This window comes from Pseudomonas sp. GW822-FHT02D10 (genome assembly GCF_058802345.1).
Window position 1 is genome coordinate 270273 of record NZ_JBXAOB010000003.1, and the last position, 56272, is coordinate 326544.

A 56272-nucleotide genomic window follows, 5' to 3' on the forward strand; every position below is an offset into this window, starting at 1 on the left:
GAGCAAGCCCGCTCCCACACTTGACCGCATTCCAATGTGGGAGCGGGCTTGCTCGCGAAGACGGTCTGTCAGGCAGCGAAAATATCAGGTGAGCTCGAAGGTATCAGCATCCAGATTCGCCGGGAACCGCGTGCGATAAGCCGCCAGCTCCGCAGCGCTCAGAACGACCTGAAACACTCCATCGGCCTCACCGGCACCGAGCAGCGTCTCGCCCTGGAAATCCAGCACCTGGCTATCACCGGTGTAGGCAAAGCCTTTACCGTCGGTACCAATCCGGTTCACCGCTGCGACATAGCAGAGGTTCTCGATGGCCCGCGCCGGCAGCAAACGGTTCCAGTGCTGACGACGGGCGCCCGGCCAGTTGGCGGTGTACAGCAGCAGATCGGTGTCTTGCGCATCGCGGCTCCACACCGGGAAGCGCAGGTCGTAGCAGATCAGCGGACGCACCCGCCAGCCCTTGAGCTCGAACTGCACCTGATGCTCGCCCGCAGTGAAATGGTTGTGCTCGCCGGCCATGCGAAACAGATGACGCTTGTCGTAATGCAAGACCTCACCGTCCGGCTGCGCCCACAATAGCCGATTGCGATGGCTGCCATCAGCGGCCTGAACAATCACGCTGCCAGTAATCACCGCATCAAGCCTGGCGGCCTGCACTCGCAGCCATTTGCTGGTCGGGCCGTTCTCCCCTTCAGCGAGGGTCTGCGACTCCATGGAGAAGCCGGTGGTGAACATCTCCGGCAGGATAATCAGGTCGGCGCCCCGCGCCTGCTCCAGCAACTGCTCGAAATGCTCAAGATTGGCCTGACGGTCATGCCAGGCCAACGTGGTCTGGATCAACGCAACGTTCAGATTGGGCAAGGCGGTCAGATCGCGCATAGTTTTTCCGCTGCCTGACGCAGCGTCTCCTCACGCTTGGCAAAACACAGGCGTACCAGACGCTGCTCCTGCAGCGGGTTCTGGTAGAACACCGAAATCGGGATCGCCGCCACGCCATGCTCGAGAGTCATCCACTTGGCCATGTCGACATCGTTCAGGTCCGGGCGAATCTGCGAATAGTCGACCAACTGGAAATAGGTCCCGGTGACCCTGGTAAAGCTGAACCGCGAAGGCGTCAGCAAATCACAGAACAGATCACGCTTGGCCTGATAGAAACCTGGCAACTCTTCGACATGCTCCGGATGCTCGGCCATGAAGTCGGCCAGCGCGTACTGCAACGGGGTCACGCCGCAGAAGCTGACGTATTGATGCACCTTGCGCAGTTCTTCCGTGAGCGCCGGTGGCGCGACCACGTAGCCGGTCTTCCAGCCAGTGACGTGGTAAGTCTTGCCAAAAGAACTGACCACGAAGGCACGCTGATACAGCTCTTCATGGGCCAACACGCTGACATGCGGCACGCCGTCGAACACCAGGTGTTCGTACACCTCGTCGCTGATCAGATAAATGTCGCGGTCGCGAATCAACGCCGCCAACTGATCCAGTTCGGCGCGCGAGATCAGCGCACCGCTCGGGTTATGCGGCGAGTTGAGGATGATCATCCGCGTACGCGGGCTCAGCGCTTCGCCGAGCTTCTGAAAGTCGATGGCGAAATCCTTCAGCCCCAACGGCACATGCACACAACGACCGCCGGCCAGCGTCACCGAAGGCTCATAACTGTCGTAAGCCGGATCGAAGACGATCACTTCGTCACCGCTGTGGATAACTGCCTGAATGGCACTGAAGATCGCCTGGGTCGCGCCGGGAGTGATGGTCACCTCGGTGTCGGCATTGACGCTCGCGCCATAGCTGCGGGCAATCTTCGCTGCCACTTGTTGGCGTAGCGCCGGCAGACCGGTCATCGGTGAATACTGGTTATGGCCATTGGCGATGTGCCGACCGACCGCATCGCACAAGGCTTGCGGAGCATCGAAATCGGGGAATCCCTGAGACAGGTTGATCGCGCCGGTCTGTGCCGCGAGCTGAGACATTTGGGTGAAGATAGTGATGCCGACATTCGGCAGCTTGCTGGTGATCATCGGTGATTCCCTACTGAACACCCGGCTCTAACGGCGGCGCGGGAGAGCCCGAGGATAGCTCAAACGCCAGGCACGAAAAAGGGCGCCATAGGCGCCCTTCTCAGTCTCGACCACCGCAATCAACGCTTATCGCGGCGCTTCTTGTCGGCTTTCTTGTGGTGCGTCATCAAGCGGCGCTTCTTGTTGACCTGACGGTCGGTGAGCGTGTTCTTGTTGCCTTCGTACGGGTTCTCACCCCCTTTGAACTCGATGCGGATCGGCGTACCGACCAGCTTCAAGACGCGACGGTAAGTGTTTTCCAGGTAACGGACGTAAGACTTTGGAACCTTCTCGACCTGGTTACCGTGGATCACGATAATCGGCGGGTTCGCGCCACCCAAGTGGGCATAACGCAGCTTGATCCGGCGGTTGTTGACCATCGGTGGCGCGTGCTCACCGACCGCATCTTCGAGAATCTGGGTCAGGCGGTTGGTCGGCCAGCGGGTGACCGCGGACTTGAACGAGTTCTGCACCGACGCGTAGAGGTTGCCCACGCCAGTACCGTGCAGGGCCGAGATGAAGTGGATGTCGGCGAAGTCGACGAAGAACAGCCGACGTTGCAGCTCAACTTTCACGAAGTCGCGCTCGCTCGGCGTCATGCCGTCCCACTTGTTGATCGCGATCACCAACGCACGACCCGCTTCCAGGGCAAAGCCGAGCAGGTTGAGGTCGTGGTCCACCACGCCTTCGCGGGCGTCCATCACGAAGATCACCACGTTGGCGTCTTTGATCGCTTGCAGGGTTTTGACCACGGAGAATTTTTCGACTTCTTCGTGGATCTTGCCGCGCTTGCGCACACCGGCGGTATCGATCAGCGTGTACTTCTCGTCGTTACGCTCGAACGGGATGTAGATACTGTCGCGGGTGGTGCCGGGTTGGTCATACACGATCACCCGGTCTTCACCGAGCATGCGGTTGACCAGGGTCGATTTACCGACGTTTGGGCGGCCAATGATCGCGATCTTGATCCCGTCTTTTTCGCTCGGACCAGGAATGCGCTTGGCTTCCTCGCCTTCGGCAACGATCTCTTCTTCGCCGTCTTCCGGCTCTTCGTCGTCTTTAGGGAAGTCGCTCAGGGCGATTTCCAGCATCTGGGTGATGCCACGACCGTGGGCACCGGCGATCGGGATCGCGTGGCCCATGCCCAACGGAGCGAACTCGGCGCGGGCCATTTCAGGGTCGATGTTGTCGACCTTGTTGGCAACCACATAAGAGCGCTTGTTACGCTTGCGCAAGTGCTCGGCGATCATCTGGTCGGCCGCAGTGAAACCGGCTTTGGCATCTACCAGGAACAGAACGACATCCGCTTCTTCAATGGCCAGCAGCGACTGCTCGGCCATTTTTTCGTCCATACCGTGTTCGTCACCGGAGATACCGCCAGTGTCGACCAAAATGTAGGAACGCCCTTGCCACTTGGCCTCACCGTATTGGCGATCACGGGTCAGACCGGACAAGTCGCCGACAATGGCGTCACGCGTCCTGGTCAGGCGGTTGAACAAGGTGGACTTGCCGACGTTCGGTCGGCCCACCAGGGCGATTACGGGAACCATGCGGCTCTCCACTTCGTTATTTCAGAAAATACAAAAGCCGCTGCGAGGCAGCGGCTGGTGCTCGGGGCAGCACTAGATGTGCCGCAAGCCTTGCAGAGCAAGGCCGCTTGGGGAACTAACCCCAAGCATAGTCAAACCATTACTTGATGGTCAGGGCTTCCAGTTTGCCACTGTTGCCAAACACGTAAATCATGTCACCCACCACCAGCGGACGGGCACGCAGGCCGTCGCTGTCGATGCGTTCACGGCCGACGAAACGACCGTCCACCTGACTCAGCAGGTGCAGGTAACCTTCCAGGTCACCGACCGCAACGTAGCTGGAGAACACTTCCGGTGCCGACAGTTGACGGCGGGCCAGCGAGTCGTTGCTCCACAACGATGTGGTCGAGCGCTCGTCGACGCCTTCAACGGTACCCGAAGCAAGGCTGATGTAGACGCTGCCAAAACCCTGAGCGACACCGGCGTAGCTGGAAGCATCACGCTGCCAGAGCTGACGGCCGCTTTGCAGGTCCAGGGCCGCAACGCGCCCCTGATAGCTGGCCACGTAGATCTTGTCGCCGGACAGCAGCAGGCCACCGTCGATGTCGACCACACGCTCCAGCTCCGAGCGACCCTGTGGAATCGCAATGCGCTGCTCCCAGACCGGCACACCGTTGGAGATATCCAGCGCCACGACTTTACCGGTCGACAGACCGGCAATCGCCAGGCGGTTGGTCACGATCGGCGCACTGGTGCCGCGCAGAGTCAGGACCGCAGGCGTGCTGTCATACAACCAGCGCTGATTACCGGTGGCAGCATCCAGACCGATCACGCGATCGTCCTGAGTCTGCACCACCACAACGTCACCGTTGTTGGCAGGCGGGGCGAGCACTTCACTGGTCACGCGAGCGCGCCATTTCTCTTCACCGGAGCTTGCATCCAGGGCAATCACTTCGCCTTTGAGCGTGCCGACCATGACCAGACCGTAACCCACGCCAACGGCGCCGGAGACAGGCAACTCGAGATCTTTCTTCCATTTGACGTCGCCGTTCATGCGATCCAGCGCCATCACCACGCCTTTGACGTCGGCAGCATAGAGGGTGTTGCCATCAATGGCCGGCACCAGCATGTTGTAGGTTTCGCCCTGACCGTTACCGATCGAACGGCTCCACTGCTTTTGCAGGACCACTTCTTCTTTGAAGTTGACCAGCTCAGCCGGCGGCAATTCTTTTTTGCTGTTGCTGCTGCAACCCGCGGCCAAAATGGCCAGAGCCAGCAATGCTGCATGTTTCCAACGGATCACGTCACGCATCCCCTTTGGCCAGGTCGTCCAGCTTGATTTGTAAGCCACCGACCGCCGCTTCATCCGACAGCGCAGCCTTGGCTTTTTGATAAGCAGCATGGGCTTCATCGGTACGACCCAACTGGACCAGCAGGTCACCCTTGAGTTCTTCGCGAGTGGCCAGGAATGCCTTGTCGGCATCACCTTCGAGCAGTTTCAGCGCTTCGTCAGCCTTGTTCTGTGCGGCCAGAACCTGAGCCAGACGTTGACGCGCCACTTCGCCCAGAGCCGGGTTGGCGGGTTTGTCAGTCACAGCCTTGAGCTGGCTTGCAGCGTCATCCAGCTTGCCGCTGTCGACCGCGACTTTCGCCACGAACAGGCTGCCGTATTGTGCGTAAGCCGTGCCGCCGAACTCGCTGTTGAGCTTGTTGGCGAGGTCCGCTACACGGCCCGTGTCAGGCTTGCCGTCCGGGGTCAGCGTGGTTTCCAGCAGTTGCTGATAGAGCATCGAGGCGCCTTGCGACTGATTGCTCTGATACTTGTGAAACGCCTGCCAGCCGAACACGATGACCAGTGCCAACAGGCCGCCAGTCACTAGAGGTTTGCCGTTACGCTGCCACCAGTCTTTGAATTCCGCCAGATGTTCGTCTTCGGTACTCGACACCCCAATACTCCTTATTCGCTAAATCGGCTGTTTGACAGCTTCAACCCTGCACGACGCAGGTGGCCAGGTGAGCGGCAAGCGCATCCCAGGCAATGCTTTGTTGTTCGCCCTGGCCACGCAGGGGTTTGAAACCTACCACTTGCTGGGCCATTTCGTCGTCACCGAGGATCAATGCGTACAGCGCACCGCTCTTGTCGGCCTTCTTGAACTGACTTTTGAAGCTGCCTGCACCGGCATTGATCTGCAGGCGCAGGTTTGGCAGCTGATCGCGCACCCGCTCGCTCAGTGTCAGGGCGGCCAGTTCGGCAGCCTCACCGAAGGCGCACAGGTAGACGTCAACCTGACGGGAGATTTCTTCCGGGATCTGCTCCAGAGTTTCAAGCAGCAGCACCAGCCGCTCGATGCCCATGGCGAAACCAACGCCAGGCGTCGGCTTGCCGCCCATCTGCTCGACCAGACCGTCGTAACGGCCACCCGCGCAGACAGTGCCCTGGGCGCCGAGTTTGTCGGTGACCCATTCGAATACGGTTTTGCTGTAATAATCCAGCCCGCGCACCAGCTTCGGGTTGATCACATAAGGAATACCGGCGGCATCCAGACGCGCCTTCAGGCCCTCGAAGTGAGTGCGGGACTCTTCGTCGAGGTAGTCAGCCATCTTCGGCGCATCGATCAATGCCGCCTGGGTATCGGCGTTCTTGGTATCCAGCACCCGCAACGGGTTGGTTTTCAGACGGCGCTGGCTGTCTTCGTCCAGTTGGTCCAGACGTGCTGTCAGGTACTCCACCAGCGCATCGCGATAACGACCGCGGGATTCGCTGGTGCCCAGGCTGTTGAGCTCGAGCTTGACCGCGTCACGGATGCCCAGCTCGCCCCACAAGCGCCAGGTCAGCACGATCAGTTCGGCGTCGATGTCCGGACCATCAAGGTTGAAAACCTCGCAACCGATCTGGTGGAACTGGCGATAACGGCCTTTCTGTGGACGCTCGTGGCGGAACATCGGACCGATGTACCAGAGTTTCTGCACCTGACCACCGCCGGTAATGCCGTGCTCAAGCACGGCACGCACGCAGGCCGCTGTACCTTCAGGGCGCAAGGTCAGCGAGTCGCCGTTACGGTCGTCGAAGGTGTACATCTCTTTTTCGACGATGTCGGTCACTTCACCGATGGAGCGCTTGAACAGCTCGGTGAACTCGACGATCGGCATGCGAATCTGCTTGTAACCGTAGTTATCCAGCAGACGCGAAACGGTGCCCTCGAAATGACGCCACAGGGGTGTCTGTTCGGGCAGGATGTCGTTCATGCCACGAATGGCTTGCAGAGACTTGCTCACAAAAAATCCTTAAATTCTGTTGAATCAGCCACGCGCAATGACTGCGGCGTCGGCTTCGACCTTTTCGGCCGCTTTCTGACGGATCAGCTTTTCCAGCTCATCCACCAGATTGTCATTCGTCAATTTCTGCGACGGCTTGCCGTCGATGTAAATCAGGTTCGGCGTACCGCCAGTCAGGCCGATGTGGGCCTCTTTGGCTTCACCGGGACCGTTGACCACGCAACCGATGACCGCAACATCCAGCGGCACCAGCAGATCTTCGAGGCGCCCTTCCAGTTCGTTCATGGTTTTCACCACATCGAAGTTCTGCCGCGAGCAACTCGGGCAGGCGATGAAGTTGATGCCACGGGAACGCAGGTGCAGGGACTTGAGAATGTCGTAGCCGACTTTCACTTCCTCGACCGGGTCAGCCGCCAACGAGATGCGAATAGTATCGCCAATCCCTTCGGCGAGCAGCATACCGAGGCCCACGGCGGATTTCACTGTGCCTGAACGCAAACCGCCGGCTTCAGTGATACCCAGGTGCAGTGGCTGGACGATTTCCTTGGCCAGCAGGCGATAGGCTTCGACGGCCATGAACACGTCGGAGGCCTTCACGCTGACCTTGAAGTCCTGGAAGTTCAGGCGCTCAAGGTGCTCGACGTGGCGCAGGGCCGACTCGACCAGCGCGGCAGGCGTTGGCTCGCCGTATTTCTTTTGCAGGTCTTTTTCCAGGGAACCGGCGTTGACGCCGATACGAATCGGAATCCCGCGGTCACGGGCAGCATCGACCACCGCACGGACACGGTCTTCACGACCGATGTTGCCCGGGTTGATCCGCAGGCAATCGACGCCCAGTTCGGCGACGCGCAAGGCGATCTTGTAGTCGAAGTGAATGTCGGCAACCAACGGCACTTTGACCAGTTGCTTGATTCGACCGAAGGCTTCAGCGGCGTCCATGTCTGGAACGGAAATCCGCACGATATCGACGCCAGCCGCTTCCAGACGATTGATCTGGGCCACGGTGGCGGCCACGTCATTGGTGTCGCTGTTGGTCATGCTCTGTACAGCAATAGGCGCATCACCGCCCACCGGTACCGAACCAACCCAGATCTTGCGGGATTCGCGACGTTTGATTGGAGATTCGCCGTGCATGACTTATTGACCCAACTTCAGGCGAGCAGTCTCGCCACTGGTGAACGGAGCTACATCGACCACTTGCCCGTTGTAGCTGACCTGCGCGCCACGGGCGTAGCCCAGGCGTACTGTAAACGGTGGTTTACCGCTGACGTCGGCGGTTTCGCCCTTACGCTTGAGACCGCTCAACAGTACTTTGCCGTTGCCATCGGTGACTTGCGTCCAGCAGTTGGCAGAGAACTGAATCCGAACCTGACCTGCACCGGCAACCGGAGCGGCCGGTGCAGCAGCCGGAGCGGCTAGTGCTGGTGCGGCGGCCACGACTGGCGCTGGCGCAACAGGCGCGACCGCTGCCACTGGCGTTGCAATAACCGGGGCTGGTGCGGTGCGGGCCGGAGCGACAACCGGGGCTGGGGCGATGCGGGCTGGGGCGACAACCGGAGCCGTCGGCGCGACCACTGGGGCTACCGGAGCAGCCGGAGCTGGCGCTTCAACATTTGCTTGAACTTCGGCAGTCGCCGGGCCTTCAGGCAATGCCAGAGGTGTCCCGGCTTCGGTCTGACCTTCTACCACGGCCTGATCTTCCGGCTCGTCGAGCGGATGGATCTGCGTGGTGCCATCGGCGCCTTCGACTTCGACGTGCTCAGGGCTCAAACCAATCAGGTCCTTGGTGCGCAACGAGGTTTGATCCTGCCACCAGACAAAACCGCCACCCATCACAGCAATCAGCAGCAACAGGCTGACGATGCGCAAAATGGTGTGGGACACCCGCGATGGCTCTTCGATACGCCCAAGGCTGTGCACGTTGCTGCCCTGGGAGTCGGTGCCGGTGTGTTGGTCGAACTGTTGAACCAGAACGGCCTGGTCCATGCCGAGCAGTTTCGCGTAAGCGCGGATATAGCCGCGAGCAAAGGTATGCCCCGGCAGCTTGTCGAAAGCGCCGTCTTCCAGATTCTTCAAGGAATTCACGGTGAGATTGAGCTTGAGCGCCACTTCCGCCAGCGACCAACCATTGCCTTCGCGGGCCTGACGCAGGGTCTCTCCGGGGTTTACGCGAGTCGCTGCTACAACTTCTGGATGCGCCGCTTTCATCATTGCTCCGACAGGTATTGCTGATATTCCGGCGTACCGGGATAGAGTCGTTTTAATTGCAGGCCCAAACTGGCAGCCTTGTCGCGGTCTTCGAATACGCCGGCCAACCGAACGCCGAGCAATAGACTACGTGCATTTTGTTCGGCGAGCAGGCTAAAACGATCGTAATAGTCGCGCGCGGGCACATAATGCCTGTCTTCGTACGACAACTCAGCCATTTCCAGCAACGCACGTGGCTGTTGGCGGTTCAGGCGCAGGGCTTTTTCCAGTTGCTGCTGGGCCAAGTCACGCTGGCCGAGCATTGAAGCCGTCATGCCAAGGTTCTCGAAAACCCGTGAACGCTCAGGATAAAGGCTATCGGCAGCCGCTTGCTCAAAGCGCTCGTACGCTTCTTTGTAACGTTTCTCTTCAAAGAGAAAGCTGCCGTAGTTGTTCAGGATGCGTGCATCGCCCGGACGACCGGACAGTGCCTTGCGAAAATGCTGATCAGCAAGCTCGGGCTCCATCTCGGCCTGAAATACCAGGCCCAACGCCGCGTTGGCATCCGGGTCGGAGCTATCCAGTTCAAGGGCCTTCTTCAACGGGACTTTCGCCCGCTCGGTCATGCCCTGCTGCAGATACCCCACGCCCAGCTGCACATAAGCAGCACGCGCCTCATCGCGCCCCTTGCTGGTTTTCATCGGATTGAAATCACCCGACAGAACACAGCCAGCCGACAGGCTGGCGAACAGCAGAAGCAGCGCTAGGCGCAGTGACATAGAGATCCTCTCTTAAGTGCGATTCGCAGCGTCTTGCGCCATATCGTTGTCGGCGCTCAACTCACGCACGGCGATATAACGTTCGCTACGACGGGTGCGATCCAGCACCTGTCCTACCAATTGGCCACACGCAGCGTCGATGTCTTCGCCACGGGTGGTGCGCACGGTGACATTGAAGCCAGCGTGATGAAGTTGATCCTGGAAACGACGGATAGCGTTGTTGCTCGGCCGCTCGTAACCGGAATGGGGGAACGGGTTGAACGGGATCAAGTTGATCTTGCAAGGGGTGTCCTTGAGCAACTCGATCATTTCAACCGCATGCTCGACCTTGTCATTGATGTCCTTGAGCAAGGTGTACTCGATGGTCAGCACGCGCTTTTCGCCCAGGGACGACATGTAGCGGCGGCAGGACTCGAGGAGCATTTTCAGCGGGTACTTCTTGTTGATCGGTACCAACTGGTTGCGCAGCGCATCGTTCGGTGCGTGCAGGGACAACGCCAGGGAGACGTCGATGTGCTTGGACAGCTCATCGATCATCGGCACCACGCCCGAGGTCGACAGGGTCACACGGCGCTTGGAAATGCCGTAACCCAGGTCGTCCATCATCAAGTGCATGGCGGCAACGACGTTGTCGAAGTTCAGCAGCGGCTCACCCATGCCCATCATCACCACGTTGGTGATGGCACGGTCGGCGGTTGCCGGGATGCTGCCGAACGATTTATTGGCAATCCACACCTGGCCGATGACTTCGGCGGCGGTGAGGTTGCTGTTGAAACCTTGCTTGCCGGTGGAGCAGAAACTGCAATCCAGGGCACAGCCTGCCTGGGACGAAACGCACAGAGTGCCGCGTTTGCCCTGGGGAATGTACACGGTCTCGACGCAGCTGCCGGACGCCACGCGCACCACCCACTTACGGGTGCCGTCGCTGGAGATGTCCTCGCTGACCACTTCGGGGCCGCGAACTTCGGCAATAGCCTTGAGCTTGTCGCGCAAGGCCTTGCTGACGTTCGTCATGGCATCGAAATCATCGACGCCAAGGTGGTGAATCCACTTCATTACCTGACCGGCACGGAAACGCTTCTCCCCGATTGAGTCGAAGAATTTTTCCATTTCCAGCTGAGTCAGACCCAGCAGGTTAGTTTTTGCAGTCGATGTAGTCATGGATTCACCTTCACTCATAAGCCAATGCTTAGCGAGTGGTTACTTCAGTAGCTGCGAAGAAGTACGAGATTTCGCGAGCAGCAGCGGCTTCGGAGTCCGAACCGTGCACAGCGTTGGCGTCGATGGAGTCAGCGAAGTCAGCGCGGATGGTACCGGCAGCAGCTTCTTTAGGGTTGGTAGCGCCCATCAGCTCACGGTTCAGAGCGATAGCGTTTTCGCCTTCCAGAACCTGAACGACAACCGGACCGGAGATCATGAAAGCAACCAGGTCGTTGAAGAAACCACGAGCGCTGTGCTCAGCGTAGAAGCCTTCAGCTTCAGCTTTGGACAGTTGCTTCAGTTTCGAAGCTACAACGCGCAGGCCAGCTTTTTCGAAACGAGTGGTGATCTCGCCGATAACGTTTTTTGCAACTGCGTCAGGCTTGATGATGGAGAAAGTACGTTGAACAGCCATGGTGTAACTCCAGAAACGGTAATTTGCGAAAAATTAAACCCGCGAATTATACGCGGGTTCTTGGGTATTGCCTAACGGCGTACGGCGCGTTCAGTCGGCTTCTTCGATCCAGGCCGCTTGAATAGCTTCAAGCACCTTCTCGCCACCGCGAGCAGCGTCATCATTGAACTCCGGCAACGCCAGCACCCATTGGTGCAGATCGACGAAGTTCACGTAACGCGGATCCACATCCGGCTTGCTTTCAGCCAGCTGGATCGCGATTTCCAGCACATCAACCCATTTAAGACTCATGCCAGTTCCTTGAATCAATGCGGCGCTTCGGCTGCATGGTTGAGCGAGTATTTCGGAATTTCGACAGTCAGGTCTTCAGTCCCGACGATTGCCTGGCAGGTCAGGCGCGACTGCGCCTCCAGACCCCAGGCCCGATCAAGATAGTCCTCTTCCAGCTCATCGGCCTCTTCCAGCGAGTCAAAACCTTCGCGGATGATGCAGTGACAAGTGGTGCAGGCACAGACGCCGCCGCAGGCGCTCTCGATCTCGATATGGTTGTCATGGGCCACTTCGAGGATGGACTTGCCGGTCTCAGCCTCTACAACCAAACCGTCCGGGCAATGCTCGGCGTGTGGCAGAAAAATGATCTGCGGCATCAATTATTCCTCGATTTCATTCAGGTTGCGCCCCGCCAGAGCGGCTTTCACCGTCGAGTCCAGGCGGCGGGCAGCAAAGGCATCGGTCACTTGCGACAGACGCTTGGTCTGCTGCTCGATGGCGTAACCATCGGTGCCTTTCATCAATTCGCTCAGTTCCTGCATCTGCAATTCAATGACCATGCGCTCTTCGGCGTCGAGCAGACGCTCGCCGTCGACATCGAGGGCGCCCTGCACCGCTTCGATCAAACGCTGGGCATCGACTTGCTGCTCACGCAGCACGCGGGCGACCTTGTCGTCATTGGCGTGCTGGAACGAGTCCTTGAGCATCCGGGCGATTTCGCCGTCGGTCAGGCCGTAGGACGGCTTGACCTGGATGCTCGCTTCAACGCCCGAACCCAACTCGCGGGCGGCCACGCTGAGCAAGCCATCGGCATCGACCTGGAAGGTCACGCGAATCTTCGCCGCACCGGCAACCATGGCTGGAATGCCGCGCAATTCGAAGCGCGCCAGGGAACGGCAATCGCTGATCAGCTCGCGCTCGCCTTGCAGCACATGAATCATCATGGCCGACTGGCCATCTTTATAGGTCGTGAAGTCCTGAGCGCGGGCGACCGGGATGGTGGTGTTACGCGGAATCACCTTCTCCATCAGACCGCCCATGGTTTCCAGCCCCAGGGACAACGGAATCACGTCGAGCAGCAGCAATTCGCCGCCGTCGCGCTTGTTGCCCGCCAAGGTATCGGCCTGGATCGCAGCACCAATGGCCACCACTTGATCCGGATCGATTTCGGTCAGCGGCTGCCGACCAAAGGCTTCAGCCACGGCATCGCGAACACGCGGCACGCGGGTCGAACCGCCAACCATCACCACCGCTTTCACGTCTTCCAGTTCGATACCGGAATCACGCACGGCGCGACGGCAGGCTTTCAGGCTGCGAGCGACCATCGGCTCGATCAGCGCATCAAAGGCTTCACGGGTCAGATCGGCTTTCCAGTCGCCATAAGCAACTTCAACCGTCGTCGCATTAGTCAGCGCTTCTTTAGCCGCGCAGGCAGTTTGCAGCAGATGACGTTGCGCACCCGGATCGAGGTCAGCGGACAACCCCGCGCTCTCGATGATCCAGCCAGCAATCGCGTGATCGAAATCATCGCCGCCCAGGGCGCTGTCGCCACCGGTGGCCAGCACTTCAAACACGCCGCCGGTCAGACGCAAAATCGAAATATCGAAGGTGCCGCCGCCCAGGTCGTAAATGGCAACCAGGCCTTCAGCATGCTGATCCAGACCATAAGCCACCGCCGCAGCGGTTGGCTCATTGAGCAAACGCAGCACGTTCAAACCGGCCAGTTTGGCCGCATCCTTGGTTGCCTGGCGCTGTGCGTCATCGAAATAAGCCGGAACGGTGATCACCGCGCCCACCAGTTCGCCGCCCAGCGTCAACTCGGCACGCTGACGCAGCACCTTGAGGATATCGGCGGAGACTTCGACCGGACTTTTCGGCCCTTGCACGGTGTCGATGAACGGCATGTGCGACTCGCCATCGACAAAGCGGTACGGCAGTTGTTCGCCCAATTGCTTGACGTCGGACAGACCACGACCCATCAAGCGCTTGACCGACAATACCGTGTTCAGCGGATCGGTAGCGGCTGCCAGTTTGGCGGACTCGCCGACCTCGACACGGTCAGCGTGATAGCGCACCGCAGACGGCAGGATGACCCGCCCTTGTGCGTCGGCCAGTGGCTCGGAAAGACCACTGCGCAACGCAGCGACCAGCGAATTGGTAGTGCCCAAGTCGATCCCCACAGCCAGACGACGCTGGTGCGGTTGAGGACTTTGGCCGGGTTCGGCGATCTGCAGTAGGGCCATCGTTATCAGGACTTATCTGTATATCAGGCGTGCGACCGAGGCGGCACTGGGTTAATCGTCGAGGCGCTCTTCTAACTGGCGCACTTCGTAGGTGAGCTTGTCGAGGAACTGCATGCGCCGCATCAGGCGTTCGGCCTGTTCACGTTGCGCCGCATCATTCCAGCAAGCTGCAAAGCTTTCGTTCAGCTCATCCTGAGCGACCTTCAGGCGACGCTTGAACACTGCAATACCGGCCAGATCGGCACTGTCTTGCAGGTCTTCGAGCTCTTCACGCCAGTGCATCTGCTGCAGAAGAAATTCCGGATCATGCACCGTGACCTCCAGCGGCAGCTCACGACCGCCCATGGCGAGCAGGTAACGCGCGCGCCTGGGGGGACTTTTGAGCGTCTGGTAGGCCTCGTTGAGGCTCGCGGATTGCTCTAGCGCCAGCCGTTGCTCACGCTCGGAAGCGTCAGCAAAGCGGTCTGGATGAACGCCGCGCGCCAACTCACGGTAGCGCGTAGCCAGCTGATCGAGATCCAGAGTGAAGCTCGGTTGCAGCTCAAATAAAGCGAAATGACAAGGAGTACCCACGAGAAGCCTCAGATATTGAAGCTTTCGCCGCAGCCACATTCACCGCGCACGTTGGGATTGTTGAACTTGAAGCCTTCGTTCAACCCTTCCTTGACGAAATCGAGCTCGGTGCCGTCCAGGTACGCCAGGCTTTTCGGATCGATGATCACTTTCTCGCCGTGACTTTCGAATACCTGATCGTCTGCCCCTACCTCATCGACAAACTCCAGCACGTAGGCAAGGCCGGAACAGCCTGTGGTGCGAACACCCAGACGAATCCCATCACCCTTGCCGCGCCCGTCGAGGGAGCGTCGCACGTGTTGAGCAGCCGCTTCTGTCATGCTGATAGCCATCGGTGACTCCTTACTCGTCGCCAAATCTTGAAAGTCAGATCAAGCCTTTCTTCTGCTTGTAGTCGCGAACAGCCGCCTTGATGGCGTCTTCAGCGAGTACCGAGCAGTGGATTTTCACTGGCGGCAGGGCCAGTTCTTCAGCCAGCTGAGTGTTCTTGATGGTCTCTGCTTCATCCAGCGTCTTGCCCTTCATCCACTCGGTAGCGAGGGAGCTGGAAGCAATGGCAGAGCCGCAGCCGTAGGTCTTGAACTTGGCGTCTTCGATGATGCCTTGCTCGTTGACCTTGATTTGCAGGCGCATAACGTCGCCGCACGCTGGAGCGCCGACCATGCCGGTGCCGACATCAGGATCTTCCGCGTCCATCTTGCCGACGTTGCGCGGGTTCTCGTAGTGGTCGATGACCTTTTCGCTGTAAGCCATGATTCTTAATCCTCACTCATCAGAGAGTCGCTCTTTGGGCCCTGCAAGCCAACATTCAATACGTTCACAGAGCCCGTGTGCGGCGACTTAATTCGTTAGTGTGCCGCCCACTCGATCTTCGAAATGTCGACGCCGTCTTTGTACATGTCCCACAGCGGCGACAGAGCACGCAGCTTGGTGACGGCCTCGCAGACTTTCTGCGCGGCATAATCGATTTCTTCTTCAGTAGTGAAACGGCCGAAGGTGAAGCGAATCGAGCTGTGTGCCAGTTCGTCGTTGCGGCCCAGGGCGCGCAGTACATACGAAGGCTCAAGCGACGCCGAGGTGCACGCCGAACCGGACGATACCGCCAGATCCTTGAGCGCCATGATCAGCGACTCGCCTTCAACATAGTTGAAGCTCAGGTTCAGGTTGTGCGGAACACGGGCCGTCAGGCTGCCGTTGACGTACAGCTCTTCAAGGCCTTCGACCTGCTTGAAGAAACGATCGCTCAGGGCTTTGATACGGACGTTTTCGGTAGCCATGTCTTCCTTGGCCACACGGAACGCTTCGCCCATGCCAACGATCTGGTGAGTCGCCAGAGTGCCGGAACGCATGCCGCGCTCGTGACCGCCGCCGTGCATGGTCGCTTCAAGGCGAACACGTGGCTTGCGGCTTACGTACAGTGCGCCAATGCCTTTAGGGCCATAGGTTTTGTGAGCCGAGAAGGACATCAGATCGACTTTCAGCTTTTGCAGGTCGATCTCGACTTTGCCGGTGGACTGCGCAGCGTCGACGTGGAACAGGATGCCCTTGGAACGGGTCAGTTCACCGATGGCTGCGATGTCGTTGATGGTGCCGATTTCGTTGTTCACGTGCATGACCGACACCAGGATGGTGTCATCACGCAGTGCGGCTTCGATCATCTCAGGCGTCACCAGACCGTCTTCACGAGGATCGAGGTAGGTGACTTCGAAACCTTCGCGCTCCAGTTGGCGCATGGTATCGAGGACAGCCTTGTGTTCGATCTTGGTGGTGATCAGGTGTTTGCCTTTGGTGCCATAGAAATGCGCGACACCCTTGATTGCCAGGTTGTCGGACTCGGTGGCACCGGAGGTCCAGACGATTTCACGCGGGTCGGCATTGACCAGGTCGGCGACCTGGCGGCGAGCGTTTTCGACCGATTCTTCGGCTTTCCAGCCGAACACGTGGGAGCGGGACGCCGGGTTACCGAAGTTTCCGTCGACCAGCAGGCATTCACTCATCTTTTGCGCGACACGCGGATCAACCGGGGTGGTCGCAGAGTAATCAAGGTAAATCGGCAATTTCATGGACTCTCTCCTAAATCAGGCTGGCTGGCGTGCCGCTAGCTCTTTGGCTGTCATTCGACGGCGGACGCTTCAATCTTGTCCAGACGCGGTGTCTTGCTGTTGCTACGACGCTGGTCCTGACGCAGGGCTACTTCTTGTACCTCACGGCGAGTGACAAGGTCAGCCAAGCTGATACCGCTCAGAAATTCGTGGATTTGCAGGCTCAGATCACACCACAAGTGGTGGGTCAGGCAGGTGTCGCCGCCATGGCAATCACCCAGCCCCTGGCATTTGGTTGCATCGACCGATTCGTTCACCGCATCGATTACCTGAGCGACCTGGATGCCCTGCATGTCACGCGATAGCTGGTAGCCACCGCCTGGACCACGGACACTGGACACCAGATTGCTGCGGCGCAATTTGGCGAAAAGCTGTTCGAGGTAGGACAGGGAAATGCCTTGGCGCTCAGAGATATCGGCCAGGGACACCGGCCCATGTTGCGCGTGCAACGCCAGATCGAGCATGGCGGTGACAGCATATCGGCCTTTTGTAGTCAGTCGCATGGACAATTACCACGGAGTTTCGGAATGGAGGCGAGTATGCAATTCCCGAGTATTTAAGTCAACTATAAGACCTAGTACTTTAGTCAGGTTTACCCGCAAAAGAGCGCGCGAACTATAGCAAAGGCTGGTGGCGAACGACCAGCAGTACTGCGTTATCGTTCATCGCGAGCAAGCTCGCTCCCACAGGGGATCTCCGGTGTTGCACAGATCCAGTGTGGGAGCAAGCTTGCTCGCAATGGGGGCAACCCGATTTAGCTGGCCTGGCTTTCATCCTTGCCTTTTACACAGGCGAAGTCTTCTTCGCGCAGCTCAGGCAAGTCTTTGGCGCAGTACGGACTGCCCAGATCCTTGAGCGCGCCGCACATACCCTCCAGTCGACCATCGACCGCTTGCAAGTGATCCAGCAACTGACCGATGGCGCGCGCCACCGGGTCCGGCATGTCTTCACTGACGCCGTAGGCATCAAAACCAATCTTCTCGGCCATGGCCTTGCGCTTGGCTTCCAGCTCGTCATCGGACTTGACGATGATCCGCCCTGGAATCCCGACCACCGTCGCACCCGCTGGCACAGCCTTGGTCACCACCGCATTGGAACCCACCTTGGCACCCGCACCCACGGTGAACGGACCCAACACTTTGGCGCCCGCCCCGACCACCACGCCGTCTTCCAGCGTTGGATGGCGCTTGCCTTTGTTCCAGCTGGTACCGCCGAGGGTCACGCCCTGATACAGCGTCACGTCATTGCCGATTTCAGCGGTTTCGCCGATAACAATGCCCATGCCATGGTCGATAAAGAAACGCCGCCCCACCTTGGCGCCTGGATGAATCTCGATCCCGGTCAACCAGCGACCAAAGTTCGATACCAGCCGCGCCAGCCATTTCCAGCCCATGCCCCAGAGAGCAGAAGACAGTCGATGAATCCAGATGGCGTGCATGCCCGGGTAGCAGGTCAGCACCTCGAAAGCATTACGTGCCGCCGGGTCACGGTGGAAAACGCTCTGGATATCTTCACGCAAACGCTCGAACATCATTAATCCTTCCGCTTAAGGAGCTCACCACGGGCCGCTTTTTGGGTTTCCGTGAGGATGCCACGCAATATATTCATTTCCGCCCGACTGACCGAGCTTCGTCCGTACAACCGACGCAGGCGCGCCATCAAGTGCCGCGGCTTTTCCGGATCGAGAAATTCGATGGCTACCAGCGTCTGCTCCAGATGCTCATAGAATCGCTCCAACTCATCCATGGTCGCCAGCTCACCACTTTTGGTGGACACCACCTCATCCTTCTCGACCTTGCTCGGCTGACCTTCGGCCGCCAGCCAGGACATGCGCACTTCATAGCCCAACACCTGCACCGCTGCCCCAAGGTTCAGCGAACTGAACTCAGGGTCTGATGGGATGTGCACATGATAATGACATCGCTGCAGCTCTTCATTAGTGAGGCCGGAATCTTCACGGCCAAACACCAACGCGATCTCGGCGCCTTGTGCAGCTTCCTCAACCACTTTCACCCCGCACTCACGGGGATCAAGCAGCGGCCAAGGGATACGACGGTCACGAGCACTGGTGCCCAGCACCAGATTGCAGCCGACCAGCGCCTCTTCCAGCGTGGCGACGACTTGGGCGTTTTCCAGGATGTCACCGGCACCGGAGGCCCGCGCATCGGCTTCGTGGTGCGGGAACAACCGCGGCTCGACCAGCACCAGTCGCGACAGTCCCATGTTCTTCATGGCACGCGCAGCCCCACCAATATTCCCCGGATGGCTGGTATTGACCAGGACGACACGAATGTTCTGCAGCAAGGGAGGCGCTCTCTGACAGGGAAAAGGGGAGCAAATCTTACAGCCCATCCTACCGTTAAGCTATGAAAGCGAACGTCGTCCTTCACCTGTAGAAACTTTCTGATAGAATGCCCGGCTTTCTTTAACAACCTTAGGTGACACATCCATGCAGCCCATGCTGAATATCGCGCTGCGCGCCGCCCGCAGCGCCAGTGAATTGATCTTCCGCTCCATCGAGCGCCTGGATACCATCAAGGTCGACGAAAAAGACGCCAAGGACTATGTGTCCGAAGTGGATCGCGCTGCCGAACAGAAAATCATCGACGCGCTGCGCAAGGCCTACCCTACCCACGGCATTCTCGGTGAAGAAACCGGCATGCACGCGGGCAGCGGCGAAGGCACCGACTACCTGTGGATCATCGACCCACTGGACGGCACCACTAACTTCCTGCGCGGCGTTCCGCATTTTGCGGTCAGTATCGCCTGCAAATACCGCGGTCGCCTGGAGCACGCAGTGGTTCTGGACCCGGTTCGCCAGGAAGAATTCACCGCCAGCCGTGGTCGTGGCGCTCAACTGAACGGTCGTCGCCTGCGCGTCAGCGGTCGCACCAGCCTGGACGGCGCCCTGCTGGGTACCGGCTTCCCGTTCCGTGATGACCAGATGGACAACCTCGACAACTACCTGGGCATGTTCCGCGCCCTGGTTGGCCAGACCGCCGGCATCCGCCGCGCTGGCGCTGCGAGCCTGGACCTGGCCTACGTCGCTGCCGGCCGCTTCGACGCATTCTGGGAGTCGGGCCTGTCCGAGTGGGACATGGCGGCAGGCGCCCTGCTGATCCAGGAAGCGGGCGGCCTGGTGAGCGACTTCACCGGTGGTCACGACTTCCTTGAAAAAGGCCACGTCGTTGCCGGCAACACCAAATGCTTCAAAGCAGTCCTGACGGCCATCCAGCCGCACCTGCCGGCCTCGCTGAAACGCTAAGCGCCAGGCACAAAAAAGCACCCTTCCGGGTGCTTTTTTTATGTCTGAGATTTGCCCCCCCCTGTGGGAGCGAGCTTGCTCGCGATAGCTATATGTCAGTCGGCATCAATGTTGAATGTTAGATAGTCATCGCGAGCAAGCTCGCTCCCACAGGGGATGGGTGGCGGCACATAAATCCCGGGTACAAAAAAAGCACCCGTTCGGGTGCTTTTTTGAGCCTGGCATTCAGCTTATTTCTGAGCGGGCTGGTTCTGCCCCAGGATCAGGTGACCGTCCTTGTCGACCGGAATCTGGTTGCCCGGATCACGATCCATCCGCACTTTGCCTTCCTTGCCGCCCAGCGAATACCGAACGTCATAGCCTACGAGCTTGTCGCTGACGTCATTGACCGTTTCGCAACGCCTTTGCATCGTGGTGGTGGTATCACGCTCCTGCATGCCTTCCTGCACCCTGTTACCGGCGTAACCGCCGCCAACCGCACCGGCGACCGTGGCGAGCTTCTTGCCATTACCGCCACCGACCATATTGCCCAACAGACCACCGCCAACCGCGCCGATCACCGTACCGAGGATCTGATGCTGATCTTTCACCGGCGCCTGCCGGGTAACAGGCACATCCCTGCAGACTTCACGTGGAGTTTTGATCTGCGTCTTGACCGGCTCAACCGCCAGCACTTGCGCATACTCAGGGCCGTTGTGTTTTACCAGGCTGTAGGTGGCAACAGCGCCTCCGGCAGTGACACCGACAGCACCCAATACCGCACCAACCAGTAACGACTTGTTCACATGAACCTCCTGACCATCACATACGGGACATGCCCGCGCTTCTCCCAATGTTGGAGCATAAAAAAAGGCGCGAGTTCAACACTCACGCCTTTTGGTTATAACGAGAGGAAATAACGCCTCAAGGACGGTCGTCCACTTCCTTCTCGGTGTTGGCGGGAGGAATCAGATCCTCGCTGCTCAGGCTCAGCCAGATCAGCACCACGTTGGCGATGTAGATCGACGAGTAAGTACCCGCCAGAACACCGATAAACAGCGCAATGGAGAAGCCGAACAGGTTGTCACCGCCGAAGAACAGCAGCGCCGAGATCGCCAGCAAGGTGGAGATCGACGTCGCCATGGTCCGCAGCAGGGTTTGCGTGGTCGAGATGTTGATGTTCTCGATCAGGCTGGCCTTGCGCAGCACCCGGAAGTTCTCACGAACCCGGTCGAATACCACGATGGTGTCGTTGAGCGAGTAGCCGATGATCGCCAGCACCGCCGCCAGCACCGTCAGGTCGAAGGTAACCTGGAAAAACGACAGGATACCCACCGTCACGATCACGTCGTGGATCAGCGAGACAATCGCACCGATCGCGAACTTCCACTGAAAGCGGAAAGCCAGGTAGATCAGAATGCCGCCCAGCGCCATCAGCATGCCGAGGCCGCCCTGGTCGCGCAGCTCTTCACCCACCTGCGGGCCCACGAACTCGACGCGCTTGACCACCGCCGGGTTGTCGCCGCCGACTTTCTGCAGCGCTTCAGCTACCTGGTGACCCAGTTGTGGGTCTTCGCCAGGCATGCGCACCAGCAAATCGGTGGTAGCGCCGAAGCTCTGAACGATCGCTTCGTGATAACCCGCCTCAGTCAGCTGGGAGCGAACTTTCATGACGTCGGCCGGACGCTCGTAGGTCAGCTCGATGAGCGTACCGCCGGTGAAGTCCAGACCCCAGTTCATGCCCTTGTGGAAGCAGCTGAACAACGCCAGAGCGGTAAGGAACAATGTGAAGCCGAACGCAACGTTGCGAACGCCCATGAAGTTGATAGTACGTAACATGGCAGCCCCTTAAATCCACAACTTCTTGAAGTCACGACCGCCGAAGATCAGGTTGACCATCGCGCGGGTCACCATGATGGCCGTGAACATCGAGGTAAAGATCCCGAGGGACATGGTCACTGCGAAGCCTTTGACCGGGCCGGTGCCCATGGCAAAGAGGATGCCGCCGACCAGCAGAGTGGTCAGGTTGGCGTCGAGAATCGCAGTGAATGCCCGGCCGAAGCCTTCGTTGATTGCCCGCTGCACCGTCATGCCGGCAGCGATCTCTTCACGTATCCGCGAGAAAATCAGTACGTTGGCGTCGACCGCCATACCCATGGTCAAGACGATACCGGCGATACCTGGCAGGGTCAGCGTTGCCCCCAGCAAAGACATCAAGGCCAGCAGCAGCACCATGTTCACCGACAGCGCAACCGTGGCAACCAGGCCGAAGAAGCGGTAGATGGCCATGATGAACAGCGAAACGAACAGCATGCCCCACAGCGACGCATCGATACCCTTGGTGATGTTGTCAGCACCCAGGCTTGGACCGATGGTGCGTTCTTCAGCAAAGTACATCGGTGCCGCCAGACCACCGGCGCGCAGCAGCAAGGCCAGCTCCGAGGATTCGCCCTGACCGTTCAGGCCAGTGATGCGGAACTGAGCACCCAGCGGCGACTGAATGGTCGCCAGGCTGATGATCTTCTTCTCTTCTTTAAAGGTCTGAAGCGGCACGTCTTTCTCGACGCCGTTGACCATCTGCTTGACGTAAGTCGTCACCGGGCGCTGCTCGATGAAGATCACCGCCATGCTGCGACCGACGTTGGAGCGCGTCGCACGGTTCATCAGCTCACCGCCGTGACCGTCCAGACGAATGTTCACTTCCGGCGTACCGTGCTCACCGAAACCAGCCTTGGCGTCAGTCACCTGGTCGCCCGTGATGATCAGGCCACGCTCGATTTGCGCAGGAGGACGTTTGCCTTCACGGAACTCGAAGGTCTCGGAAGTGGCTTTCGAAGCACCTGGCTCAGCGGCCAGACGGAACTCGAGGTTGGCCGTCTTGCCGAGGATACGCTTGGCTTCGGCAGTGTCTTGCACGCCCGGCAGCTCAACCACGATGCGGTTGGCACCCTGACGTTGAACGATCGGCTCGGCAACACCCAGCTCGTTGACGCGGTTACGGACCGTGGTCAAGTTCTGCTTGATGGAGTATTCGCGGATTTCCGCCAGCTTGGCCGGGGTCATCGCCAGACGCAGTACCGCCTGACCATTGAGGTCGGCCGGAACAATGTCGAAATCGTTGAAGTTCTTGCGGATCAGCGCACGAGCGTCTTCGCGGGAAGCTTCATCACTGAAACCCAGCTGAATGGCGCCATTGATCTGCGGCAGACTGCGATAGCGCAGCTTCTCTTTTCGCAACAGGCTCTTGACGTCGCCTTCGTAGACTTTCAGGCGTGCGTCGAGGGCTTTTTCCATGTCCACTTCAAGCAGGAAGTGCACACCACCGGACAAGTCCAGACCCAGCTTCATCGGATGCGCGGCGAGGCTGCGCAGCCATTGCGGGGTGGTTTGTGCCAGGTTTAGTGCGACGACGTAGTCATCACCCAACGCCTTGCGCACGACGTCCTTGGCTGGCAGTTGGTCTTCCGCCTTGGTCAGACGCAACAAACCGCCCTTGCCATTGGCCGAAAGAGTGGCAGCCTTGACGTTGATCCCGGCGTCGTTGAGCGCTTTGCTCACACGGTCCAGATCCGCCTGATTGACCTGCAGCGCAGTACTTGCACCGCTGACCTGAATGGCCGGATCGTCAGGGTAAAGATTGGGAGCGGAATAAATCAAACCGATCGCCAGCACTGCCAGGATCAGTACGTATTTCCACAGAGGGTATTTGTTCAGCATCACGCCGCCCGCTTATGACGCGGGGCGCCTTGCGCGCCCCGTCGATTGGTAAAAGATGAAACTTAGATCGCTTTCAGCGTGCCTTTTGGCAGCGTGGCAGCGATAGCGCCTTTCTGGAACTTCAGCTCTACCGAGTCAGAAACTTCGAGAACAACGAAATCATCAGCTACTTTGGTGATCTTGCCGGCGATGCCGCCAGAGGTCACAACTTCGTCACCTTTTTGCAAGTTGCCGAGCAGGTTCTTCTGTTCTTTGGCGCGCTTGGCCTGTGGCCGCCAGATCATCAGGTAGAAGATGACCAGGAAGCCGACCAGGAAAATCCACTCGAAACCGCCACCCATAGGGCCCGCAGCAGGTGCAGCGGCGTCAGCCATCGCATTAGAGATAAAAAAGCTCATTTAGCACTCCAGTTGCAAAATTAGGGTCTTAAACGTTTTAAAACTCAGTCCAAAGGCGGAACAGGCAACCCGCGTTTGGCATAGAAGGCATCGACAAAGGCGGCCAATGTACCCTGTTGAATAGCCTCGCGCAAACCAGCCATAAGCACTTGGTAATGGCGCAAATTATGGATGGTATTGAGCATGCTCCCCAGCATTTCGCCGCACTTGTCCAGGTGATGCAGATAAGCGCGCGAGAAGTTCTGGCAGGTATAGCAATCGCAGGTCGGATCGAGCGGCGAATCATCATGGCGATGGAACGCGTTACGGATCTTCAGCACGCCGGTATCAATGAACAAGTGCCCATTGCGGGCATTACGGGTTGGCATCACGCAATCGAACATGTCCACACCGCGGCGCACACCCTCAACCAAGTCTTCCGGTTTGCCAACGCCCATAAGGTAACGAGGTTTGTCAGCCGGCATCATGCCCGGCAGATAATCGAGCACCTTGATCATCTCGTGCTTGGGCTCGCCGACCGACAGACCGCCGATCGCCAGGCCATCAAAACCGATCTTGTCGAGGCCTTCCAGTGAGCGCATGCGCAAGTCCTGGTGCATGCCGCCCTGAACGATGCCGAACAGCGCAGCAGTGTTGTCGCCATGAGCGTTTTTCGAGCGCTGAGCCCAGCGCAACGACAGCTCCATGGACACCCGCGCCACATCTTCGTCGGCCGGGTACGGCGTGCATTCGTCGAAAATCATCACGATGTCGGAGCCCAGGTCGCGCTGAACCTGCATCGACTCTTCCGGGCCCATGAACACTTTGGCGCCATCCACCGGAGAGGCGAAGGTCACGCCCTCCTCCTTGATCTTGCGCATGGCACCCAGGCTGAACACCTGGAAACCGCCGGAGTCGGTCAGAATCGGGCCTTTCCACTGCATGAAATCGTGCAGGTCGCCATGCTTCTTGATCACTTCCGTGCCAGGACGCAGCCACAGGTGAAAGGTGTTGCCCAGAATGATTTCGGCGCCCGTCGCCTCGATGTCCCGCGGCAACATGCCCTTGACCGTGCCGTAAGTGCCGACCGGCATGAAGGCTGGGGTTTCGACGGTGCCACGCGGGAAGGTCAAACGACCGCGACGCGCCTTGCCGTCGGTGGCCAGCAATTCGAAAGACATACGACTGGTGCGACTCATGCTGTTTCCTCAGGGCCGCGTGGCGCGGGATTACGGGTGATGAACATCGCATCACCGTAGCTGAAAAAGCGGTATCCATGCTCGATGGCGGCCTTGTAGGCGGCCATGGTCTCGGGATAACCGGCGAACGCCGAAACCAGCATCAACAACGTGGATTCGGGCAAATGAAAGTTGGTCACCAGGGCATCGACCACATGGAACGGTCGGCCTGGGTAGATAAAGATATCGGTGTCACCGCTGAACGGCTTGAGCACGCCATCGCGGGCCGCGCTTTCCAGCGAACGCACGCTGGTGGTCCCCACCGCCACCACGCGCCCGCCCCGCGCACGGCAGGCAGCGACCGCATCCACCACGTCCTGGCCGACTTCCAGCCATTCGTTGTGCATGTGGTGATCTTCAATCCGCTCGACGCGCACCGGCTGAAAAGTGCCCGCGCCGACGTGCAAGGTCACGAACGCCGTCTCGACGCCCTTGGCGGCAATCGCCTCCATCAGCGGCTGATCGAAATGCAGGCCGGCAGTCGGTGCCGCCACTGCGCCCAGACGCTCGGCGTAGACCGTCTGATAACGCTCGCGGTCCGAGCCTTCATCCGGGCGGTCTATATAAGGAGGCAACGGCATGTGCCCGACGCGGTCGAGCAACGGCAGCACTTCTTCGGCGAACCCCAGTTCGAACAACGCATCATGACGCGCGAGCATTTCAGCTTCGCCACCGCCGTCGATGAGTATCTTCGAACCCGGCTTCGGCGACTTGCTGGAACGCACATGGGCCAGCACGCGATGACTGTCGAGCACCCGCTCGACCAGAATTTCCAGCTTGCCGCCGGAAGCTTTCTGGCCAAACAGCCGCGCCGGAATCACCCGGGTATTGTTGAACACCATCAAGTCGCCCGGGCGCAAATGCTCAAGCAAATCAGTGAATTGACGGTGTGCCAGAGCGCCGCTGACCCCATCGAGGGTCAACAGGCGACTGCCGCGCCGCTCAGCCAAAGGGTGGCGAGCGATCAGCGAATCAGGGAGTTCGAAAGTAAAGTCAGCAACGCGCATGATGGGGTTCGTCTAGCAGGGCCGGGAAGTCTAGCGGAAATAGTGAAAATTCTCCATGTACCTGATTGACCGACGGTTATCTCATCTCTATACTTCGCCGCCATTGAGCCCTGATGGCGGAATTGGTAGACGCGGCGGATTCAAAATCCGTTTTCGAAAGGAGTGGGAGTTCGAGTCTCCCTCGGGGCACCAAAATTAAGAAAGGTCTTGCTTAGCAAGGCCTTTTTTTTCGCCTGTAGAAAAGTGGTGCCACGCACCAACCGCTGACCCACTCCACTCTGACGCACTCCAACGTCGTAGTACCTTGCTCCCACGGGAGCGGTATTAGGTGGAAAAGATTAGGGTTAGGATGAGCCCATCACGAGATCAGTCAGCCTCTGGAATTCAGTGGCAAACTCTGAATATGTATCAATGACGGTGGCCTGATGCTCGACAAACAGCGCCGCTTAAGGAATCAGGCATCAATGAGCAAGAAGAACCCCATCAGCCGGCTCACGATCAAGGGCTTCAAGTCCATCAAGAACCTGGATGACCTGAACCTTGGCAGTTTGAACGTACTGCTCGGCGCCAATGGCGCGGGGAAGAGCAGCTTCGTCTCCTACTTTCGTATGCTCAGCGAAATGATGGAACTGCGCCTGAAAAAATGGACCACTCAGCAAGGTTCCGCTGATCGTATTGTCAGTTTCGGCGTGAAAGAAACCCAAAAAATAGAGTCCTTCGTCCAGTTTGGCCTGAACGGCTACCAGTTCGAGCTAGAGCCGACGGTGGACGGAGACTTTGTATTTGCCAATGAACAGCTTTTTTTCGATGGGCCGATGTATGGGCAAGAATGGATTCCGCTCGGTTCGGGGCACCAAGAGGCCAAGCTCAAAGAAGCATTTGACTCTAAAAAATTCCGGGTTCCATACAAAAACAATGTTGTGGCTTACTGCTACGAATCGATTTCCAGCTGGAAAGTCTTCCACTTCCATGACACTAGCGACATGGCGAGCGTCAAGCGCTTTGGCCCCGCTCACATCAACGACTACCTGCGTCCTGATGCCTCGAATCTGGCAGCCTATCTTTATCGCTTGGCCACAGAGACGCCGGATGTCTACGAACAGATTCGCAAAACCATACAACTGGCCATTCCGTTCTTTGATGATTTCGTGCTCAAGCCTCGTCGACTGGATACGGAAGAAGAGCTGATCAATTTGCAGTGGCGCCAAAAAGACAGCGACTACGTCTTCTGGCCCAGCCAGCTCTCGGACGGTTCGATCCGTTTTATGTGCTTGGTCACCGCGCTGCTGCAACCCGACCCTCCATCGACCATCATCATCGATGAACCTGAACTGGGTCTGCATCCTTACGCCATCACCCTGCTGGGCTCACTGCTTCGGTCGGCGTCGACACGAATGCAGGTGATTGTCTCGACACAATCCGTGCCGCTGGTAAATGAGTTCTCCATTGACGATTTGATCATTGTCGAACGCGAGAAGGGCGCGACTGTTTTCAAACGACTCAACGAGGAGGAGTTCGAGACCTGGTTGGATGACTACTCGGTCGGTGAACTATGGGAAAAAAACATACTTGGCGGGAGGCCGCGTAAATGATTCGAGTCCATATCATTTGCGAAGGCCAGACCGAGGAAATGTTCATCAATGAGGTGCTTGCCCAAGCCTTTCATCATTTGGGCATTTATCTGATGCCTGCGCTGATAGGCAAGCCGGGCCACAAGGGCGGGAACTTCCGTTTCGAGCGCCTCCTCACCGATCTCGAAAAAAGACTGTTAGGCGATCGTCAGGCTTACTGCACAACATTTTTCGACTTCTACGGCCTACCCGAAGAGTTTCCCGGCAAGGTTGAGGCCGCCAGCAAGAGCACCATGGATGAAAAGGCCGATTGTCTCTTGGAAGCCATGATGGACAAGCTGCGAAAGAAGTTGGGGGACGATGCAATGCGTCGATTCATTCCTTATGTCCAGATGTACGAATTCGAGGGGTTGCTGTTCAGTTGTCCTAAGCGGCTAGCCATGGGAATCAACCAGCCCACCCTTGAGGACAAGTTTCTGCACATACGAAATGAGTTCGATACGCCGGAAGCCATCAATAACAGCACTGTGACGGCGCCGAGTAAACGGATCCTGAAACTTTACGACGGCTACGAAAAACCGCTACATGGCTCGCTCGCCGCGATTGAAATCGGCCTTCCCACAATCCGTGCAGAGTGCATCCGCTTCGACTCCTGGCTCAAACACATTGAATCATTGCAGCCAGTAGGGTAGGTAAACCAGCGAAAAACGGGACCACGATTATGAGCGTGAGAAAACGTGGTCCCCGTAGAAGTTGCCGAAGGCTGCGATCTTTTGATCTTGCTCTTTCGGCGCGACAGTCCGAAGCAGCTTAGCTAACGAATCAAGGATTCCCCCCATGGAATTGCCACTGGAAACAGTTGCCCTCTTCTCCCTCAAGCTGGCTTACGAAACGGAAGATCAAAGCCCGATCCTGCGTGACGATCTGGTGATGGGCGATTACCAGCGGGACGTATTCGGCTTGCTGGTACGCAGAGGTGATGTCGAGACTATCAAGGTCAAAGTGGGTGAATGCGTGGGGCTCGCGCTTGAGGCGATAGGTGGGGCTGGTACGCCGCTGGGCCGAGAGCTGGACAGATTGTCTGTTGATTTCAGCGCAGCGCAGACAATGGAGCAGCTTGATAGTCCGCTCACTGCGCTTAAGGATTACTTGAAAGATATTCAGTGAATTATTGGGTTGGGAGCACGCTTGGTGCCCCTTTACACCGACTGATACTGGGTAGGGCTTTGACTGAAATGAGAATGGACCTGTCCCCTTCCCACTGATCGTTCCCGCGCTCCGCGTGGTAACGCATCCCGTGACGCTCCGCGTCACAATTAGATGCAACACCTCACTCTCAAAAATCACAGCCCCATCTCGCACTGCCTCGGTCAGTTGACAGAAAAATAAATCAGTCCCCTTTACGCTTCAGTCCTGCCCAGTCCGACCAATGGCACGGATAAGAGACGCGCTCATCATGATATCGTTGGGCCACTTCTGAAAAATTTTATCACCTGTGAATGGAGTCAACGTGAGCGAAGAAGAACAATATCCACACAGTGCCGTTTCTTCCTGGAGCGGCTTTGTATACCAAGGGAAAATAGCCCTATACCACTGCCTTAAGTTAATACATGAAGGCGATGTGGATTTTGAGCTACAGCTGGATAGTACCGACGACTTTGCAATATATAAGAGTGGAGTCTTAGTCAGCGCCCACCAAGTTAAGGCGAACATAGGAAAATATCGCTCAAATTATAGTGAGGCTTTAGCAAAGTCGGCAAAAATAGAGCTGGACAGAATCAAAGGAACCACTCGACACTTCCATATATCTATCGCGATTTCAGATACGAGTGACTACAAGGGTGACAGCGATGAAGTTGTAAAATTTTATCCTTATGGCGACGACAAGCATTGCAGCCTAGGGAGTATCGAGGAACTCACAAAGTCAGTTATCACCAAAATCTGCAAAACCAAAGCGATTAATTTAAGCGAAAAACTTTTAAATTTAAACTACTGCTTGTTATCAGAGAAGATCAGCTCAAAGGCAATCGAAATCCATAAAAAAATCCAGATGGACGGGGACACTGAAAGAAGAGCTGCATACTCAAATAGGATTTTCGGCCAAAGCATTTTAGATGATATTATCAACAACAATCCTTATAACGACGCAGACCACTATGCTATAGATCTGAAGAGCAGGCTTCACGCGCATCTTGAAGATAGGCTAGAACAATCATTGCCTGGCATGACAGACGCCAATTATGAGAGAGCTCGGAGTCTATACGAACACATCCGGTCGACCCAAGCTAACGAGCTGAAATGTTTGTGCCAGCTAATGAAACCATCAGAACGCTTTACTCTTATTCAAAAGGCGGACATCAGAAAATATACAGGGCTTATCCAGGAAATAGGTATAGAGCCGATACTCGTCAGGCTCCCCCATTACTTATGTAAACAACATAAATTTTATATCCCTACAGCTCTCGACCTCCCAGAAATTGAGGAAAATATCTATTGTGCTTCGGATATTCGAAGCGAAATGAGCAGCAATGACGACCTGCTCGAGCTACTATTCGAGTATAACAATCTCATAGCTTACAGGGCTAAAGAGTCGTTCATGATTGACACCAAGTATACAGTCAGCTCAGACTTTTCCGGACAAGATACGCAAGAGCAAGCCGACAGCCATATTATAAAAAAACTACGCATAAGTATTTTAACCAAGGAAGAAGCAGAGGCTCGACTAAATGATCATTGAACTCATTGATGAGGCCCTAATCGCGCATCAGTTTGTAAAAAAACTTGAAACTGATAGCACACGTTTTTATAAGAGAGAGGTTGGCGATGCAATCCGGTTTGCGATACTTCACAGATTGGACGAGCTTTCTACTCCGAAAGAACTAAACTCAGCCATCATTCAATCGACTCCCGACAATTTCACAAACGATCCCTCGTACAAAAAAAATTGCGACCTAATTTGCATTCATCACCTTAAACAACTTTCAGAATTCAAAATTCACGAAGAGGAAATATTTGCAATAGAAGAAGACCCTTACCACTTCAAAAAGTATGTTCTCTACTACAGCGACGCAGAAGAGAACGTTTTACAAGGCCAGACCTATGAAAAGATACATGCCACCATCACAAACAAAGAACTATTCAATGAATACAAAATAAAACCGCTAACCGCAACGCAATACAGCGCAGCAGCGAAGATATTTATCAAGTTACCTTTCCTTGAACTACCCTTCATCAAGAGAGATCTTGTCCCCTTGCGACTACAAACAGAAGGGGCCGTGAGTGAGGAAGGCCTTACCAAAACTTATGAGGGCATACTGAAATTCTCCAGTGCTAACGTCGATGACTTGATCAAGGAAATGATTAGTGATGAATTGGCAAATATCCAGAATTGAAGTCTCTAACTTCAAAGCATTCAAGAAGGTTTCGCTAGATCTCGACAATTCATCGTTGCTCACTCTAGATGGCCCTAATGGATTTGGAAAGACCAGTATTTTTGACGCCATCGAGCTGCTGCTCACGGGACAGATTAAAAGGATCGACAATCTTTTCACCAAGCTGATGAACAAAAAACAGGTAAATTATGATGACAACCTGTTCTGGAACATCCGCTCTGGGGAGAAAGACCTGACAATCAAGATCGAATTCGTTAACCAAGAACGCACAATTACACTGGCAAGGCATGCAACCGCTAAGTCATTGAAGCAGAAAGCGTTAAACCGCGCCGATAGTTTTTCACAGTTTCTTCTTTATGACCTGGCTGAGTTTTCGTCGACCGATTACACGCTAGATAATTTACGTGAAAATGAATACATCGACGAACTCTTCGGCGAAAACTTTCGAGAAAATTTTTCGTTTTTAAACTACCTGGAACAAGGGCAAAACCCACTGCTCTTTTCGAAGATAGAGAGTAGGAAAGATGCCCTAGGCAATCTTTTTAATACCACAGACATTCTGACTGAAATTGAGAACTGCAAGGCTGTTCAACGCCGATTCACAAAGTATCTCAGCGATACTGATCGAAAAACTAAAGAAAATGAATTGATCGCCGAGGGCGAATCGCTTCGAGCCATGGCTCAAGCTGATCTTGGCAGTGTGGAGTACAAAAGACTTTCAACCGCAGATCAGCAGGCCGGTTGGGATAAAGAGGATCTCTTCCCAACTTACTCATCCGAAATCCTGGATCAATATCTAGACTCCACACGTAGACTTCAGGAGCTCCTGCTCCTTAAAAGCGCTGTGCAAATAAGATTTCAGAATGACCGCATTGACACCTATATTGAGCAAAGCATGGAGTCTCTGCGCAGCATCGCTCAGTTTGGCAATGACCTCAACAACCTGGACACTTTAGACAGCGTAAAGAAAGAGCTAGATCTGCTCGCTAAAGCTAAAGCCGCTATCCAGCGCGGTACGACAGCCATCACCCTCGCTGAGGCTCAGGCACTGCCCAGCTGGGAACCCGACCGCCTGAAGTGGTTTGAAGAGCAAATCACGACTCGCAACACTCTTTCCCAACAGAATCAATCAAATGCCACCATCGCGGCTGAACTGGCTCGCCTGAAGATCCAGTTACTTGAGGAACACGCGAAGATCCACCCCGACGACCCGAACTGCCCATTGTGCGGTGCCGACTGGCAAAAGCACCAGGCCATGCTGGATGCGATCAAGGGTAGATCTCAACAGATCGTCAGCACGCTGGGCGCTGATGGGAAGGCGCTCGTCGATCTGACTACTCGCATGACCGAGGAACTGGTGCCGATAGCTGTATACATACAGTCTCGGGAAACAACACTGTCGAACGACTACAACGAGGCCCTACACACCGCTCTAGAGCGCGCAAGAGTTCGCTTGGCAAGCATTCAACAGCTGGCCGAACGGCTTAAAACTACAGGCACACCGATCAATTACCTGTTCTCAGCGAATGCAGAGATCATGGAAGAACGCCTGCTAGAGCTCATTATTTCGATCCGCGCAAAGAAGAGCCTTGAGACAGAGACACTACCCGAGGACTGGCGGCAAACCATCGATACGACCTTCAAGGCCATTGAAGACTTCTATATTCTCGAGCAGCAAGACCTAGCCAACAAAATCCAATACATCTCCATTAAGGCCAATGAAGCACGAAGCACCAAGTTGCAAAAATCCCTTGAATCTCTGCAAAAAATTCAACGGGAGAATGAAGCAGCAACGCGTGCAAGCCAGAAGGTCAAGAGGCTACGTGACACGCTGGAGCGGGTAGAGCGCGTGTACTCTGACCACACCATTTCAGAGATTGAGCTGATCTTCCATATCTACAGCGGGCGACTCATACAGAACTATCAGCGCGGACTAGGCTTATTCATCGAGAGTCGCGAAGGTAAGCAACTGCGGTTTCTGACCGCTGAAAAGTCTGATCATGATGCCGTGCTCTCAATGAGCTCAGGGCAGGTCTCAGCACTTAGTCTGGCGTTCTTCCTCTCTCTAAACAAGGTGTACGCAGATGTCCCGCTGATCCTCATCGATGACCCCGTTCAGTCTCTAGACGAAGTGAACGTAGCGTCTCTGACTGACCTGCTTCGCTGCGAATTGAAGCTTCGTCAGCTCATCGTATCGTCGCACGAGGAAGACATTTCAGCGTACATGCGATACCGCTTTACCAAGGCAGGATTGAGCACCCGCTCCCTGAACATGCAGCACTTGGCTAAAGAGGCGTCCTAAGGATGATGTTCGAAACCATCTAGTAGGGTCGGGTGGCTACCCCCCTTTTGGGTAGCGCTCCCTCCACTATGTAGTGGTCAACTAATCCCGGACACGACGTTAAGTTTTTCTCGGCCTGTGCTGGCGCCAGCCCACCGTTGAATTGATGGGGTCGAATCCAGTTATATCGATGCATCAAAAAATGACTGATATCCCGTTGCGCCTCTTGGGTCGTTCGGTAGCCCGTTGTCGGTATCCATTCCGTTTTCAAGCTCCGAAACACGCGCTCCGAAAAAACGGGACAGATTTATTTTCATACTCATTTTCCCACCAACTAAAATGGGCGACCTGAACAAGGTCGCCCATTTTTCATACCAACAGCACCTGCGCCTGCAATCGCCGCCCAACCACGTCCAGCAAATCACAGCCATCGCGCAGTGAAGTCACCAGCACCCGCGCCAGTTCACTGTGAACCCCCTCGCCCATGGCGATGTTCTCCAGTAGTTGGGTCGCGGTGCGGATGCGGTAGGCCGCCGTTTCGTGCAGTACGTCGAGTGGCGCTTGGGTATCGATCAGCAGTGACGGGATGGTGCAGTCAATGCCGGTGACTGGCATGTATCGATCCATGACAAACCTCCATTGGGTAAACGAGCGCGGCCACTCAGTGGTGGACGGTGGGCTGACTCTCACCCGCCTCGTTGGGAGTGTCGAGGTGGTCCAGTGCTCGGTTTACCAGCAACTCCGCCAGCACGGCCAACTGTTGAATCGCCAGTGCCACATTGCGCCGCGAGCCTTCGAGTTCAAACGCCAGGTCGGTGGTCATGGCGTTGACAGAGGCGAGGGTTTCGCTGGCGTGGACCAGCAAGGTTGGCGTGTCTACGCCGGGGACAATGGTGAAGATATGGCTGACGGGATCAGGGTGACTGGGGTTACGCAAACGGGCACTGACGGCGCGTTGGGCGGTTTCGGAAAGCTCTATTGGATCGAGGTCTTCTGATGTAGAGAGCAACGGGGTTTCAAGTGGGTTTCGGGTTGTCTTTTTCATAAGGAATCTCCAGGATTTTCAGGAACCCTGCGTTTTTTCGGCCTGTCAAAACCGTCCGCTCGGCTGCAGCGAAGACAGGAGATTATCTTCCAGGAATGTTGCTTGCCAGTTCATGGAAGGCGCTATGGTTTGCGGGAAATGTCCTAGGACGGGGAGAAACACGGGACAGATAAGGTTTCATCACATTCATAATCGTGGTCTGTCCGCGTTTCCTCCCTGATACCGGTTGGTGAGGTGTGATGTTTGTGGGGGTGGACTGCTTGGGATGATGGTTGGGTATTCAGCATTGGTGGTGGCTGATCTGGCGCCTTCGCGAGCAAGCCCGCTCCCACAGGGATTGCGGGTGCCTGACAGGGATTTTTAGCCCCGAGTTTTCGGGGTTTTCAATATTCGGGGCAAAGCGAATGCTGAGAAATCAGTTTCGAAATCTCCACCATCGTAGCCCTCCCGGTGAACTCAGCCGTCACCTTCCCCAACAGCAATCCTTTGTGCATAACCCCTAAAGCAAAAAGGCATAACAACCCTTCAGGGATGAGGCACTTGGGCTGCGCTCTTCTAGACTTAACGGGTAGTCGTAGAAAGAACCAAGCACGTCGCTTTCGTGCAGATGAATCAAAGGCAGCATGGCAAGCTGCGTTATATGCCCTGAACAGGTGCGGCAAAGACCGCGCCGGGCCCAACAAGATGCCCGCTCAGGGTGCCTGGCCAACGGCCTGAAAATGCCACGAGACCGTGACGTGGTGTGAGTGCCGCAGCCGACACTTTCGGACAACCGACAACCGCCTGGTTTGCCCGTGACCGTGAGGAATGCTGTATGCCTGATGAGATGTTGCACCTGCCGATGGTCAACAGCCTGCTGGAGCGCCACAAGGGTTCGCCCGGCGCACTGTTGCCGATCCTTCATGATATTCAGGAGGGCATCGGTTACATCCCCGATGCCGCCGTCCCCGAGATTGCCCACGCGCTCAACTTGAGTCAGGCCGAGGTTCGCGGGGTGATCAGCTTCTACCATGACTTCCGTACCGCGCCCCCGGCGCGGCATATCCTGCGTCTGTGCCGGGCCGAGTCCTGCCAGAGCCGCGGCGCCGAGCAGCTCGCGGCGCAGTTGCGTGAACGCCTGCAACTGGACGACCACGGCAGCAGTGCCGACGGCAACATCAGCCTGCGCCCGGTGTATTGCCTCGGCGCCTGCGCCTGTTCGCCGGCTCTGGAGCTCGATGGTCAGGTGCATGCGCGGCTTAGCGCCGAGCGTCTGGATGCCCTGCTCGACGCTTGCCTGGAGGACGCATGATGCCGAGTCTTTATCTGCCCTGTGATTCGCTTGCCCGTGCCGTGGGTGCCGATGAGGTGGCCGTGGCCCTGGTCACTCAGGCCCGCGAACGCAATCTGCCGCTGGACCTGCAACGCACCAGTTCTCGCGGCCTGTACTGGCTGGAGCCGCTGCTGGAAGTGGACAGCCCGCAAGGCCGTATCGGCTTCGGCCCGCTGACCGCTGCCGATGTGCCGTCGCTGCTCGATGCGCTGCAAGGCGAGCCGTCCGCCCATCCACTGGCCTTGGGCCGGGTGGAAGAGCTGCCTTATCTGAAGACACAACAACGCCTGTTGTTCGCCCGCGCTGGCATTACCCGGCCGCTGTCCCTTGAGGATTACCGGGCCCACGGCGGCTTCGAGGGCTTGACCCGGGCCGTCGCTCTGGGCGGCGAGCAGACCGCGACCGCCGTGTTCGATTCGGGCCTGCGTGGCCGTGGCGGCGCAGCCTTCCCGGCCGGGATCAAATGGCGCACGGTGCGCGGCACTCAGGCGGCGCAGAAGTACATTGTGTGCAACGCCGACGAAGGCGACTCCGGCACCTTCGCCGACCGCATGTTGATGGAAGGCGACCCCTTCCTGCTGATCGAAGGCATGGCCATTGCCGGCATCACCGTCGGCGCCAGCTACGGCTACATCTATGTGCGCTCGGAATATCCACAGGCCGTGGCCACCCTGCGCGCGGCATTAGATATCGCCCGGTCCGCCGGTTACCTCGGTGCCAATGTCGGCGGCAGCGGCCAGGCCTTCGACATGGAAGTGCGCGTCGGTGCCGGCGCTTACATCTGCGGTGAAGAAACCGCGCTGCTCGACTCGCTCGAAGGCAAGCGCGGGATCGTCCGCGCCAAGCCACCGATCCCGGCCTTGCAGGGCCTGTTCGGCCTGCCGACCCTGGTGCATAACGTACTGACGCTGGCCTCGGTGCCGCTGATTCTGGCCAAGGGCGCGCAGTTCTATCGCGATTACGGCATGGGCCGTTCCCTCGGCACCATGCCCTTCCAACTGGCGGGCAATGTTCGTCACGGCGGCCTGGTGGAACGGGCCTTTGGCCTGACCCTGCGGGAACTGGTGGAAGACTACGGCGGCGGTACCGCCAGTGGCCGGCCGCTGAAAGCCGCGCAGGTTGGCGGCCCTCTCGGCGCCTGGGTGCCGCCTGGGCAATTCGACACACCGCTGGACTACGAAGCCTTCGCCGCCATCGGTGCCATGCTCGGTCACGGGGGTGTGGTGGTGGCTGACGACAGCCTCGACATGGCCCACATGGCGCGCTTCGCCATGCAGTTCTGCGCCGAAGAATCCTGTGGCAAATGCACGCCATGCCGCATTGGCTCGACCCGCGGCGTGGAGGTGATCGACCGCCTGCTGGCCGCGCCGGACCAGAGCAGTCGTGATGAACAGGTGATCATCCTCAAGGACCTGTGCGACACCCTGCAGTACGGTTCGTTGTGCGCATTGGGCGGCATGGTCTCCTTTCCGGTCGCCAGCGCCCTCAAGTACTTCCCCGCCGACTTCGGTCTGCAATCTTCGGAGGCCGACCAATGATCACTCTCTTCGACCCGAACACCGATATCGATCTGGGCACCCCTGCGCGCAACAGCGAGGTGCAGGTCACCCTGAACATCGACGGTCAAAGCATCAGCGTGCCCGAAGGCACCTCGGTGATGCGCGCCGCCGCGCTGCTGGGCACCACCATTCCCAAACTGTGTGCCACCGACAGCCTGGAAGCCTTCGGCTCCTGCCGCATGTGCCTGGTCGAGATCGACGGCATGCGCGGCTACCCGGCGTCCTGCACCACGCCGGTCAGCGAAGGCATGAGCGTGCACACCCAGACGCCGAAGCTCGCCACCCTGCGCCGCAACGTCATGGAGCTGTACATCTCCGATCACCCGCTGGACTGCCTGACTTGCTCGGCCAACGGCAACTGCGAGCTGCAAACCGTCGCCGGCCAGGTCGGCCTGCGGGAAGTGCGTTACGGCTATGAAGGCGAGAACCATCTGGCCGATGTGAAGGACACTTCCAACCCTTACTTCGACTACGACCCGAGCAAGTGCATCGTCTGTAACCGCTGCGTGCGCGCCTGCGAAGAAACCCAGGGCACCTTTGCCCTGACCATTACCGGACGCGGTTTCGAATCCCGGGTCGCGGCCGCCGGTGGCGAGAACTTCCTCGACTCGGAATGCGTGTCCTGCGGTGCCTGTGTACAAGCCTGCCCGACCGCGACGCTGATGGAAAAAAGCGTGGTCGAGCTGGGTCAGCCCGAACACAGCGTGATCACTACCTGCGCCTATTGCGGCGTGGGTTGCTCGTTCCGCGCCGAGATGAAAGGCGACCAGGTCGTGCGCATGGTTCCCGACAAGAACGGCCAGGCCAACCACGGCCACTCGTGCGTCAAAGGGCGCTTTGCCTGGGGCTACGCGACCCACCCGGATCGCATCACCAAGCCGATGATCCGCAAGCACATCAACGACCCTTGGCAGGAAGTCAGCTGGGATGAAGCGGTGACCTACGCCGCCAGCGAATTCCGTCGCCTGCAGCAAAAATACGGCCGCGACTCCATTGGCGGCATCACCTCCAGCCGCTGCACCAACGAAGAAACCTATCTGGTGCAAAAACTGGTGCGCGCCGCGTTTGGCAACAACAACGTCGACACCTGCGCGCGGGTCTGCCACTCGCCGACCGGCTATGGCCTGAAACAAACCCTGGGCGAGTCCGCCGGCACCCAGAGTTTCGACTCGGTGATGCAGGCCGACGTGATCCTGGTGATGGGCGCCAACCCCAGCGACGCCCACCCGGTGTTCGCCTCCCAGCTCAAGCGCCGCCTGCGTGAAGGCGCGCGGCTGATCGTCATCGACCCACGCCGCATTGATCTGGTGGACACGGTGCATGCCCGCGCCGAACTGCATCTGGCGCTGCGCCCCGGCACCAACGTCGCCATGCTCAACGCCCTGGCCCACGTCATCGTCACCGAAGGCCTGCTCAACCAGGCCTTTATCGACGCTCGTTGCGAGGGCAGCGATTTCGCCCAGTGGAAAGCGTTCGTCAGCCGCGCGGAAAACTCGCCGGAAGTCCTTGGCGAGATCTGCGGCGTCGCCGCTGCCGACATCCGCGCCGCCGCCCGTCTGTATGCCACCGGTGGCAATGCGGCGATCTACTATGGCCTGGGCGTCACCGAACACAGCCAGGGCAGCACCGCGGTCATGGGCATCGCCAACCTGGCCATGGTCACGGGCAACATCGGCCGCGAAGGCGTGGGCGTGAACCCGCTGCGTGGGCAGAATAACGTTCAGGGCTCCTGCGACATGGGTTCCTTCCCGCACGAACTGCCCGGCTACCGGCACATCTCCAACGAGGTGGTACGCGCGCAGTTCGAACAGGCCTGGAACGTTACGCTGCAACCCGATCCGGGCCTGCGCATTCCCAACATGTTCGAAGCCGCCCTGGGCGGCAGCTTCAAGGGCTTGTATTGCCAGGGTGAAGACATCGCCCAGAGCGATCCCAATACCCAGCACGTCACCGCGGCCCTGTCGGCCATGGAATGCATCGTGGTGCAGGACATTTTCCTCAACGAAACCGCCAAGTTCGCCCACGTGTTCCTGCCGGGCAGCTCGTTCCTGGAAAAAGACGGCACCTTCACCAACGCCGAGCGGCGCATCTCCCGGGTGCGCAAAGTCATGGAACCGCTGGGCGGCAAGGCCGACTGGGAAGGCACCGTGGCCCTGGCCAACGCCCTCGGTTACCCGATGAACTACCAACACCCGTCGCAAATCATGGATGAAATCGCCAGCCTGACGCCGACCTTCACCAACGTCAGCTACGCCTCACTGGAGCGCCACGGCAGCCTGCAATGGCCGTGCAACGCTGCGGCACCGGACGGCACGCCGACCATGCACATCGAGGAATTCGTGCGCGGCAAGGGGCGCTTCATGCTCACCGGTTACGTGCCCACCGAAGAAAAGGTCAACAGCCGCTATCCGCTGCTGCTGACCACCGGGCGTATCCTCAGCCAGTACAACGTCGGCGCCCAGACCCGGCGTACCGACAACGTCGCCTGGCACGACGAAGACCGCCTGGAAATCCACCCGACCGACGCCGAGAGCCGTGGCATCAACGAAGGTGACTGGGTCGGCATCGGCAGCCGCGCCGGGCAAACCGTCCTGCGTGCGCGGATCACCGAACGGGTCGCCCCGGGTGTGGTGTACACCACCTTCCACTTCCCGGAATCGGGGGCCAACGTCATCACCACCGACAACTCCGACTGGGCCACCAACTGTCCGGAATACAAAGTCACCGCCGTGGAAGTCAGCCGCGTCTACCACCCTTCCGAGTGGCAAAAACGCTACCAGGCATTCAGCGACGAACAGCAACGCCTGCTCGATGAACGCCGCCAGGCACGCGCTGCCGGAGCAAAAGCCGAGGTACGCCGATGAGCACCGCCAACCTGATCAAAATGGCTAACCAGATCGCCCAGTACTTCGCCAGCGAACCGGACCAGAAACAGGCCGTGCTCGACGTGCGTAATCACCTGAAAATGTACTGGACGCCCGGCATGCGCAAGGAATTGCTGGCCTGGCAGACAGAGCATCAGGGCGCAGACTTGCATCCGCTGGTGCAATCAGCGGTCAGTGGCGCGGGCTGGGAGGCTTAGGTTCACCTGATCCATTGGTATTGCCCCTTGGTTTGTGAAGACAGGCCAAGGGGCAAACTCATGCTCCGCTTGATAACGCCTCCCGTTCTTCCCCCCCCTCCAAAACCAACAATCCCGTCCCCTGTTATTTGTAGCGTCTCCTTCAGTCGATCAAATAGCGCATATCAACACTGATCTGATATTTCAAATTCATCCAAGGGCGGCACATTTACCGGGGTGAGAATTTGGCGCCCGACTATACTAAAAATGTTTAGTACGTATTGATGAATGCGGCGGATGGATGTATTAGAAGTGATGGAAGTTTATATATTGATCAACACTTGAAAGTTGCTGATTAATAATAGTCCCCCGTGATGCCTTGGTGTAGCAGAGAGGATTTGATATGAACGCACTGTTGAATGAACTGCACACCTATCATCATGAGGTGGCACTCAAAATTACCCAGATCAAAGGATTACTGAGGAAAATGAAGCATGAGTCCGCGGGTGCCGATGATCGCAAGTTGTTGTTTCAGGAACTGGAAGCCTTGCATGGTGACGCAGAGCGGCATCACCACGAAAATGAAGAGACTATCCGGCGGGCCTTGCTGGAGACCGAGGCACCGATCCACCCACGGGTCAAGGATATCGAGCGAGATCATCTGGCATTTGGGCGTATTGCTGGACAACTCAAGGCGTTGGAAGAGTCAACTCAGGAAATAAAAGTGATCGTTGATACCATCGATGACTTTATCAAGAAATACTATGATCATATGGAGTCCGAGGAGAATATCTTCTTTCCGATGGCAGATAAGTGGCTGTCAGATACTCAGTGGCAGGAAGTAAAGAGCCAGTGGCATTAAGCGGAGTGCTCAACATCTTTAATCAAGACTGGGCTGTTATTACATATTAGAGTTCACAAAGTCATTGCGTGGATGAAATGGGCGACCTGAACAAGGTCGCCCATTTTTTATCTGTTTTCGTGACAACTGAACACCGCCCCACTTCCTGCCCTCCAACCGGACGGCTTCTCGGCTCAACAACCTTGGTCAAAGCTGACTGGCTTCCCCTTGCGTGAAGCAGCCCTTCAGGCTATGGAAAAACCTGCCCTTTTTTCCGATCCCCAGCCAGCTTTTCTCAGATACGGCCTTTTGCAATCGTACGACACTCTCTAGAATCCGCCTGGCGCTCCGCATGGAGGCGCGTTGCCATCAATTAAGGAAGTTGTCATGCAATTTGGAAAAATTCTGGGGTTGACCCTGGTGCTTGCGCCAGTTTTACCAAGGACGAAGTGGCTCCGGTGACTCTGCCGTCCATGTCCAGCTATTCGAACAAACCGAATGTCTATGTGGACTTCAACTTCTATCAAGGCGAGCCAAAAAGCGCTTCAGCCGTTGAAGTTCCACAAGCGCGTGACATGCTCAAGCCTGAACTGCAAAAAGTGCTGAACGATTCCGGGCTCTTTGGCCGCGTCACGCTGGACAAGTTCCAGCAACAGCCTGGCGACTACAACCTGCGCCTCAAGGTTTACAACCACCCACCGGGGGTGGCCAGTTGGCCATGGCCTATAAGGGATTTTTTCACGGCGTTTCCTTGCGTGAGTACAGGGGATGAGCCCTGGCGAACCTGCCCAGCACCGTCGGCAAGAAGCTACCAAGAGCTTCCTGAAGCCCAAGACGAGCCTATCCCTTGAGCTTCAGCTCGGAGACGTCCGTGATGCTCTCGTGGTTGAATTCCGAAAACTGCCAGGTGTCACGCCGACGACCTTCTTGAAGGCTCTTGTCATATGGCTCTGGTCAAAAAATCCGCAACAAAAGGACGCTTCCGCAAGACTCACGCCCATGCGTAGAAGGTTTTGTACGTGAGCGATTCTTTTTTGGATTTGATAGCTGTGAGGAGAGAGGCCGACGTTCTTTTTGAACACCCGGATCATGTACAGAGGGTCGAGATCAACGAGTTTGGCGAGGTTTTCCAGCGGTATGTTTTTATCGAATTCATCTTCCAGCTTTTTCTTGATGCGTTTTACCGCATCACGCTCGGTGGCCTCTGAAGATTTTATGATCACCCCATGCCTCTGAAAGAGCTGTGTGACCAACTCCAGCAGGATGGTCTCGCGCTCAAGGCTAGGGTTGGACTTTTCGATGAGCTGATGGTGATACAAAAACGATTGAGCAAACAGGTCGTCTTGAGTCAGCGCTTGTTGAAAAAGATGAATGTGTTCCGAAGAATACCTGTCTTGCAAGACCACTTTATTAAGCCATGCCGGGTCAATATAAAGCATCCGATACATCCAGCCGCCATCGCTTCCGGGAAGCCCGTCATGTATCTCACCCGGGCTGATAGTGACCACACTCCCGGCAGTTCCAACGTAATGGGAACCCCGATAGAAGAGCTTTTCAACGCCGCCGCTTATGACGCCGATCGCGTAGCGATCGTGTGAATGCCTGCCAAATGACTGGGTGCTGTAGCGTGCCGACAGCAGCTCGCAATCACCCTCAGGTATCCGCCAGAACCGAGAGAAATCCTCATTGATTTTTGCGGAGCTTTTGCGGCGCGGGTGCTCTTTCATGACCTGTCCAGTTTTGTGCAAGACGTTCGAAAAATGGCCTGATAAATTTAGCATCAATTCCTTAATACGAGCCAGGAAAAACAATGCCAACTAAACTAGTTATCGGGGATTTCAATAAATCTTCTTGGTCATTTCGGGCGTGGCTGGTACTGGTGACTGCTGATATTTCGTTTGAAACCATTCAAATAAAACTGGAAGAAAAGGATACTCGAAAACGTATTCTAAAGTACTCCCCGTCAGGAAAGGTACCCGCGCTACTTCGGGACGATATTGTTATCAACGACAGCCTGGCGATTTCTGAATATATTGCCAGCGTCTACCCTGAAGCAAACTTGTGGCCGCAAGAACAACACATTAAAGCGGTGGCTCGGGCGGCAGCGGCGGAAATGCACTCTGGCTTTACCCATGTCCGCACGCAGATGTCGTTTGGTTTGAACACCGGTGACACCCCAGACGTGTTGACGACAGAAACCAAGGATGAAATTCAGCGCATTTTCAACATCTGGAGCCACTTGAGAACGGTGAGCGGTTCCACGAAGTTCCTCTGCGGTGAATTTGGGATCGTGGATGCCATGTTTGCCCCGGTAGTTTTCCGCTTTCGTCGCTATGGGATTGCCGTGCCGGCACCGCTGCAAGCCTATGTCGATGCGGTGCTGGCTTACCCGCCGGTGCAGCAGTGGTTGCAGCTGGCCGCCGAAGAGATCTAGCGGGTCCGCAGCCCAAATGCTGCGCGACTGAATCAGAGTGTTGCCTAACCATCAGTGGAGTCGCTATGTCGACCAATAGGGCCGTACTGGAGTTGACGGTGGGTGGCTTGATGCTCAGCCTTTCTGCCTTGGCCGTGGCCTTCGCCCATATCGGGGCGGGGGGCGCCGGGTTTTATCGGATGTTGTTTGCCTCGGTGTTGTTTTACCTGCTGTTAAAACTTCGCAAGACTCCGATAAAGTTGCAAGACAGCAAGGCCCGGTTATACACCGCGCTGGCGGGCGTTTTTTTAGCGGTTGATTTGATTCTCTGGCATCAGAGTATTTATATAGTCGGTCCGGGCATTGGTTCGATCCTGACTAATTGCCAAGTGTTCTTTATGACCCTCTTGGGGCTTTATCTCTTGAAAGAAAAGCCCTCGATCTACTTTGTAATATCGATCACTTTGGCGTTCTCCGGACTGTACATGTTGCTGCTGCCTGAGATGGCCACGACGATAGGGATAAAGGGTGTTGTCTATGGCGTGTTGTCAGGGTTGGCTTATGCCATTTGCGTGTACTTCCTGAAGATCAACACCAAATTGCCAGAGGGTGGAGGAGACAAGATCGCCCAAATGCTTAACCTGAGTATCTGGGCAGCACTCGTTCTGCTGGGCTATGCCGTTGCAAATGGAGAAAGCCTGGTGATTGCGGATCAACAAACGCTGGTCATGCTGATTATCTATGGCGTGCTCGTGCAGTTTGTTGGCTGGCTATTGGTCAACCGCTCGATTGGCTCCATCAGCCTGGGCCTGGCTGGCTTGATTCTGCTGCTGGAACCGGTGATCACCTACTTCATCGATGTCGTTTTCTTGCATAAAGCCAGCTCCATGCTGCAAATCAGCGGTGCGTTGATCACCATCGTCGCGGTTTACATCGGTTCGATAAAACCACCGGAGAAGGCTTCGTCGCTGACTGAACCGGCTTGACCTGATGGCATTACGATAAGGGAAAAAGGGACTGATTTATTTTCGTGACCCTTCCAGCCGAAAGAACGGTGCAAACACCTGTTCATAACTGTCAGCCGTAATCCCCGGCCCGCGGTCGAGTATCCGAACGATCACCTGTTCATCCTCTTGGCACAGTTCAATCGCCGGTTCACTGGCGTACTTGATCGCGTTGTCCAGCAAGTTGGTGATCACCCGTTTCAGCCCCAGCGGGCGGCCGAAGTAGACCAGTCGGGGTGGGCCGCTGAAGGTGATGTCGATGGACTGGTCGCGGTAGTCGTCGATCAGGGTTTGCAGCAGTTCGGCCAGGTCGAACTGGGTTGCCTGTTCCAGGCGAGCGTCGTCGCGGAAGAATTCCAGGGCGGAGTTGATCATCGCCTGCATTTCGTCGACGTCGCGAAACAGTCGTTGTTGCTGTTCGGGGTCTTCGATGAATTCACCGCGCAGGCGCATGCGGGTCAGCGGGGTGCGCAAGTCGTGGGAGATGGCGGCGAGCATCTGCGTGCGGTCTTTGATGAAGTGCTGCAACTGGGCCTGCATGGCATTGAACGCGAGGATCGCCTGACGAATTTCATACAGGAAATACGGGACAGACCACGATTATGGGTGTGAGAAAACGTAGTCTGTCACCGTTTTTTTGTGGCCGGGGAGCGCGGGCAATGACTTACAGAGCCTCTCCATACAACAAGGCGATTTCGTATCCATCCATTCCGAGATTGCCCTGGTGAATGGCCGCACTACCGTCGGTATTGGGAATCCTGTGCTGCAAAATCCGGAAATATGCCGCGTTGCGCACACCGTTCAAGTGCCCACCATTACTGGCGTAGTAAGGGAAGGTTTCCGGATGCAAGGTCCAACCGGCTGCTCTTGCATAGGCTAAGGCAAGTTGCTGACCAGCGTTGCTTGCATAAACGTTGAAGCCCTCATTGCGCAAGACTTCCGCGGCCAGTGTGGTGGGCAGCAACGTATAGTGGGTATACGAAAGGCCGTTGACCCCTTTATCGGGTCCGCCACACCAATCTGTTGTGTTGCTCCGGCAGATTTCAGCCGCCATTGATCCATCTGACGACACCTGACTAAGCATCAGGGCGCTCCAGCGATTCATTGCCTTCTCCATGAGGCGGCGGTCATTGAGATAGGCGGCACTGCTGGCTTCAAGCAGCACACCCCAGTTGCCAAAGTTATTTGATCGCGATGCGACCGAAAGGGGCAGCACTCGTTCGCGCAGGAAGCTCTTGAACGTAGCGTCATGCCACTGACTGTCAGCACGAAGCATCACCGCAGCCAACACATACTTGGGAAACGTGAAGTTGAAATCGGCGGTACCTTGCCCACGGTCGATGTGTTGCACACCAGCCGCCCACGCATCGAGTATGCGCTCACCGGTTTTCGCGTATTGCCGATCGCCGCTCAGCGCAAAACACAGCGCCTCTTGATAGGCGACGAGGCCGTCGTCTCCCAGTGACTTGGCGATGCGTTGCTCGCCTGCACGGTCGACATAATGTGGCGGCGGTGTGAAATCAGCGACTGGATGCGGGGTGTAGTCGAGGTTCCGATCGCACGTCGCACGAAGTGCGGACCACCGCCCTGGTGATGCGCGTAGCGAATCGACCAGTTCCGCACTTGGCCAGGCTGCCTGCTGGCTGGGCGCTACGACCTTGGAAGACGCCGCATGTTGAGCTTCCTGGGCAGTGCAGCCCGTACAGATCTGGATCCAGAGAACGGTGGCAGCCAGGTTTCGAACCCAGGTGGGAAGCCGGTTTGGCACGATTTTACGAAGAATCATACAGTGGGCATCCGTTCGCGTTTATCAACGCATGGAAGGTTTCCAGGTGTGCCTCGGCCAGGCCCCAAGGGAACGCTGAGCCGTTGGCCGAGGCAGTCGTAGTCGGCGTGACTCTAAAAGCGACTCAGTGTTTGTGCCTGCATCTTCACGCCAGGTGTGCCGAGCCTGGTATAGACCGGCATGGACCAGACGGCGCTCTGTCCCTTGCCGCATGAGCCATAGCCACACTCGTTCCAGATATAGAAACTGGCTATCCGATCAGCAGCATCGTACAGCGTGGACACCTGGACCGGATCGCCACCTCCGGAGGGCTTCAAGGTGAACTTCCATTCCCACAGAGTGCGCACATAGGGAACTGAAACCGGCGGGCCAGAACCGATGAAGACGTACACGCCTGGCGGAAACGTTATCTGTCTCCCCCTTTCGATCGTGAGCACGTACTCTTTGCCCGTCACCCACGGATACACGTGACTGCGCTCCAAATCGGCAGCGTTCTGCATCAGGCGGAGATCCGCAGCAGGGTCTTCCTCCCGATAGTCGGTCGCGCCACCGCCGCGGCTCACCAGTCCGCCCCAATTCATTTGATAGCGGCCGTTCACCAACTGGGGGCCACCGTGTGCCCAGGTCTTATTCGGGAAATTGACTTGAATTGCAAAGAAGTTCAGCCCCTCACCGACGGCTGTCGTCACGCGTACCTGTGACGACACCTTGATGATGTCGTTGGGCGTCTTCGGGAATGCAGCATGGGAATGGGGATCACCTGCCTCAGGTCCGATCACGAAGCTGGGTGGCGACGATGCGCCAAGTGCCGACCGGGTTGTAGGCGCGCAACCGGATGTTTGCAGGGCCCCACAAAAGATGGCGAGCGCCAGGAGGACCTTGGTTTGCATAAGGGCTTTCACTATTGATCCTTAGGCCAGATGATTCGGCGCCTTGGTTGGCACTTGCTGTTGGATTGCCCAAAGTTCACTTGGTTCTGTACGAAAAAACCTTTCAGGAACAGCACGTCTGTCCCCGCATAAATCCTCTCTACCCCACCTGCACCGGCAACACCACCCGCGCCTCCAACCCTCCCCCTGTCCGATTGCGCACGGTCAGCGTGCCGCCGTGTTCCAACACAATCGCCCGCGCCGCCGACAACCCCAGCCCCACGCCCCCCGTGCTCTTATTCCGCGACCCTTCCAGCCGAAAGAACGGTGCAAACACCTGTTCATAACTGTCAGCCGGAATCCCCGGCCCGCGGTCGAGTATCCGAACGATCACCTGTTCATCCTCTTGGCACAGTTCAATCGCCGGTTCACTGGCGTACTTGATCGCGTTATCCAGCAAATTGGTGATCACCCGTTTCAACCCCAGCGGGCGGCCGAAGTAGACCAGCCGGGGTGGGCCGCTGAAGGTGATGTCGATGGACTGGTCGCGGTAGTCGTCGATCAGGGTTTGCAGCAGTTCAGCCAGGTCGAACTGAGTTGCCTGTTCCAGGCGGGCGTCGTCGCGGAAGAATTCCAGGGCGGAGTTGATCATGGCCTGCATTTCGTCGACGTCGCGAAACAGCCGTTGTTGCTGCTCGGGGTCTTCGATGAATTCGCCGCGCAAGCGCATTCGGGTCAGGGGGGTGCGCAGGTCGTGGGAGATGGCAGCAAGCATCTGCGTGCGGTCTTTGATGAAGTGCTGCAACTGGGCCTGCATCGCATTGAACGCGAGGATCGCCTGACGGATTTCATGCGGGCCGACCGGGTCGATGGGCGGGGCGCGAAAGTCGACGCCAAAGCGTCGGGCGCCTAGGGCGAATTGCTGCAAGGGTTTGGCCAGACGCCGGGTGGCGATCAGCGCCACGACGCTGGTCGACAGCAGCACCAGCAGAATCACGATCAGGGTTCGCGGCCCTTCCGCCAGCCCCCAGCTGCGGGACGGCACGCTGAACATCAGCCAGGACTCATCCGCCAGTTGCACCAGCAAAGCGTAGTGACCGTTCTTCTGTGGCCAGTCGCCGGGTTGATAGGCTTCGACCCGGCGGGTCGGCGTGTTGAACAGACGCTGGGCTTCAGGTGAGGCCGTGCGGTAAGCCGCTTCGGGAGTATCCGGCAAGTCGAGGCCTTGACGGGTGGCATGCCAACTCACGCTAAAAGCGTCATTGCTGGCGGCCTCGACAAGGTGTTCGCGCTGAGATGCTTGCGAGGCTTCGATCATCCGGGTAATGGACGCGGTTTTTTCCAACAGGCCAGTCTCGGCCAACGGTGGATAAGCCCAGACGCCGGCCAACTGAATAAACAGCGCGTTGAACGCCAGCGACGTGAGCATCGCGATGAGGGTGGTCAGGGCGATCCAGCGGGCCACGGTGTCACGCGGGCGCAGACGCAAAGCGGCCATGAGTTTTTTCACTGGCGGGTCACGCTGGGGGTGAACAGATACCCGCCGTTGCGCACGGTACGAATCATCTCGGGGCGCTTGGTGTCGTACTCCAGTTTGCGCCGCAAGCGGCTGACCTGAACGTCGATGCTGCGATCGAACGCCTCATGCGTGCGGCCCCGAGCCAGGTCCAGCAACTGCTCCCGAGTGAGAATGCGCTGTGGATGTTCGACAAACACCAGCAGCAAGTCGAACTCCCCGGCCGACAGCGGGATCATCACCTGATCCGGTGAGCGCAGTTCCCGACGGGTGAGGTCCAGTTGCCAGTCGGCGAATTTGATCAGCGGGCGTGGCGCTTCCCCGGTCAGCGGGAGGCTTTCCCCCGCCCGGCGCAACACCGCGCGCACCCGGGCCAGCAGCTCCCGGGCGTCGAACGGTTTGCTCAGGTAGTCATCGGCGCCCATCTCCAGCCCGACCACCCGATCACTCAACTCACCCATGGCGGTCAACATGATCACCGGCGTCGGGTATTGCTGGCGCAGGCGCTGGCACAGCGTCAACCCGTTCTCGCCCGGCAGCATCAGGTCGAGAATGATCAGATCCGGCGCCTGGCGCTCAATCGCCGCCCACATCGCAACGCCATCGGTGGCAACTTCCACCGCATAGCCTTGTTGCACAAAAAACTTCTTCAGCAGCGCGAGGACCTCAAGGTCGTCGTCCACGATCAAAAGACTGCTCACCAGCGGGCATCACTTATGGCCTGAAAGAACCCACATCTAAAACCATTCGGCGCAGCCCGTCATATATTTCAATCGGGTAACAAAGCGACATCGCGGTAAAAAAGCAGACATCTTTGCGCAAGACCCGAATGTCAGCATCTGGCACCTATTCCCGAAGACTGTTTGCTCTTGCCCTTGCTCACGCGTACACCGCTGCCAGGAAGCCCCGACCGATGATCTCTGAAAACCAGCCCCTGATCCTGCAACAACGCGTGGTGAAACACGCCAACGCCAACCTGCACTGCCGCGAAGTCAGCCTGCGGCTGTCGAGTGACCAGCGCGAGATGATCCTCACCCGCTACACCGAACATTACAGCCCCGACGGCCTGCAATGGGTCGAACGCAGCCACCGCGTGCCGGTGAGCGACCTGTTGCGCTGGGTGATTGAACATGGTGAGGCGCAGACTTTGGTGCAGGGCGCTTCGGCATCGGCTTGAGCCCTGCCATTCCTTGCTCAATCGAAACACCGCGCACGACTCACTCGCGCCCGTCTACAACGGCGAAAGGAGTCCAATTTGCTCCACACGTAACAAAAATCACCACGAAGTCACCCGATAACGAGCCACAATTGCCTAACCCTCATGAATCTCAAAAGGTCGTCAACCGCCCATGTTCGCGCACATAGACCTCAACCACCTCCTCGCGACCTACGGCTACTGGGCGGTTTTCCTTGGCTGTGTCATGGAAGGCGAAACCATCCTGATATTGGGCGGCATGGCGGCGCATCAGCATTTGCTGAAGCTCTGGCCGGTGATTGCCTGGGCCAGCGCGGGCGGAATGTTGGGGGATCAATTGCTGTTCTGGAGCGGTCGTTATTTCGGCGCGCGACTCTTGCCTCGTCTCAAGCGCCAGCAAGCGCAGATCAAGCGAGTCTCCGGATTGATCGATCGTTACCCGTCGACATCGGTTTTTTCGGTACGTTTTCTGTATGGCATGCGGTTGGTGGGCCCGATGGTGATCGGTGCCAGTGGTCTGTCACCGTTGCGTTTTTCACTGCTGAACATGTTCGGCGCAATGGTCTGGGCCACGCTGTTCGTCACCGGTGGTTATTGGGCTGGCGAAGCACTTCAGCAATTGTTCGGCAACCTCAAGCCTTACCGGCTGCCGATTGCCCTGGGTGTTGTGGTGGTCGTTGCAGTGGTGGCGGTGATCCTGCACCTGAGGAACAAGCGTAAGTTCCAGCAGTAAATCAGGCCCCTTCGTACCTGGCGACGGACAAAAAACCGTAGGAGCCTGGCTTGCCAGCGATGGCACCCGTGAGACTGCCATCGCTGGCAAGCCAAGCTCCTACGAGAGGGGTCGGTACATCTCAAACGGATCAATCAGCTCTCACCACCCGCCCTACCCCCCGCACAATCATCTCCACCTCCCGCTCATCAATGGTCAGCGGTGGTAGCAAGCGGATGGTCTTGCCCCGTGTCACGTTGATCAGCAACCCGTGATCCCGCGCGGCGATCAGGGTCAGGTCGCGAATGGGCTGAGCCAGTTCGATGCCGATCATCAAGCCTTGGCCACGGATCGCCAGCACCTGCGGTTCGCCATCGAGTTCGGCGTGCAAGCGTGCAAGCAAGCGTTCGCCCTGGCGTTTGGCGTTTTCCAGCAAGCCTTGCTCTTCGATGATCTCCAACACTGTGCAACCCACCCGACATGCCAGCGGGTTTCCGCCAAACGTGCTGCCGTGGCTGCCGGGGGTGAAGAGTTCGGCGGCTTTGCCTCGGGCCAGGCAGGCGCCGATCGGGACGCCGTTGCCCAGACCTTTGGCCAGTGTCATGACGTCCGGCACGATACCTTCGTGCTGGAAAGCGAACCATTGCCCGGTGCGGCCGATACCGGTCTGGATCTCGTCGAGCATCAGCAGCCAGTTGCGCCGATTGCACAATTCGCGCAGGGCTTTCAGGTAGCCGGGTGGCGCGAGTTGCACGCCGCTTTCGCCCTGAATCGGCTCCATCAGAACGGCCACGATGCGCTGGCCGTAGGTCCGATGGGCCTTATCCAGCGCGGCGAGATCGCCGAACGGGACTTTGATGAAGTCCCCCGGTAATCTTTGGAATCCCAAACGTACCGCAGGGCCATCGCTGGCCGACAAGGTGCCAAGCGTGCGGCCATGAAAGGCGTTTTCCATCACCACCACTAACGGCTGCTCGACGCCTTTATGCCAACCGTACAGCCGCGCCAGCTTCAACGCGGTCTCATTGGCTTCGGCACCAGAATTGTTGAAAAACACCCGGTCAAGACCGGACAGCTGTGTCAGTTTTTCCGCCAGCCGTTGCTGCCAGTCGATGCTGTACAGGTTGGATGTATGCAGCAACAGGCCGGCCTGTTCGCTGATAGCGCTGACCACCCTCGGGTGCGAGTGGCCGACGTTGGTCACCGCCACGCCCGCCACCGCATCCAGATACTCGCGACCGGCCTGATCCCACAGGCGTGTGCCCAGCCCTTTGGTAAAGCTCAAGGCCAGGGGTTGATAAGTGGTCATCAGGCAGGCGGTGGTCATGACATCAAGCTCCATCATCAGTCGGTGTTTTTGCAGTATCGTTAACCACCTGAGCTGGATAAACGCCTGAATACTTCAATCATTTTAAAGATGAGCTTGATAATGGACTTACTGCTGGCGATGTCGGTTTACGTGAAAGTGGTCGAGGCTGGCAGCATGACCGCCGCCGCCCTGGAGTGCGAAATGTCGACCACCATGGTCGGCAATCACCTGCGAGCGCTGGAGCAACGCCTGGGCGTCAGCTTGCTGCACCGTACGACGCGGCGTCAGCGCTTGACCGAATTTGGCTCGACCTACTATCAACGCTGTCTTGAGGTGCTGGGACTGGTGGCCGACTCCGAGCGGCTGGCCGAACAAACCCAGGGCGAACCCAGCGGTACGCTGCGGATCACCGCCCCGCTGACCTTTGGCACAGAACGCCTGGCGCCGGCCTTGAGCGAATTCGTCCTGCGCTGCCCGCAGGTCAAACTGGACCTGGTGTTGAGCAATCAACGCCTTGATCTGCTGGACAACGGCTTTGATGTCGCGATTCGCCTGGGTAACACCGAACCGTCCAACCTGATCGCCCGACCGCTGGAGGATTACACCCTGACGATGTGTGCCTCGCCGGCGTATCTGGCACGCCGTGGCACACCGCAAAAGCCGGAGGAGCTGGCCGATCACGATTGCCTGGCCTTCGCCTACCCGGCGGGCGATGAATGGCGTTCGGTGGAAAAACAGTGGCGCCTGAGTGGACCCGACGGGGAGATCGTCGTTGCTGTGAGCGGGCCGATGCTGATCAACAGTTCATCAGGCATGCACCAGGCGGCGCGCACCGGAATGGGCGTGGTGATGCTGCCGGATGCACTGGTGGATCAAGACCTTCGGGAAGGGAAGCTGGTGGCACTGATGCAGGACTATCAACTGCCCCGCCGCCCGATGAATCTGATCTACGCGCAGGACCGATACCGGCTGCCAAAGCTGCGAAGCTTTGTCGAGTTTGCGCTAGAGAAGTGGGGCAAGCACCTCGATGTCCAGGCAACCTGATACCCACTCCCGTTAGAGCCCGCTTTTCACCAATACCGGCTGTTCCTGATAGCGCTGCGGATAGAGCTGTTTGAGCTGCGCTACTTTCGGCAGATCGTTGATCACGATGTAGGGATACGTTGGATGCTCCGTCAGGAAGTTCTGATGGTAGGCCTCTGCCGGGTAGAAGCCGTTGTAGGTTTCGAGTTTGGTCACGATCGGTTTGTTGAAGGCATGCGCGGCATCCAACTGTGCGATGTAGGCCTGAGCGACTTTCTGTTGTTCGGCACTTTCCACAAAGATCGCCGAGCGGTATTGGGTGCCGGTGTCGGGCCCTTGGCGGTTGAGTTCGGTGGGGTTGTGAGCCACCGAGAAGTAGATTTGCAGCAAGGTACCGTAGCTCACCTGAGCAGGGTCGAACGTGACTTCGACGGATTCAGCATGGCCAGTATCGCCATCGCTGACGCGCTCGTATTGCGCGGTGTTTGCTGCGCCTCCGGCGTAACCGGATACCGCATTCTTGACGCCTTTGACATGCTGAAACACGCCTTGAACACCCCAGAAGCAGCCACCGGCGAACACCGCCGTTTCGCTATTGGCCTTGGGGGTTTCGTCGAGGGCTGGCGGCGCGATAGCGACCGCGTCCTCGGCAGCGCCGAATGAAAAGGCCAGACATTGACCTGCGACTGCGGCGACGGCCAGCCCGAGCAGGGTCTGGCGCCACGGGAAAAGGGTTTTCATGATGATGACTCCTGCATAAGTAGATTCACGGTGTGCTGGAGAAGATCGCAGCCTTCGGCAGCTCCTACGGGGCTGCAATTTCATCAACCAAAGGTAAACGCATACGCCGACACGCCCGGGTCAAGGAACTCGATGCTGAAGGTCCGATCTGCCACGTCGCCGGGTTGGCGCACCAACTGGTAGAGACGTTGTTCGGTCACACGGCCGCTGCCATCCGGTGCGACGTCGGTGCCGTGGGCATCGCCGGGGACTTTGCCGTCGATCATGACTTTGAAACGCACCGGTTTGCCGTCGGCGCCCGGCCCCAGCACCAGGTGCAGGTCACGGGCATGGAAGCGGTAAACGATGCGACTGGCCGGGGCCGCCGACGTGGCACGTTCCGAACCGACGCTCCATTGACCGTCCAGCGTCCAGTCATTCAGCGCCAACGTCGAGGGCGCGCTGTACGCGGCAACCTTGTCCGGCGCGAGGCTCGCCTCAGGTACAAAATGCTCCGAACGCTGGTAGCCGACGTAGGTTTCCGGCGAACGGACTTCGTTCATGTCTGACGCCCGTTGCACGCCTTGAGCGCTGGCGTCGATCAGACCATCGGCAACTTTCGCCGCGCCGGCTTCGCGTAACAGTTGCTGAATCACCCGCTCCGATTCGGCGTAGTTGCCCTCACCAAAATGGTGATAGCGAATGCGGCCCTGAGCGTCGGCAAAATAGTGCGCCGGCCAGTATTCATTGTTGAAAGCGCGCCAGATCCTGTAGTCGTTGTCGATGGCCACCGGATACGTAATGCCCAGGTCCTTCATGGCCTTGGTCACATTGCCCACATCCCGTTCGAAGGCGAACTCCGGCGCATGCACGCCAATCACCACCAGGCCCTGATCGCGATACTTCTCGGCCCAGGCTTTGACATACGGCAAGGTGCGCAAGCAGTTGATGCAGGAGTAGGTCCAAAAATCCACCAACACCACTTTGCCCTTCAACGCTTGAGCACTGAGCGGCGGCGAGTTGAGCCACTGCACCGCGCCGTCCAGCGACGGCAGATTGCCTTCGACGGGCAGCGTCGCGGATTCTTTGGCGGCCATTTTCATCGCACCGCCGGCGGCCATCATGCTGGAGCCCGGCTGATCAAGCGATGGAACCTGCGCCATCATTGCCCCGCTATGGGTTGACGATTTGGCCGCCAGTCGACCGACCAACGCTTGCTCAAGCCCACCGGTAGACGCAGTCGACACCCGCGCCAGAATCCCGGTATCCAGCCCCAACGCGATGGCCGCCACACCCGCCAGCATCGCGGCCCCCAAGCCACGGCGCAGCCACTCACCGGCGCCGATCGAACGTTTCATCGCCGCGAAGACTCTACCGCCCAGCAGCAAGGCGACCGCGAGGGAAGTGGCGGCGCCCAGCGCGTAGGCCAGCAACAGCAAGGTGGTGCCGATGCTTGCCCCTTGCAACGCAGCGCCGGTCAGCACCAGCCCGAGGATCGGCCCGGCGCACGGTGCCCACAGCAGGCCGGTGGCGACGCCGATCAGCAACGAAGCGCCCGGACGCGGTCGGGCATCGGCGCCCGCCACTTCCGACAGCCGACTGCCGGCCGCCACCAGTGGCCGCGTCAGCCGTTCGGCGAGTTGTGGCAGCAGCAGCGTCAGCCCGAACAGTGCTACGAACAGCAACGCGAGCCAGCGACCGTACTGATTGAGTTGCACCACCCAACCGCCGCCCACCGCCGCCAACGAGGCGACGAGCGCGAAGGTCAGCGCCATCCCCGCCAACAGCGGCAAGCCACTCTTGATAAACGGCTGCCCGGTGCGAGCGAAGACAAAGGGCAGTACCGGCAGAATGCACGGGCTGAGAATCGTCAGCACACCACCGAGATAAGCGAGGACCAGAAGCCACATAACAAGGACCTGTATGAAGTGAAGGAAAAAACCTGCCCATGGTGTCAGGCCGATTGCGGCTTAAAGGTCATTGCCAGACCGTTCATGCAGTAGCGTAGACCGGTCGGTTTTGGCCCGTCGTTGAACACATGGCCCAAGTGCCCGCCGCAACGTCGACAATGAACCTCTTCGCGCAGCACGCCGAATGAGCGGTCCTCGCGGGTCGCGACTGCATGTTCCAAAGGCGCCCAGAAACTCGGCCAACCGGTACGGCTGTCGAATTTGGTGTTCGATGAGAACAGCGCCAGATCGCAGCCTGCGCAGGCAAAAATACCCTCGCGGTGTTCGTTGTTCAGTGCGCTGGAGTAGGCCCGTTCGGTGCCCTCCTTGCGCAGGATGTCGTACTGCTCGGCGCTGAGCAGCGCGTGCCATTCGGCATCGCTGTGAGTGACCTCGAAGGTCTCGGCGGCGCTCGCCTCGCCGATCAGCGCCGAGCGCACGGTCATTTTTGGCAATACACCGGCCACCAGCGCCGCAAGGCCCAGCCCGCCGCCCGTTAGAAGAAT

General features: G+C 57.7%; 56 protein-coding genes, 1 tRNA gene and 2 pseudogenes (1 of these 59 running past the window's edge). 19 read left to right on the forward strand and 40 right to left on the reverse strand.

The genetic code is table 11. The features are described from left to right. Window positions 1-84: 84 nt before the first annotated feature. The 21 genes from AC1RPZ_RS06835 to trmJ all read right to left on the reverse strand — a co-directional run bounded on the left by AC1RPZ_RS06835 (window position 85) and on the right by trmJ (window position 18929). The gene (locus AC1RPZ_RS06835) at window positions 85-876 is read right to left on the reverse strand and encodes an amidohydrolase (RefSeq protein WP_493136108.1); all 792 of its coding nucleotides are present in this window, start codon (window positions 874-876) and stop codon (window positions 85-87) included. Further along, a complete protein-coding gene (locus tag AC1RPZ_RS06840) occupies window positions 864-2012 on the reverse strand; it encodes a pyridoxal phosphate-dependent aminotransferase (RefSeq protein WP_493136110.1) in 1149 nt (382 codons plus the stop codon). The genes AC1RPZ_RS06835 and AC1RPZ_RS06840 overlap by 13 nt, the downstream gene beginning before the upstream one ends. Before the next feature lie 119 nt (window positions 2013-2131). Next, window positions 2132-3601: a ribosome biogenesis GTPase Der gene (der, locus tag AC1RPZ_RS06845; RefSeq protein ID WP_123425101.1), complete on the reverse strand. Its 1470-nt coding sequence runs from the start codon at window positions 3599-3601 to the stop codon at window positions 2132-2134. A gap of 139 nt (window positions 3602-3740) precedes the next feature. Then, a complete protein-coding gene (bamB, locus tag AC1RPZ_RS06850) occupies window positions 3741-4892 on the reverse strand; it encodes an outer membrane protein assembly factor BamB (protein WP_493136112.1) in 1152 nt (383 codons plus the stop codon). After that, a complete protein-coding gene (locus AC1RPZ_RS06855; RefSeq protein ID WP_493136114.1) occupies window positions 4885-5526 on the reverse strand; it encodes a tetratricopeptide repeat protein in 642 nt (213 codons plus the stop codon). The genes bamB and AC1RPZ_RS06855 overlap by 8 nt, the downstream gene beginning before the upstream one ends. Before the next feature lie 40 nt (window positions 5527-5566). Then, the gene (gene hisS / locus AC1RPZ_RS06860; RefSeq protein ID WP_493136116.1) at window positions 5567-6856 is read right to left on the reverse strand and encodes a histidine--tRNA ligase; all 1290 of its coding nucleotides are present in this window, start codon (window positions 6854-6856) and stop codon (window positions 5567-5569) included. A 24-nt stretch (window positions 6857-6880) separates the two neighbouring features. Further along, window positions 6881-7990, reverse strand: a complete 1110-nt coding sequence (ispG, locus tag AC1RPZ_RS06865) for a flavodoxin-dependent (E)-4-hydroxy-3-methylbut-2-enyl-diphosphate synthase (protein ID WP_493136117.1) — start codon at window positions 7988-7990, stop codon at window positions 6881-6883. Window positions 7991-7993: 3 nt separating this feature from the next. Beyond that, window positions 7994-9064, reverse strand: coding sequence for a RodZ domain-containing protein (locus tag AC1RPZ_RS06870; protein WP_493136119.1), 1071 nt, complete (start codon window positions 9062-9064; stop codon window positions 7994-7996). Further along, entirely contained in the window at window positions 9064-9822 is a 759-nt protein-coding gene (gene pilW, locus AC1RPZ_RS06875; protein WP_493136121.1) for a type IV pilus biogenesis/stability protein PilW, read from the reverse strand. The genes AC1RPZ_RS06870 and pilW overlap by 1 nt, the downstream gene beginning before the upstream one ends. Before the next feature lie 12 nt (window positions 9823-9834). Next, complete coding sequence (rlmN, locus tag AC1RPZ_RS06880; RefSeq protein ID WP_123425095.1) at window positions 9835-10983, reverse strand: dual-specificity RNA methyltransferase RlmN; 1149 nt, start codon at window positions 10981-10983, stop codon at window positions 9835-9837. A 28-nt stretch (window positions 10984-11011) separates the two neighbouring features. Beyond that, window positions 11012-11437, reverse strand: coding sequence for a nucleoside-diphosphate kinase (gene ndk / locus AC1RPZ_RS06885; protein ID WP_007903599.1), 426 nt, complete (start codon window positions 11435-11437; stop codon window positions 11012-11014). Between the two features lie 90 nt (window positions 11438-11527). Then, entirely contained in the window at window positions 11528-11728 is a 201-nt protein-coding gene (iscX, locus tag AC1RPZ_RS06890; RefSeq protein WP_071553503.1) for a Fe-S cluster assembly protein IscX, read from the reverse strand. 14 nt (window positions 11729-11742) lie between these two features. Next, window positions 11743-12084: an ISC system 2Fe-2S type ferredoxin gene (gene fdx / locus AC1RPZ_RS06895; RefSeq protein WP_493136123.1), complete on the reverse strand. Its 342-nt coding sequence runs from the start codon at window positions 12082-12084 to the stop codon at window positions 11743-11745. A 3-nt stretch (window positions 12085-12087) separates the two neighbouring features. Next, window positions 12088-13950 carry a Fe-S protein assembly chaperone HscA gene (hscA, locus tag AC1RPZ_RS06900; protein WP_493136125.1) on the reverse strand — a complete coding sequence of 621 codons (1863 nt, stop codon included), beginning with the start codon at window positions 13948-13950 and terminating at the stop codon, window positions 12088-12090. Between the two features lie 51 nt (window positions 13951-14001). Continuing rightward, window positions 14002-14523 carry a co-chaperone HscB gene (gene hscB / locus AC1RPZ_RS06905; protein ID WP_493136127.1) on the reverse strand — a complete coding sequence of 174 codons (522 nt, stop codon included), beginning with the start codon at window positions 14521-14523 and terminating at the stop codon, window positions 14002-14004. A gap of 8 nt (window positions 14524-14531) precedes the next feature. Continuing rightward, window positions 14532-14855 carry an iron-sulfur cluster assembly protein IscA gene (iscA, locus tag AC1RPZ_RS06910; protein WP_123425091.1) on the reverse strand — a complete coding sequence of 108 codons (324 nt, stop codon included), beginning with the start codon at window positions 14853-14855 and terminating at the stop codon, window positions 14532-14534. Between the two features lie 34 nt (window positions 14856-14889). Then, window positions 14890-15276 (reverse strand): Fe-S cluster assembly scaffold IscU, encoded by a 387-nt coding sequence (iscU, locus tag AC1RPZ_RS06915; RefSeq protein ID WP_003443374.1) that lies wholly within the window; start codon window positions 15274-15276, stop codon window positions 14890-14892. Window positions 15277-15371: 95 nt separating this feature from the next. Next, window positions 15372-16586, reverse strand: coding sequence for an IscS subfamily cysteine desulfurase (locus AC1RPZ_RS06920; RefSeq protein ID WP_103319241.1), 1215 nt, complete (start codon window positions 16584-16586; stop codon window positions 15372-15374). A gap of 50 nt (window positions 16587-16636) precedes the next feature. Continuing rightward, a complete protein-coding gene (iscR, locus tag AC1RPZ_RS06925; protein WP_493136129.1) occupies window positions 16637-17128 on the reverse strand; it encodes a Fe-S cluster assembly transcriptional regulator IscR in 492 nt (163 codons plus the stop codon). A gap of 251 nt (window positions 17129-17379) precedes the next feature. Beyond that, window positions 17380-18156, reverse strand: coding sequence for a serine O-acetyltransferase (cysE, locus tag AC1RPZ_RS06930; RefSeq protein WP_477768107.1), 777 nt, complete (start codon window positions 18154-18156; stop codon window positions 17380-17382). A 2-nt stretch (window positions 18157-18158) separates the two neighbouring features. Continuing rightward, window positions 18159-18929, reverse strand: a complete 771-nt coding sequence (gene trmJ, locus AC1RPZ_RS06935) for a tRNA (cytosine(32)/uridine(32)-2'-O)-methyltransferase TrmJ (RefSeq protein WP_493136131.1) — start codon at window positions 18927-18929, stop codon at window positions 18159-18161. A 145-nt stretch (window positions 18930-19074) separates the two neighbouring features. On the opposite strand from trmJ, the gene suhB reads away from it, so the two are divergent. Then, entirely contained in the window at window positions 19075-19890 is an 816-nt protein-coding gene (gene suhB / locus AC1RPZ_RS06940) for a type III secretion system regulator SuhB (RefSeq protein ID WP_493136133.1), read from the forward strand. Between the two features lie 230 nt (window positions 19891-20120). On the opposite strand, the gene AC1RPZ_RS06945 is transcribed toward suhB, so the two are convergent. The 6 genes from AC1RPZ_RS06945 to queA form a co-directional block, all read right to left on the reverse strand. Continuing rightward, window positions 20121-20675 carry a glycine zipper 2TM domain-containing protein gene (locus tag AC1RPZ_RS06945; RefSeq protein ID WP_493136135.1) on the reverse strand — a complete coding sequence of 185 codons (555 nt, stop codon included), beginning with the start codon at window positions 20673-20675 and terminating at the stop codon, window positions 20121-20123. 118 nt (window positions 20676-20793) lie between these two features. Continuing rightward, window positions 20794-21708 carry a protein translocase subunit SecF gene (gene secF, locus AC1RPZ_RS06950; protein ID WP_493136137.1) on the reverse strand — a complete coding sequence of 305 codons (915 nt, stop codon included), beginning with the start codon at window positions 21706-21708 and terminating at the stop codon, window positions 20794-20796. Between the two features lie 9 nt (window positions 21709-21717). Then, window positions 21718-23586, reverse strand: coding sequence for a protein translocase subunit SecD (secD, locus tag AC1RPZ_RS06955; RefSeq protein ID WP_493136139.1), 1869 nt, complete (start codon window positions 23584-23586; stop codon window positions 21718-21720). A gap of 62 nt (window positions 23587-23648) precedes the next feature. Then, window positions 23649-23984, reverse strand: a complete 336-nt coding sequence (gene yajC / locus AC1RPZ_RS06960) for a preprotein translocase subunit YajC (protein ID WP_123425083.1) — start codon at window positions 23982-23984, stop codon at window positions 23649-23651. A 44-nt stretch (window positions 23985-24028) separates the two neighbouring features. After that, entirely contained in the window at window positions 24029-25144 is a 1116-nt protein-coding gene (gene tgt / locus AC1RPZ_RS06965) for a tRNA guanosine(34) transglycosylase Tgt (protein ID WP_185019828.1), read from the reverse strand. A 14-nt stretch (window positions 25145-25158) separates the two neighbouring features. After that, entirely contained in the window at window positions 25159-26208 is a 1050-nt protein-coding gene (gene queA, locus AC1RPZ_RS06970) for a tRNA preQ1(34) S-adenosylmethionine ribosyltransferase-isomerase QueA (protein ID WP_493136141.1), read from the reverse strand. 107 nt (window positions 26209-26315) lie between these two features. Here queA and AC1RPZ_RS06975 point away from each other — a divergent pair. The 7 genes from AC1RPZ_RS06975 (at window position 26316) to AC1RPZ_RS07005 (ending at window position 33473) form a co-directional block, all read left to right on the forward strand. Beyond that, window positions 26316-26400 (forward strand) — tRNA-Leu (locus AC1RPZ_RS06975). A gap of 272 nt (window positions 26401-26672) precedes the next feature. Next, on the forward strand, window positions 26673-27800 hold the full coding sequence (locus tag AC1RPZ_RS06980; RefSeq protein ID WP_493136143.1) for an AAA family ATPase: 1128 nt from the start codon (window positions 26673-26675) through the stop codon (window positions 27798-27800). After that, window positions 27797-28471, forward strand: coding sequence for a DUF4276 family protein (locus AC1RPZ_RS06985; RefSeq protein WP_493136145.1), 675 nt, complete (start codon window positions 27797-27799; stop codon window positions 28469-28471). Before AC1RPZ_RS06980 ends, AC1RPZ_RS06985 begins: the two co-directional genes overlap by 4 nt. Window positions 28472-28616: 145 nt before the next feature. Beyond that, entirely contained in the window at window positions 28617-28946 is a 330-nt protein-coding gene (locus AC1RPZ_RS06990) for a hypothetical protein (protein ID WP_493136147.1), read from the forward strand. A gap of 343 nt (window positions 28947-29289) precedes the next feature. Then, on the forward strand, window positions 29290-30516 hold the full coding sequence (locus AC1RPZ_RS06995) for an ABC-three component system protein (protein WP_493136149.1): 1227 nt from the start codon (window positions 29290-29292) through the stop codon (window positions 30514-30516). Then, entirely contained in the window at window positions 30506-31171 is a 666-nt protein-coding gene (locus tag AC1RPZ_RS07000; protein ID WP_493136152.1) for an ABC-three component system middle component 1, read from the forward strand. Before AC1RPZ_RS06995 ends, AC1RPZ_RS07000 begins: the two co-directional genes overlap by 11 nt. Continuing rightward, window positions 31146-33473 carry an AAA family ATPase gene (locus AC1RPZ_RS07005; RefSeq protein ID WP_493136153.1) on the forward strand — a complete coding sequence of 776 codons (2328 nt, stop codon included), beginning with the start codon at window positions 31146-31148 and terminating at the stop codon, window positions 33471-33473. Before AC1RPZ_RS07000 ends, AC1RPZ_RS07005 begins: the two co-directional genes overlap by 26 nt. A 77-nt stretch (window positions 33474-33550) precedes the next feature. On the opposite strand, the pseudogene AC1RPZ_RS07010 reads toward AC1RPZ_RS07005, so the two are convergent. From AC1RPZ_RS07010 to AC1RPZ_RS07020, 3 genes and pseudogenes are all read right to left on the reverse strand, one after another. Next, window positions 33551-33741 (reverse strand): annotated as a pseudogene (locus tag AC1RPZ_RS07010) (integrase core domain-containing protein); the annotation flags it as partial. Window positions 33742-33821: 80 nt separating this feature from the next. Further along, a complete protein-coding gene (locus AC1RPZ_RS07015; RefSeq protein ID WP_493136155.1) occupies window positions 33822-34079 on the reverse strand; it encodes a hypothetical protein in 258 nt (85 codons plus the stop codon). A gap of 34 nt (window positions 34080-34113) precedes the next feature. Next, window positions 34114-34497, reverse strand: coding sequence for a DUF6124 family protein (locus AC1RPZ_RS07020; RefSeq protein WP_493136157.1), 384 nt, complete (start codon window positions 34495-34497; stop codon window positions 34114-34116). An 814-nt stretch (window positions 34498-35311) separates the two neighbouring features. Between AC1RPZ_RS07020 and AC1RPZ_RS07025 the strand changes: the two genes are divergently transcribed. From AC1RPZ_RS07025 to AC1RPZ_RS07050, 6 genes are all read left to right on the forward strand, one after another. Continuing rightward, window positions 35312-35788, forward strand: coding sequence for a formate dehydrogenase subunit gamma (locus tag AC1RPZ_RS07025; RefSeq protein ID WP_123425075.1), 477 nt, complete (start codon window positions 35312-35314; stop codon window positions 35786-35788). Beyond that, a complete protein-coding gene (locus AC1RPZ_RS07030; protein ID WP_493136159.1) occupies window positions 35785-37347 on the forward strand; it encodes a formate dehydrogenase beta subunit in 1563 nt (520 codons plus the stop codon). The genes AC1RPZ_RS07025 and AC1RPZ_RS07030 overlap by 4 nt, the downstream gene beginning before the upstream one ends. Then, window positions 37344-40232 carry a formate dehydrogenase subunit alpha gene (gene fdhF, locus AC1RPZ_RS07035; RefSeq protein ID WP_493136161.1) on the forward strand — a complete coding sequence of 963 codons (2889 nt, stop codon included), beginning with the start codon at window positions 37344-37346 and terminating at the stop codon, window positions 40230-40232. The genes AC1RPZ_RS07030 and fdhF overlap by 4 nt, the downstream gene beginning before the upstream one ends. Continuing rightward, window positions 40229-40450 (forward strand): formate dehydrogenase subunit delta, encoded by a 222-nt coding sequence (locus AC1RPZ_RS07040; protein WP_103318102.1) that lies wholly within the window; start codon window positions 40229-40231, stop codon window positions 40448-40450. Before fdhF ends, AC1RPZ_RS07040 begins: the two co-directional genes overlap by 4 nt. A gap of 382 nt (window positions 40451-40832) precedes the next feature. After that, window positions 40833-41291 (forward strand): hemerythrin domain-containing protein, encoded by a 459-nt coding sequence (locus tag AC1RPZ_RS07045; protein WP_493136163.1) that lies wholly within the window; start codon window positions 40833-40835, stop codon window positions 41289-41291. A 437-nt stretch (window positions 41292-41728) separates the two neighbouring features. Further along, window positions 41729-42121, forward strand: a complete 393-nt coding sequence (locus AC1RPZ_RS07050) for a hypothetical protein (protein WP_493136165.1) — start codon at window positions 41729-41731, stop codon at window positions 42119-42121. 3 nt (window positions 42122-42124) lie between these two features. Here the strand turns inward: AC1RPZ_RS07050 and AC1RPZ_RS07055 are convergent, their stop codons facing one another. Further along, the gene (locus AC1RPZ_RS07055; protein WP_493136167.1) at window positions 42125-42997 is read right to left on the reverse strand and encodes an AraC family transcriptional regulator; all 873 of its coding nucleotides are present in this window, start codon (window positions 42995-42997) and stop codon (window positions 42125-42127) included. Between the two features lie 83 nt (window positions 42998-43080). Here AC1RPZ_RS07055 and AC1RPZ_RS07060 point away from each other — a divergent pair, with 83 nt between their 5' ends. Beyond that, entirely contained in the window at window positions 43081-43704 is a 624-nt protein-coding gene (locus tag AC1RPZ_RS07060) for a glutathione S-transferase family protein (protein ID WP_493136169.1), read from the forward strand. A gap of 65 nt (window positions 43705-43769) precedes the next feature. Next, the gene (locus tag AC1RPZ_RS07065; RefSeq protein WP_493136171.1) at window positions 43770-44669 is read left to right on the forward strand and encodes a DMT family transporter; all 900 of its coding nucleotides are present in this window, start codon (window positions 43770-43772) and stop codon (window positions 44667-44669) included. A 42-nt stretch (window positions 44670-44711) separates the two neighbouring features. Here the strand turns inward: AC1RPZ_RS07065 and AC1RPZ_RS07070 are convergent. The 5 genes and pseudogenes from AC1RPZ_RS07070 to AC1RPZ_RS07090 all read right to left on the reverse strand — a co-directional run. Further along, window positions 44712-45263, reverse strand: a pseudogene (locus AC1RPZ_RS07070) (sensor histidine kinase); the annotation flags it as partial. Between the two features lie 88 nt (window positions 45264-45351). Beyond that, window positions 45352-46473, reverse strand: coding sequence for an alginate lyase family protein (locus AC1RPZ_RS07075; protein ID WP_493136173.1), 1122 nt, complete (start codon window positions 46471-46473; stop codon window positions 45352-45354). 113 nt (window positions 46474-46586) lie between these two features. After that, window positions 46587-47375, reverse strand: a complete 789-nt coding sequence (locus tag AC1RPZ_RS07080) for a hypothetical protein (protein WP_493136175.1) — start codon at window positions 47373-47375, stop codon at window positions 46587-46589. A 127-nt stretch (window positions 47376-47502) separates the two neighbouring features. After that, entirely contained in the window at window positions 47503-48840 is a 1338-nt protein-coding gene (locus AC1RPZ_RS07085; RefSeq protein WP_493136177.1) for a sensor histidine kinase, read from the reverse strand. Window positions 48841-48848: 8 nt separating this feature from the next. After that, window positions 48849-49559: a response regulator gene (locus AC1RPZ_RS07090; protein ID WP_493136179.1), complete on the reverse strand. Its 711-nt coding sequence runs from the start codon at window positions 49557-49559 to the stop codon at window positions 48849-48851. Between the two features lie 212 nt (window positions 49560-49771). On the opposite strand from AC1RPZ_RS07090, the gene AC1RPZ_RS07095 reads away from it, so the two are divergent. After that, window positions 49772-50035 carry a hypothetical protein gene (locus tag AC1RPZ_RS07095; protein WP_493136181.1) on the forward strand — a complete coding sequence of 88 codons (264 nt, stop codon included), beginning with the start codon at window positions 49772-49774 and terminating at the stop codon, window positions 50033-50035. A gap of 172 nt (window positions 50036-50207) precedes the next feature. Continuing rightward, window positions 50208-50786, forward strand: coding sequence for a DedA family protein (locus AC1RPZ_RS07100; protein WP_493136183.1), 579 nt, complete (start codon window positions 50208-50210; stop codon window positions 50784-50786). 130 nt (window positions 50787-50916) lie between these two features. Here the strand turns inward: AC1RPZ_RS07100 and AC1RPZ_RS07105 are convergent, their stop codons facing one another. Next, window positions 50917-52092 carry an aspartate aminotransferase family protein gene (locus AC1RPZ_RS07105; protein WP_493136185.1) on the reverse strand — a complete coding sequence of 392 codons (1176 nt, stop codon included), beginning with the start codon at window positions 52090-52092 and terminating at the stop codon, window positions 50917-50919. 102 nt (window positions 52093-52194) lie between these two features. Here AC1RPZ_RS07105 and AC1RPZ_RS07110 point away from each other — a divergent pair, with 102 nt between their 5' ends. Next, window positions 52195-53118 carry a LysR family transcriptional regulator gene (locus AC1RPZ_RS07110; RefSeq protein ID WP_493136187.1) on the forward strand — a complete coding sequence of 308 codons (924 nt, stop codon included), beginning with the start codon at window positions 52195-52197 and terminating at the stop codon, window positions 53116-53118. 12 nt (window positions 53119-53130) lie between these two features. Here AC1RPZ_RS07110 and msrA read toward each other — a convergent pair whose 3' ends face one another. From msrA to msrB, 3 genes are all read right to left on the reverse strand, one after another. Then, window positions 53131-53838: a peptide-methionine (S)-S-oxide reductase MsrA gene (gene msrA, locus AC1RPZ_RS07115; RefSeq protein ID WP_493136189.1), complete on the reverse strand. Its 708-nt coding sequence runs from the start codon at window positions 53836-53838 to the stop codon at window positions 53131-53133. An 83-nt stretch (window positions 53839-53921) separates the two neighbouring features. Next, entirely contained in the window at window positions 53922-55727 is a 1806-nt protein-coding gene (locus tag AC1RPZ_RS07120) for a cytochrome c biogenesis protein DipZ (RefSeq protein WP_493136191.1), read from the reverse strand. A gap of 44 nt (window positions 55728-55771) precedes the next feature. Then, window positions 55772-56272, reverse strand: the 3' portion of a protein-coding gene (gene msrB / locus AC1RPZ_RS07125; RefSeq protein WP_493136192.1) for a peptide-methionine (R)-S-oxide reductase MsrB. 18 nt of this gene lie beyond the right edge of the window; the window shows 501 of its 519 coding nt (coding positions 19-519); its start codon lies beyond the right edge, outside the window; the stop codon is at window positions 55772-55774.

What these genes read in the sequence shown, in the direction of transcription:
- AC1RPZ_RS06835 (WP_493136108.1), bottom strand. Translation starts at nt 876, where the DNA reads ATGCGCGATCTGACCGCCTTGCCCAATCTGAACGTTGCGTTGATCCAG.
- AC1RPZ_RS07055 (WP_493136167.1), bottom strand. Translation starts at nt 42,997, where the DNA reads ATGAAAGAGCACCCGCGCCGCAAAAGCTCCGCAAAAATCAATGAGGAT.
- msrA (WP_493136189.1), bottom strand. Translation starts at nt 53,838, where the DNA reads ATGAAAACCCTTTTCCCGTGGCGCCAGACCCTGCTCGGGCTGGCCGTC.
- AC1RPZ_RS06920 (WP_103319241.1), bottom strand. Translation starts at nt 16,586, where the DNA reads ATGAAATTGCCGATTTACCTTGATTACTCTGCGACCACCCCGGTTGAT.
- suhB (WP_493136133.1), top strand. Translation starts at nt 19,075, where the DNA reads ATGCAGCCCATGCTGAATATCGCGCTGCGCGCCGCCCGCAGCGCCAGT.
- pilW (WP_493136121.1), bottom strand. Translation starts at nt 9,822, where the DNA reads ATGTCACTGCGCCTAGCGCTGCTTCTGCTGTTCGCCAGCCTGTCGGCT.
- iscR (WP_493136129.1), bottom strand. Translation starts at nt 17,128, where the DNA reads ATGCGACTGACTACAAAAGGCCGATATGCTGTCACCGCCATGCTCGAT.
- tgt (WP_185019828.1), bottom strand. Translation starts at nt 25,144, where the DNA reads ATGTCTTTCGAATTGCTGGCCACCGACGGCAAGGCGCGTCGCGGTCGT.
- ndk (WP_007903599.1), bottom strand. Translation starts at nt 11,437, where the DNA reads ATGGCTGTTCAACGTACTTTCTCCATCATCAAGCCTGACGCAGTTGCA.
- cysE (WP_477768107.1), bottom strand. Translation starts at nt 18,156, where the DNA reads ATGTTCGAGCGTTTGCGTGAAGATATCCAGAGCGTTTTCCACCGTGAC.
- AC1RPZ_RS06870 (WP_493136119.1), bottom strand. Translation starts at nt 9,064, where the DNA reads ATGAAAGCGGCGCATCCAGAAGTTGTAGCAGCGACTCGCGTAAACCCC.
- iscU (WP_003443374.1), bottom strand. Translation starts at nt 15,276, where the DNA reads ATGGCTTACAGCGAAAAGGTCATCGACCACTACGAGAACCCGCGCAAC.
- hscA (WP_493136125.1), bottom strand. Translation starts at nt 13,950, where the DNA reads ATGGCCCTACTGCAGATCGCCGAACCCGGCCAAAGTCCTCAACCGCAC.
- queA (WP_493136141.1), bottom strand. Translation starts at nt 26,208, where the DNA reads ATGCGCGTTGCTGACTTTACTTTCGAACTCCCTGATTCGCTGATCGCT.
- AC1RPZ_RS07040 (WP_103318102.1), top strand. Translation starts at nt 40,229, where the DNA reads ATGAGCACCGCCAACCTGATCAAAATGGCTAACCAGATCGCCCAGTAC.
- iscX (WP_071553503.1), bottom strand. Translation starts at nt 11,728, where the DNA reads ATGAGTCTTAAATGGGTTGATGTGCTGGAAATCGCGATCCAGCTGGCT.
- AC1RPZ_RS07065 (WP_493136171.1), top strand. Translation starts at nt 43,770, where the DNA reads ATGTCGACCAATAGGGCCGTACTGGAGTTGACGGTGGGTGGCTTGATG.
- yajC (WP_123425083.1), bottom strand. Translation starts at nt 23,984, where the DNA reads ATGAGCTTTTTTATCTCTAATGCGATGGCTGACGCCGCTGCACCTGCT.
- fdhF (WP_493136161.1), top strand. Translation starts at nt 37,344, where the DNA reads ATGATCACTCTCTTCGACCCGAACACCGATATCGATCTGGGCACCCCT.
- rlmN (WP_123425095.1), bottom strand. Translation starts at nt 10,983, where the DNA reads ATGACTACATCGACTGCAAAAACTAACCTGCTGGGTCTGACTCAGCTG.
- der (WP_123425101.1), bottom strand. Translation starts at nt 3,601, where the DNA reads ATGGTTCCCGTAATCGCCCTGGTGGGCCGACCGAACGTCGGCAAGTCC.
- ispG (WP_493136117.1), bottom strand. Translation starts at nt 7,990, where the DNA reads ATGCACGGCGAATCTCCAATCAAACGTCGCGAATCCCGCAAGATCTGG.
- AC1RPZ_RS07045 (WP_493136163.1), top strand. Translation starts at nt 40,833, where the DNA reads ATGAACGCACTGTTGAATGAACTGCACACCTATCATCATGAGGTGGCA.
- AC1RPZ_RS06840 (WP_493136110.1), bottom strand. Translation starts at nt 2,012, where the DNA reads ATGATCACCAGCAAGCTGCCGAATGTCGGCATCACTATCTTCACCCAA.
- AC1RPZ_RS06980 (WP_493136143.1), top strand. Translation starts at nt 26,673, where the DNA reads ATGAGCAAGAAGAACCCCATCAGCCGGCTCACGATCAAGGGCTTCAAG.
- AC1RPZ_RS07020 (WP_493136157.1), bottom strand. Translation starts at nt 34,497, where the DNA reads ATGAAAAAGACAACCCGAAACCCACTTGAAACCCCGTTGCTCTCTACA.
- AC1RPZ_RS06990 (WP_493136147.1), top strand. Translation starts at nt 28,617, where the DNA reads ATGGAATTGCCACTGGAAACAGTTGCCCTCTTCTCCCTCAAGCTGGCT.
- secD (WP_493136139.1), bottom strand. Translation starts at nt 23,586, where the DNA reads ATGCTGAACAAATACCCTCTGTGGAAATACGTACTGATCCTGGCAGTG.
- AC1RPZ_RS07075 (WP_493136173.1), bottom strand. Translation starts at nt 46,473, where the DNA reads ATGATTCTTCGTAAAATCGTGCCAAACCGGCTTCCCACCTGGGTTCGA.
- AC1RPZ_RS07005 (WP_493136153.1), top strand. Translation starts at nt 31,146, where the DNA reads ATGAATTGGCAAATATCCAGAATTGAAGTCTCTAACTTCAAAGCATTC.
- secF (WP_493136137.1), bottom strand. Translation starts at nt 21,708, where the DNA reads ATGTTACGTACTATCAACTTCATGGGCGTTCGCAACGTTGCGTTCGGC.
- AC1RPZ_RS07095 (WP_493136181.1), top strand. Translation starts at nt 49,772, where the DNA reads ATGATCTCTGAAAACCAGCCCCTGATCCTGCAACAACGCGTGGTGAAA.
- AC1RPZ_RS07060 (WP_493136169.1), top strand. Translation starts at nt 43,081, where the DNA reads ATGCCAACTAAACTAGTTATCGGGGATTTCAATAAATCTTCTTGGTCA.
- AC1RPZ_RS07000 (WP_493136152.1), top strand. Translation starts at nt 30,506, where the DNA reads ATGATCATTGAACTCATTGATGAGGCCCTAATCGCGCATCAGTTTGTA.
- AC1RPZ_RS07110 (WP_493136187.1), top strand. Translation starts at nt 52,195, where the DNA reads ATGGACTTACTGCTGGCGATGTCGGTTTACGTGAAAGTGGTCGAGGCT.
- AC1RPZ_RS06985 (WP_493136145.1), top strand. Translation starts at nt 27,797, where the DNA reads ATGATTCGAGTCCATATCATTTGCGAAGGCCAGACCGAGGAAATGTTC.
- AC1RPZ_RS07120 (WP_493136191.1), bottom strand. Translation starts at nt 55,727, where the DNA reads ATGTGGCTTCTGGTCCTCGCTTATCTCGGTGGTGTGCTGACGATTCTC.
- AC1RPZ_RS07085 (WP_493136177.1), bottom strand. Translation starts at nt 48,840, where the DNA reads ATGGCCGCTTTGCGTCTGCGCCCGCGTGACACCGTGGCCCGCTGGATC.
- AC1RPZ_RS07100 (WP_493136183.1), top strand. Translation starts at nt 50,208, where the DNA reads ATGTTCGCGCACATAGACCTCAACCACCTCCTCGCGACCTACGGCTAC.
- fdx (WP_493136123.1), bottom strand. Translation starts at nt 12,084, where the DNA reads ATGCCGCAGATCATTTTTCTGCCACACGCCGAGCATTGCCCGGACGGT.
- AC1RPZ_RS07030 (WP_493136159.1), top strand. Translation starts at nt 35,785, where the DNA reads ATGATGCCGAGTCTTTATCTGCCCTGTGATTCGCTTGCCCGTGCCGTG.
- AC1RPZ_RS07025 (WP_123425075.1), top strand. Translation starts at nt 35,312, where the DNA reads ATGCCTGATGAGATGTTGCACCTGCCGATGGTCAACAGCCTGCTGGAG.
- bamB (WP_493136112.1), bottom strand. Translation starts at nt 4,892, where the DNA reads ATGCGTGACGTGATCCGTTGGAAACATGCAGCATTGCTGGCTCTGGCC.
- iscA (WP_123425091.1), bottom strand. Translation starts at nt 14,855, where the DNA reads ATGGCTATCAGCATGACAGAAGCGGCTGCTCAACACGTGCGACGCTCC.
- AC1RPZ_RS07015 (WP_493136155.1), bottom strand. Translation starts at nt 34,079, where the DNA reads ATGGATCGATACATGCCAGTCACCGGCATTGACTGCACCATCCCGTCA.
- AC1RPZ_RS07105 (WP_493136185.1), bottom strand. Translation starts at nt 52,092, where the DNA reads ATGACCACCGCCTGCCTGATGACCACTTATCAACCCCTGGCCTTGAGC.